Here is a 56,926-nt window from a genome sequence, read left to right as displayed (position 1 = left end):
ATTCCGGACTGGAGACGCAGGCCGCAGATGACCGGGATAGCGCGGTGCAGCTTATCGATGCCGGCGACGTCGACGCCGCGCTCGTGCCCGCCGACGACGAGGGGTGGGAGCTTTTGGCCAACGGCACTGCCTCCACCACCATCTCCAGCACGGTCAATCAGGTGGTCGCAGCGCAGGCGCAGGCAGAGGCCTTGAATACGCTGAATATTGATGCCCAAGAGCTTGCCGCCGCCACCCCATCAGCCGAAGTGACCGCGGTTGATCTGGAGGCCGATGAGGCCTCCGAAGAACAGATGGGCAATGTTGTCATCGTCCTTATCGCCGCCTTCGTGGTGGTCTTTTCCATCATGACCTTCGCCGGGCTCATCGGTGGCCGCGTTACAGAAGAGAAATCCTCGCGCGTGGTCGAAATCATCCTTTCCACGGTGCGCCCGGTGGATTTCTTGGCCGGCAAGGTCATTGGCAATACCATCATCGGGCTGTTCGGCACCTTCCTCATCCTGGCCGGCGGCGTGGCTTCCTTGGCATTTACTGGCGCAGCAAGCGAAATCCAGCTCGACTATGGCCTAATCGCTGCCCTGTTCGTCGGAGAAATCCTCGGCCTCTTCTTCTTCGGCAGCCTCTATGCCGCAGCCGGCTCCATGGTGCAGCGCACCGAGGATCTGCAATCGACGCAGATGCCCATCCTGCTCCTCGTCATTGCCACCATGTATATCCCCATGTTTGGCTGGATGCACTTGGACGCCACCTGGATGCAGGTCATGGGCTGGGTGCCGCCAGTCTCCATGTTGGTCGCTCCCCTCCAAGTCGCGAGCGGCAATATGAGCTGGCTGGGCTTGGCGGGAAGCTATGCGGTCCTCGCTGTAGTTACCGTGCTGATTCTCATCGTTGTTGCGCGCATCTACCGTCGTGCCATTTTGAATAATGGCAAGAAGATGACTTGGCGCCAGGTGCTCAAGAAATAAAAATAAATCCGGCCTCCCACTTTCAAAGGGAGGCCGGATTTTTCTATTGCGCAGAATTACTCAACGATGAATTCGTTGGTGATCGGCTGGGTGATATCCAAGGTGCCGTGCTCGATGTAGTACATGCCAAAGAACATGGCGCCAACCAGCACTAGGGCTAGCAGCATGCAGGGGATCCACTGGACAAAAACGGAAACCCAGCCCTCGGATTGCTGGCGGGCCGCCGCCTCGCGTTGTTCTTGAGCCTCGCGCTCGTTCATAATGATAAAACCTCTCGCTTCACCGAAGATTAACTAAAAGTATCTTAACAGTTTATGGTCTCCGCGGTGGCATTAGATCCCCGGATCTTCATCATTCAATAAAGCCTCAAGGAATGCCTCGCGGTCCGTGAACATTTTCTCGATGTCCTCTTCCGCGCCCACGATCCAGGCATCGGCATCCTCATCAAAGGTCACCGCGAAATCGGGGTAGGCTTCCAAGGCTTCTTCCATCGCGGCAATCTGATCGGCATCGGCGCGATCCTCGGCGAAGGCCTCTGGATCACCAATGCGCTGGCCCAGCTCGCCCAAGGCCGTCAAGCCATACGTTTTATGCTGCTTTTTAGGGTGCTCGAAGAGTTCTTGTCCCATCATGGCGGTGTTATTTTCCTCCATTCAATAAAGAATCCGGGACGAATCCCGAATAGCCGGGGATATTATTGACCTGCAATACCCCATGGAAAAAGCGCTTGAGCGCGGGAACGTCATCCTCATGGAGATGATCAAAGACCAAGCGGCGGACGGATTCCACGTGCTCGGGGGCCGCGCGCTCGAGGTGGTGGAGCCCGGCCTCCGTGATGTACACGTTGACCCCGCGGCCATCATCGGTGGTCTTTTCCTTGACCAAGAGCCCGCGCTTTTCCATGCGGGTGACCTGGTGGGAGGCGCGCGAGCGATCCCAAGCGAGCTCCGTGCACAGATCGCGCAGGCGCAGGTGCTGATCCGGGGCTTCCGAGAGGGATACCAAGACCGCGAATTCGGAGACGGAGATTTCCCCGCCAGCCTTAAGGGTCTCGTCCATGCCCCTATCTATCTTGCGGGTCGCGGCCAGTAATAGGCGCCATAGCTCCTGTTCATCATCGTTTAACCAGCGGGTTTGTTCAGACATAAGGACTAGATTACCTCCTTCAGCGTGGCGATGTCGCGCTCGCTGCGCCCAGGCACTCGGGAATAGCGCTGCGGCATGCAGGTAAAGACCAAAACCTGGTTCTCGCGGCCCACCTGTGAGAACAAAGTGGACATCAGTTGCAGTCGGTGGGCGTCGGTGGAGCCCAGCGCGTCATCGACGATGACCGGCACGGTTTCCTCCCCCGCCACCAAGCGCGCGATGGCAAAGCGGGTAAGGATGGCCAGCTGCTCGCGCGCGCCGCCAGACAGGCTGGTCATTGCCACTGTTTCATTATCGCGGGTGCGCGCGGTAACGGAGAGATCGTCTGCCAATTCAAAGCTAATATCCCCGCCGTAAATGGTGCGGGACAGTTGGGCGAGCGCCGCCACGAAGGGCTCGGCATAGCGCTGGCGTGCGGCATCGCGGTGCTTGAGCAGCAGCTCGCGCAGGTAGCGTGCCGCCAGTGCGCGCTTTTCCACGCTTTCTAGCACCGCCTGCGCCATCTCTGCTTCGGCTTGCGCCTGCTGCTCGCGCTCTGCCGCGCCGGAGTGATAATTAATCTCGCTAGACAGCTTGCCCAGCTCCACCTTGGCATCTTGCACCTGGTTCTGCAGGTAGTCCAGGTGCGATTGCGCGCCCTCCACCAGGCTCTGGGCGGTAGCCAGGTCCACGGCCTCCATCTCAGAAAGCTGCTCCTGCAGCCTTTCCACCAGCGCACCCAACCGCTCTGCCTCTTCTTCTAGGCCGGCATCGGAGGTTTTCTCCCGCGCCTCGGCCAACTCGCGCTCGGCACGTTCGGCCTTCTCGGTAGCGGCAGCGAGCTCGGCTTCCAGGCGCACCACGTCGTGGGCGATGCGGCTATCGCGGAAGGGAATGAGCTCGCGGTCGAGGGCATCGACGAGCTCGCGCGCTTCTTCCTCCGCCTCCTCCGCAGCGGATACATCCATGGCCGGGGCATCATCGAGGCTGGCGACCTTCTCCTTGAGCGCCGCGTGCTGGGCGCGCAATTCGCCCAAATCATCCGGCCCCAGCTCGCCCTCGAGCTTGCGCGTGGCGGCATCCAACCCGGCATTCTGCTCGCTGTGTGCCTTGTGCAGGGTCTCGGCGGCGGCGATGGACTCCACGCCGGTGGCATCGAAAAGCTCCTGCAGGCGCGCCTCGGCCTGATCCACCTCGCGCTGGGTCTTATCGGAAGAATACGCACCGGCCACGAAGCGGGCGGTGATATCGCCGATGGTGATCTCGCGGCCATCGACAAGCTCAATTGCGGGCTGCCTGCCGATGTCCACCCGATTCCCATCCACCCCAATCTCCGCGCCTTCGGGCCCGGAAAACTCCACCTTCGCGGCGGTGGCATCATGTAGGCGCTTGGCCAGTGACAGATCGGCATCCGCCTTGCGGAGTTCCTCGACGTACGCGGCGGTCATCTCGCGCCCGCGCTGGGCGATCTCCGCCTGAGCCTTCTCCACGCCACGTGCCAGTTCCTCTACCTTGAGCAGGCGCTTATCCAGGCGCTTAAAGGTCTCCTTGTCCTGATGCAGCCGCGCCTGCTTGAGCGTTGTGCGCGCGGTGGCGTAGTCCTCCTTCGCGGTGGCCAACTTCTTTTCCACCGCCTCTTTCTTCACGTTTTCCTCCGCAGCCTTCTCGCGGGCGGCCGCAAGCTTATCCGCAGCGCTGGACTGTGCGGTGCCAGCGGCCTCGAGCGCCTCGGCCATCTCCTGGCGCTTAGACTGCGCATCCTTCGCGCGCTGGAAATCCTCCTTGGCGCGGGTGAGCTCGGCCTTGTGCACATCCACCTGGTGCTGGGCCTGCACGGCTTCGTCCGCGGCAGCTTGCTTCTCGGCAAGGTCCTGGCGGGCCCCGGGAAGCTGCGCTTCGGCCTCTTCTTGCTGGCGTTCCAGGTGCTCGTAGCGCTCCACCACGGAATCGAGCCCGCGCACCGCAGCAGTTGCTTCCTCCAACTCCTGCTTGGCACGCTCCAGAGTGTCCTGGGCCTTCTTGTATTCGCCGGCCGCCTTGCCCGTCTTTTCGGTGTAGTAGCGCTTATATTCCTTATCCACCTTGCCCAAAAGCTGAGAATCATCGCCAGATACCTCGTCCTCAGCCAGGCCGGACTCCTGCTCGAGGGCCTGCGTCAGCGACGGGATGCCCACCGCGGAGATGGCGTCATTGGAGTCATCCTGGCGCATAAAGAGGACATCGAGAAGCTGGCGATCCATGTTCTCGCTTAAGATCCGTTCCAGCTCATCATCGGCCTGGCGTCCGGTATACTGCGCGTGGCGCGGGGACGATATGGCCAGCTCACAGTACTTCTTCTGCAACCATCGCTTGGCAATGCGAAAGCGGTACTCCCCCACGGAAATATCCGCAATGACCTCCGGAGATACATCCTTGCCCACCGGCTGCAGATCCCGGATGCCGCTGGGGCGCGCCGTGTGCTTTTCCGTTAACACCACATCGAGGGCCTCCACGATGGTGGATTTACCGGCCTCGTTCTCGCCGTGGATGACCACCACCCCGGTTTCTGGAAGGTCATCTAAAACCAGGTGCTCGATGCCGCGAACGTTCTTAATCTCTAAGCTGTGGATGCGCATGTGGTTTATCCCTCCAGGCGAAATAGCAGGTTAGCGGCGTCGCGGGCCACCGGATCCTCTCGGTTTTCCAGCAGTTCCTGCAGGGCGTCGGCGGCATAGCCAGAAATATCCAGATTGGCTAGTTCGTCTTCGCTGGGCTCCAGGAACAGGTCCATGGTCCGCTCGCGCGGGCGCAACGAGGCAAAGACCGCCTCCAGCTCATCCAGCCCACGCTGGAGCCGGGCGTGCGCCGCAATGCCGAGGGTCCCCTGCAGGCTGTATTTAACCGCCGTGCGCACCTTATCCGGGTACTCCTCCAGGCTGCGCAGGAAGCGCTCGACGTCCTCGGTGGAATTGACGGAGGCATCGAGGGCCTCGAACGTCCAGCGCCCGATGCTGCGCTTATCGATGTCTATATCCTCCCCCTCAATCCTTACCACCAGCGCATTCCCGGAATCAGCCTCGCCGCCACCGGTGGAGCATTCCTTAAAGTCCGTGGTCTCCGGGCTGCCGGAGAACCAGACGCGGCCGGTCTTTCCCAGGCTGGCCGTCGAGTGGGTATCGCCCAGTGCCAAGTAATTGATCACCCCGCGCTCCAAACACTGCTCTACGAATTCCAGGTCGATGGTATCGGCATCTCCCCCGCTAGTACGCGAATCCACCTGGCCATGGCCCACGGCAATCCGAATTCCTTCCGTGGAATCGAGCGGCTCTAAGGCCTGGCGCACCAAATCGTGGTTGGCGCGCTTGGACAGGTATGGCGCCCCGACCACTTCCACGCCCTTGCCCACCTCGATGGGCTCAGAATCCGCGATGACGTGCACGTTGTCGGCGCTGGTGCGATAAAATACCGAGTCCGCGACCAACGGATCGTGGTTTCCGGGCAGCACATACACCGGTACCGGCAGGCGCTTAAACATCTCGGTGGCGCGGGCCAAGATCTCCCGGGAGAGCGCATTGTGCTCAAATACATCGCCGGCGACGACGATGAACTCCGCGCCAACCTCCTCCGCGAGCTGGCCTAGGTGCATGATGGCGGACTCGCGGTCATCGTTGAAACGACCTTGCGCCTCCCCCTTCAAGAACCAGCGGGTCATGCCCAGCTGGAAGTCGGACGTGTGGATAAAGGTCGTTGCAGTCATAATCAGTGCGTTAAGTGGTAGTAGAGGTCTTCAATATCGGACACGGCGCGCAAGAGATCGATATTGGTATGCGATACGGCTCGAAGGGCCTTGCGCAAGAGGTCAGGATCGGAATCCTCCAATGCTGGGGCCACCTTGGGCTGTGGCAGCTTAGGCATCTCGCGGCCGTTCCAGAACACGTCGTTCTTTTCTTCCGCGGATAAATCACTGGCCCCAAAGCTTTCGCGGGAGACCTGCTGCGATTGCTCCATGACGGCCTTTTCAAGGCGCGCAAAGTCTAACCCGCGCATATTGAAAATCACGGCGGGATCCGCATCCGCGCGGGTGGCGAGCCTATCTCCCACCGCCACGATGTGCTTGCAGGCATAGGCGGAATCCGGGCAGGTGCAGGAAAGCCGCAGTTCTTCGGCCTCGCTGGCAAAAAGGGTATCCAGCGCGTCCTCAGACAGCAGGCCCTTGCGCGCATTCGCTACGGAATTGGGCGTGCGCGCGAATTGCCCGGCGAGTGCCGCGATATCGTCATTATCGCGGTACGGCAGCTGGATGAGTACGGAAAACGGCTCATTCTGGGAACCGGCCACGCGCCCATGGATGGCACCGTTACGGATCTCCAATCCCACGACGTGACCGCCTTCTGCGTACTGGCGCCCGCGGGTAATCCGCCCCCGGTCCGCGTCATGGCTGGTAAAAGAAGAAATCCGGGCGGCGGTCTTGGACAGCAGCCGCCCGCTGCGGTCAACATGGTTGACCTCATCCGGGGTGCTCACGCGCTTGCGGGTACCAAAGTTTGCGTAGATGACATTGTCATCGCCCTTAACGGCCATCCGCTTACTCCTTTCCCCGGTAACTCATGAGCTCCGCCAGCTGGTCCGGCTCCAGTTCCGTAAGCCAGCCTTCGCCTTCACCGACGACGGCCCCAGCCAGCTGCGTCTTTCCATCCAAAATGTCTTGAATGGATTCTTCCAACGTGCCAGCGGTAATCATCTTATACACCTGCACGTTGCGGCGCTGACCGATGCGGAAGGCACGGTCCGTGGCTTGGTTTTCCACCGCGGGGTTCCACCAACGGTCCATGTGCACCACGATCGATGCCGCGGTGAGGTTGAGGCCTGTGCCGCCCGCCTTGAGCGAAAGGATCATCGCCTGTGGGCCATCCTCGGATTGGAAGTCCTCCACCATTTGGTCGCGCTTATTCTTCGTCACCCCGCCGTGCAGGAAGGGAATCTCATGGCCCAGCTGCCCGCTCAGGTAGGGCTGCAGGATAGCCCCGAAGGCCTTGTACTGCGTAAAGATCAGCAGGCGCTCGCCGGATTCGGTGGCGGCATCGACAATCCGCATCAGCTCCTTCACCTTGCCCGAGCGGTGCTTGCCCTTGATAACCACCGGTGAATCATCCCCGAGGTAATGCGCCGGGTGATTGCAGATCTGCTTAATGCGGGTCAGGGAGGCCAAGACGATGCCGCGCTTGCTGATGCCCGTAGCATCCTCCAAGCTCTTCTTCACCTCATTGACCAGCGCCTTGTACAAAGCGGCCTGCTCGGTGGTCATGGAGACCGTAAGAATCTGCTCGGACTTTTCCGGCAGATCATCGATGATATTGGGATCGGTCTTGACGCGGCGCAGGATAAGAGGTGCGGTCAGCGCGCGCAGGCGCTCGGACATCTCCTCATCATTATTGCGCTCGATGGCCTTGGCAAAGTGATTGCGGAAGAAGGACGCCGTACCCAAAATTCCTGGGTTGCAAAAGTCCAAGATGGAGCGCATCTCCGATAGCCGGTTTTCCACCGGAGTACCGGTTAGCGCCACGCGGTGTTCAGACGGCAGCGATCGCACCGCCTTGGAGGAACGCGTGGCCGAGTTCTTAATGGCCTGCGCCTCATCGAGGACCACGCGCTGCCAGGACACCTCACCCAAGAGGTTGAAATCCCGGCTGACGGTGCCGTACGTCGTAATGACCAGATCGGCTTTCGCGGCGGCCTCGAGGAACCTCTCCCCGCCCGGACGCCCCGCGCCGTGTTGCACCATGACCTTAAAATCCGGCACGAAGCGGCGGGCCTCCCGGGCCCAGTTGCCCACCACGGAGGTGGGTGCGACTACCAAGGTGGGCCCGGTCTGTTCACCGCGCTCCTTCTCTACCGCCAATAGGGACAGTAGTTGGAGTGTTTTGCCGAGCCCCATGTCATCGGCAAGCACGGCGCCAATATAATTGCGCGACATCCAATACAGCCAGTCCACGCCCGTGCGCTGATACTCGCGCAGCTCCGCGTGGACGGTCTCCGGGATGTCCACGCGCTTAGGTGCGACCGTATCCATGCCGCCGAGCAACGCGGTATGCCACGTGCTGCCGGTAAATTCGATGGGCTCCTGAGCCATCGACTCGAGCGCCAGCTCCCGCAGCTCCGCCACCGTGACCTGGTGCTCGCTCTTCTCATTGAACTCCGCGCGGCGACGCTCAACCTCCGCCATGAGCTGCTGCCAGCCCGGCTCACCTAGCTTCTTGGCCATCTCCGCCGAGGCCGCCAGCTGCTCGAGCTCCTTCTTGGCGCGTTCGCGGGACTTATCCGCCAGCTCCTCCATATAAGAGGAAACCTTAGATACGACCTGGGTATCGGCCATCACCCACTTGCCACGCAGCTGGATGAGCCCGGACTTGGAATTGACCAGCTCGTCCATCTCGGACTCGGTAAGCTCCACATCGCCCACGGACATGCGCCAGTTATAGTCCACGAGCTGATTCATGCCGATGTGCTTCTTCGTGGCGGCCTCTGCCGGATCCCGCGCCTCACGAGTTTCCAGCTTGGCCTTCGTATCCATCTGCGCCCACGATTTGGGCAGCATGACGGTAATGCCCCGCTTCTTCAGCTCGGGTACCTCGTGCGCAATAAACTGCGTGAGCTGCTCCGTATCCAGGTAAACATCCCAATCGCCGTCGCCAGGCTGGGGCATTTGCGTACTCTGGCCTAGGCTCGGCGCCGCACGCACGGCCTTGCGGTGGTTTTCGCGCAGCTTCTCGATGCTCGCCCTATCCAACTCATCCGCCAACACCGGCCGCGGCGAATCCGTTCCAGAGCGCACCCGCACCCGAATCGGCCACGCTGCGTCTTCTGGATCCTGTTCTTCCGGTTCCTCCACGATGTAGACGAGCTGAAGTTCCACCTGGTAAATGGAATTTTTCCATTCATTGAGCCCGCGCAGTAGTTGCGCGCGGCCGCGGCGAATGGGAGACGTCGTCAAAAGTGCACGGGCGAAGTCGTGCCACGGCATGGGCCGGGGTTCATTGAGCAGCGGCTGCAATTCCCGGTTGGCAATCCAATGCGTTAGTTCATCCGCTAGGTCATCTGAAAGGGCCCTATTATTTATATGGAGAATCCCGGGTGCCGCGGCCATCATTTCTGCGAGCCAACCGCGCTCGCCCAAGCCTGAGGCCAACTGCCACATGGGGAACCACTCGTTAGCCTGGTACGCCAGCCGGAACGTCACCCTGCCCGCGCGGACAAACTTGCTCAGGCCGCTATATGCGTGGATGAGCCAGTGCAGATCCGGGGCAATCGATGCCGGCGGGTGATGATCCAGGTATTCCAGCTGGGCTAGGGCTTCTACCGCTTCTTCCGGGGCAAACATGGCCATGGGCACCATGAGCGAGACGTCCTTACCCTTTGGGGTCCGCAGTGATACTCGCGCCCGGTTCCGGAAGGATTTCTTAGCCAAGATAGCATCGACTGCCTGCGGAAACGTCCCCTCCGGCACGGCCGAAGGCATAACAATCTTGTGTCCTTCTACCTGCTCAATCCATAGACCAAGCCCCGAGACTGGCAGCCAAAGGCCATGCACAAGGTAAGAAGCCATAACGGCCAGCATAGCAGCCCCGTATAGTTTTGTTACAAGCTCGTTATATTCACGTCTTTACGCAGTTAAACGGTGAAAAACATCACCAGAGATCTATGCCACAGCTGAATTTTAGCTTGGGTGAACCTGAAGTCACCGTTAACGTAAGAATGTCCGACAAATCACTACAAGGAGTGAAACGTGCAAGAATCAACTTGGTACGTCATTGCGATGATTGTGTACTTCCTCGTAATGGCAGCCATTGGCTACTGGAGCTACAAACAAACCGACGAATATGACGATTATGTTTTGGGCGGCCGTGGCCTGCACCCATTCGTAGCTGCTCTCTCCGCCGGCGCATCCGATATGTCCGGCTGGCTGCTCATGGGTCTGCCTGGCGCGCTCTTCCTTTCCGGTTTTTCCGAGCTGTGGATGCCTATCGGCCTCCTTATCGGTGCATGGGCAAACTGGAAGTGGATTGCGCCGCGTCTGCGCGCTTACTCGGAGGTTGCGGGCGATTCCATTACGGTCCCCTCCTTCTTCGAGAACCGTCTGCGCGATAAGTCGCGCATGCTGCGTATTATCTCCGCAGTTATCATTATCTTCTTCTTTACCTTCTACGTCTCTTCCGGCATGGTCTCCGGTGGTCGTTACTTCGAGTCCACCTTCGGTGGCGACTACATCACCGGTATGTTGGTCATCGCCGCAGTGACCATTTTCTACACCTTCATCGGTGGCTTCCTGGCAGTGTCCTACACCGACGCTATGCAGGGCATGCTGATGTTCGTCGCCCTGCTGATCGTGCCAATCATGGCGCTTTTCGCTCTTGACGATGCCGGCGCGATCTTCTCCTTCGCTACCGAAAACAGCTACGCTACCGACGGCGCTCTCGAGCCAAACGATAACTACTTCTCTCTCTTCGCCGGTGTTTCCGCTGGTGTTATCGTTGGTAACGCCGCTTGGGGCCTTGGCTACTTTGGTCAGCCGCACATTATCGTGCGCTTCATGGCGCTGCGTAAGCCTTCCGACGCCAAGCAGGGCCGTTTCTACGGCATCACCTGGATGGGTCTTTCCGTCATCGGCGCTATCTTCGTTGCGCTTACCGGTACCGTGTACTTCACCCAGTTCGGTGAAACCATCACTGACCAAGAGAACTTCGAGACCATCTTCTTGGATATGGCTCAGGCCATGATGCACCCATTGCCTGCAGGTTTCGTCTTGACCGCAGTTCTGGCAGCGATCATGTCCACCATGTCCTCCCAGATGCTCGTGGTTTCCTCTTCCCTGATTGAGGACCTCTACCTCATCATCGCAAAGCGCAAGCCTTCCGAGGGCGTTCTGATTAACCTGTCCCGTACCGCCGTTGTGGCCATCGCGGTTATCGCCGCACTCCTGGCTATCAACCCGTCCGACTCCATTCTTGGCCTAGTCGGCTTCGCATGGGCTGGTTTCGGTTCCGCATTCGGTCCGCTGGTCATCCTGGCTCTGTACTGGAAGCGCCTCAACGCAACCGGTGCAATCGCCGGTATGGTCACCGGTGCAGTCGTCGCCATCGGCTGGGGCATGTCCCCGCTCGGCGATTCCCTCTACGAGATGGTTCCGGGCTTCTTCTCCGCACTCATCGTCACCGTTCTGGTCACCTTGGCTACCAAGCAGCCAGACCAGGAGGTTCTGGACGAGTTCGAGGAAGCCGAGAAGCTTGCCAAGCTCGTTGAGAAGGACGACTCCCTGGACTTCGAGGAAGCAGCAGAAAAGGTTTCCGATAACAAGTAGGAACCTTCCCGCACCTCGCGGAGTCCAATAGGACATGAAGTCCTATTACCTGGCCGCGCTATCATGCATAACCGCTCTCGTTATCGCATGGTATGCGTGGCCTTTTCCGCGTTTTGATGTCTCCACCGTTCCATCCCGCGCGGAATTGCAGGGCTACGACCGCGACGAGTTCGGCGGCTGGCAGCCAAACGGTGCATGCACCACGCGTGAGGCCATCATGGAGAACCAAGCCAGCGAGGCGTTCGCAGACTGCCGGCCGCAATCCGGCACGCTCTATGACCCCTACGCGGGCGAGATGATTTCAGCCACCTCCCCTATTGAGGTCGACCACATCTTCCCACTTTCTGCCGCCTTTGACATGGGTGCCGCACAGTGGGACCAAGACACCAAGATCCGCTTTGCCAACGATCCCCTCAACTTGGTGGCGACCAGCCGGAAGCTCAATCAGGAAAAGTCCGATTCCCTCCCCTCCGAGTGGCTGCCGCCCGCCAATCGCTGTGACTATTCGCGGCGCCTTGCAGAAATCGCGCGCAAGTACGAGTTACCGTTGCCCCGCGCGGATGTCCGTGCAATGAGAAGGCAATGTCGGTTCGATTTCTAGCAGTTAAATTGATTAGGGTGAACAAGGCAACTTTTCTTAACTGAAGGGCATCCTCCATGACTACTTTGTTCATCTTCCTGCACGTGGCAGCGGCCATCGTTTTGCTCGGCCCCGTGTGCATTTCCACCTCCATCTACCAGACCCAGCTGCAGGGCGCAGCGCAGGGCGATAAGACGGCCCTCGGCGCCGCCCGCAACTTGCACAACATCACCAATACTTACGGCTACATTTCCGCCCTCGTGCCGGTCCTTGGCCTTGCAGTGTTCCTGTCTGATATTGAAACCTTCAAGAGCCAGGTCAACTTCCACATCGCCATCCTCGTGGCCATCATCGCGTGGTGCCTGCTCTTCTTCCTCATCCTTCCTAAGCAGCGCACGGCACAGGCAGCCCTAGAGTCCGGCGATACCGCCAACCTGGGTTCCATTAAGAAGTCCCTGTCCGCTTTCGGCGGCGTCTTCAACCTCCTGTGGATCATCTGCCTTATCCTGATGTACATCTAGGAAGCCATTTACTCTCCGGGGACAGTGTCATCGCTGTCCCCTTTTTCATGCGTGGACTCCTCTCTGAGCTCTTCTTTTAGTTGCTGCGCATCTGCGTGCGCATTCTCCCGCCGCTTCTGCGTGGCCTGCGCTACCGTCTGCGCCCACCTGCGGTTCTTCGGCGCCAGCGGTCCGCTCGCGGAGTCATAGACCCACGTAGAGTCATCGAAAAGCCAGACGATGTCCCCGCTTATCGGGTCCTTGATATAAAACGCCCTCCCATCGGTCTTAATATTGTGATGGTGCTGGCATAAGCAGGTGAGGTTTGCTGCCGAGGTCGGCCCGCCGTCTGCAAAGTCGTGCCGATGGTCCATCTGGGAAGCCACCGCCGGCCGCGTGCAGCCTGGCCACCGGCACGTGCCATCCAAGCCCTCTACAAACGCCCGGATATCTGGCGGCGTCACATAGTTAGGGCTCTCCGCCTGACCGGCCTTCTCCATATCCCTTGTCGTTGTCGCCCGAGCCTGTAGGTCATCCGCGGTCTCCGGGGATACCCAGCCTACGTTCTGTACAAACGCGGGTGCATCCGGCAGGTCGCAGCGATACATATTCAACACGACCTTGGCCTTTGCCTGCGCCTTTCCAGTCAGCAGCTCCACTGCGGCCTCAGCCATCGTGAGGTCCTTGTCCGTAGCGATATCCCGAATATTACGGTCGATTATCTCCGCGGTTTCTAACCCGACGTCCAGGCAAACCGCAGCCCACTCCCCGCCTGTAGGTTCAACGCTATAGGCTTGCTTGCGGCGCGGATCCCGCGCAGCAATGGATGGATCGAGTCGCACGATGAGTTCGCGCAACTTGCGGCGGAGATTTCGGTGCGAGGGCAGCTTTTGATTGGGACGGGTTGGGGTCAAGTAGTTGGTCAGGGCGTCATCGATAGTGAATTTCTTCTCCGCATCAATGGCGCCGAGTTTGGCTAGGGTTTGGTCAATCGTAATGAGTCGGTCTAAATCTAAATGGAAATGCTGTTCTTGCCGAGCGCGCAGCCGCGGCAGCTCTTTTAATCGCTCGAAGGCGAAAATAATATTCCTAATTCGGGACTGACGCGCCCCAGTTAAGTCAGACAGGGATTGGCTAATAATTTCGATATCGTCATCTGAGCCAGGATGAAGCTTCTCCCAGAACTGGTACTCCGCTTTCCTAATCTCCGTAGCTGCACGGGAGGTAGAATTTTCTGGATTGGTATTGGCATAATATGGCGCATTCATGGACTTTCTTTCGAGAGATTTACTAGAACATGCTTTCGCCATACACCATACAAAACCGCCCCGACACGCTACCCCCGTTTATAGTAAAAGCGCAGGTCACAGGGCATGAAAAAAGGGCCTCTAAAAAGAGGCCCTTTGGAGGTTTAATTAGTCGCGGAAGCGACCACCGTGCTTGCGGCCACCGCCGCCGCCATCACGGCGAGGCGGGCGACCGGTATCCTTCTGAATCTTGATGAGCTGGCCAGAAATCCGGGTATCCTTCAGGCGGTCCAGCACAGCCGGGTCCATGTTCTTCGGCAGGTCCACGAGCGTGTGCCCCACCGCAATGGTGATGCGCCCGAAGTCCTTGGCAGACAGGCCACCTTCGTTGGCGATTGCACCGACGATGGCACCCGGGCGGACATTCTGGCGCTTGCCGACGTCCAACCGGTACGTCTCAAAGTCACCATCCGGCCGCTTGGAACCGCCGCGGTTCTTGCCGCCACCCTTGAAGTCGCGGTCGCGCTTGCGGTCATCACGATCGCGGCGGTCCTTCTTTGGCTTGGGCAAAGGCTTGTCTTCCAATAGGAAGTTCTTGCCGCCCTGGTGCATGACGGCCAACGCAGCTGCGATGTCATCCATGGCAACGTTGTTGTCTTCCGAGTACTTGCGCACCAAGTTGCGGAAGAAATCGGCCTGCTTGTTGTCCATGGACTGGGTAATGGCCTGCGCGAACTTTTCCTTGCGCTTCTCATTAACCTCATCGACGGACGGCAGATCCATCTCTTCGAGGCGGGCGTTGGTCACGCGCTCGATGGAACGCAGCATGCGGCGCTCGCGTGGGGTGACAAACAGGATTGCCTCACCGGAGCGACCGGCACGGCCGGTGCGGCCGATGCGGTGCACGTAGGACTCGGTATCGTTCGGGATATCGAAGTTCACCACGTGGGTGATGCGCTCGACGTCAAGGCCACGCGCGGCGACGTCGGTAGCGACAAGGATGTCTAGGCGACCATCCTTGAGCTGGTCAACGGTGCGCTCGCGCTGCGCCTGGGCGATGTCGCCGTTAATGGCAGCGGCGCTGTAACCGCGATCGCGCAAGGCCTCGGCCACCTCTTCGGTCTCGTGCTTGGTGCGGCAGAAGACGATGATGGCGTCATAGGTAATGACCTCGAGGATGCGGGTGAAGGCATCCATCTTTGCGCGGTGCGGAATCAGCAGGAAGCGCTGCTTAATGTTGTCATTGGTGCGGCGCTCTGACTTAACGGTTACTTCCGCCGGGTTGTGCAGGTACTGCTTGGACAGACGGCGGATGGCGTTAGGCATGGTGGCGGAGAAAAGCGCCACCTGCTTGCGGTCCGGGGTGCTTTCCAGGATGCGCTCGACGTCTTCCTGGAAGCCCATGTTCAGCATCTCATCGGCCTCATCGAGGACGAGGAACTGCAGCTGGGACAGGTCAAGCGAACCCTTTTCCAGGTGATCGATGACGCGACCCGGGGTACCCACGATGACCTGGGCGCCACGGCGCAGACCAGACAACTGGATGCCGTAGGCCTGACCACCGTAGATGGGAAGAACCTCGATTCCCTTCAGGGTTTCCGCGAAGGATTGGAAGGCATCTGCAACCTGCAGGGCCAGCTCGCGGGTAGGCGCGAGGACGAGCGCCTGCGGGTGGCGCGCCTGCGGGTCAAGCTGGGACAAGACCGGCAGCGCGAAGGCTGCGGTTTTGCCGGTACCGGTCTGTGCAAGGCCCACGACGTCGCGGCCTTCCATCAGGATCGGGATGGTTTCTGCTTGGATGGGGGACGGCGTGGTGAAGCCTACTTTCGCAACGGCTTGCAGAATTTTATCTGGCAGGCCGAGGTGCTCGAACCCCTGGGAGTTGTCGTTGGCCGAGTCCTTGGACTCAGCGCCGGTGCCCTCAGAAGTATTCGCAGCCCTGGTGTCCTGGTTGACACCTTGCGAGTTGTCCTGAGATTCCGACTTATTAAAATCTTCCGGCTCGTTTACGCCGCCGGTGGCGTTATCGGTAATGCTCATTGCTCGTCCAACCCTACGCGATACCGGCGGCAAACTCCATTCCTCGCTATACCCCCGCCACGAACGTGCGGTAGCTCAGCGGCATGCCCGGCCGGTAGGCCAAGTGCACCGCGCTGGGAGCATCGAGTACGTGCAGGTCAGCGGCAGCTCCTTCCACCAGGGTGCCCTTCGCGGGGCGGCCCTGCGGGTCGAGTCCGTTGCCCACATTATGGCGGCGCAACGCCGTGGCACCGCCGGTAGTGGCGGCGTGGATGGCCTCGTCGACGGATAGGTGCTGCTGCAGGACGGCCGTGGTCACGCAGTAGTTCATCGACGAGGTATAGGAGGTACCTGGGTTGAGGTTGGAGGCGATGGCGAGGGTGGCGCCGGCATCGAGAAGCGCACGGCCAGGCGCTAAGGGCTCGCGCGTGGAGAGATCGCAGGCCGGGAGCATGGTGGCCACGGTCTCGGATGCGGCGAGCTTTTCGATGTCACTATCGCTCAGGTAATTCACATGGTCCACCGAGGCGGCGCCGAGATCGACCGCGAGGCTAACCCCCGGGCCCTCGCCAAGCTGGTTGCCGTGCACGCGCAGGCCAAGGCCCAACTTTTTACCGGCTTCTAAAACCCGGCGCGACTGCTCTTCATTGAACGCGCCGCGCTCGCAGAAGACGTCGATCCACTGGACGTATTCGGCAACGCCGTCCAGCATCGAGCCGACGACCTCATCGAGGTAGTCTTCCGCATCCGCTCCCGGCGGCACGAGGTGGGCGCCCAGGAAGGTCACGTCGTCGACGTGCTGGGATGCCACGCGCGCGGCTTCCACCTCGGAGTCCGTGTTGAGGCCGTAGCCGGTCTTGGTCTCGAAGGTGGTGGTGCCACCGCGGCGGCCGGCGGCCACGCGCTCGGCGACGAGCTTATCCAAGCGCTCCGCGCCCGCCTCCCGGGTGGCGTCCATGGTCACCGCGATGCCGCCTGCTTCGTAGGAACCGCCGGACATGCGGGCCTCAAACTCGGCGGAGCGGTCGCCGTCGAAGACCATGTGGGTGTGCGAATCCACCCAACCGGGCAGGACGGCGCGCCCGCCCAAGTCCACCTGGTCATCAGCGGCGGGCGCCTGGGAGGCGGGGCCGATCCAGGCGATGGTGCCGTGGTCGGCGATAAGGGCGGCATCGTTAAGCGTGCCATGCTCGCTGACCGTGCGGAGTTCAGAAATTCCGGTAAAAAGTGTGCTCATTTAATCCCTTGCCTTAAAATCCATGGGAACGCGAACGCCGCGCTCCTTGGCTACTTCCTCTGCGCGAGAGTACCCGGCATCGACGTGGCGGATAACGCCCATTCCTGGGTCATTGGTCAGCACGGCGCGCAGCTTGGCGGCGGCGAGATCGGTGCCATCGGCAACCGTGACCTGGCCGGCGTGGATGGAGCGGCCCATGCCCACTCCGCCGCCGTGGTGGAGCGAGACCCAAGTCGCGCCGGAAGATACGGCGGTCATGGCGTTAAGCAGCGGCCAGTCAGCGACGGCGTCGGTGCCATCGAGCATGGCTTCGGTCTCGCGGTACGGGGAGGCAACCGAGCCGGAATCGAGGTGGTCACGGCCGATGACGATGGGGGCCTTGATCTTGCCCTCGCGCACCAAGTCATTGAAGAGCAGGCCGGCCTTGTGGCGCTCGTTGTAGCCGAGCCAGCAGATGCGGGCGGGCAGGCCTTCGAACTCGACGTATTCCTCGGCGGCGTCCAGCCAGTTATGCAGGTGCTCGTTCTCTGGGAACAGCTCCTTCAGGGCTTGGTCGGTGACCTTGATGTCTTCGGGGTCGCCGGACAGCGCTGCCCAACGGAACGGGCCCATTCCCTCGCAGAAGAGCGGACGGATATAGGCGGGAACGAAGCCGGGGAACTCGAATGCGCGCTGGTAGCCGGCGTGGCGCGCCTCATCGCGGATGGAGTTGCCGTAATCAAAGACCTCAGCGCCCTCGTCCTGGAATTCCACCATCGCCTGGACCTGTGCGGCCATGGATTCGCGAGCCTTTTTGGTAAAGGTCGTGGGATCGGCCTTGGCCTCGGACTGCCAGTCATCCACGGTGATTTCGGTAGGCAGGTAGGACAGTGGGTCGTGCGCGGAGGTCTGGTCGGTGACGATGTCTACCTTGAACTCCCCGGCGCGCTGGCGGCGCAGCACCTCGGGGAAGACCTCGGCGGCATTGCCTACCAAGCCCACGGAGAGGGCCTTCTTATTTTCCTTGGCATCGAGGACCAAGCGCAGGGCCTCGTCCAGGTCGGTGACCACTTCATCGAGGTAGCGCTTGTGCTGGCGGCGGCGGAGGCGGTGCTCGTCCACGTCCACGATGAGCACCGCTCCCCCGTTGAGCGTCACGGCGAGCGGTTGGGCACCGCCCATGCCGCCGCACCCACCGGTCAGGGTCAGGGTGCCGGCCAGGCTGCCCTCGAAGCGCTTCTTGGCCACGGCCGCGAAGGTCTCGTAGGTGCCTTGGAGGATGCCCTGGGTGGCGATGTAGATCCAGGAACCGGCCGTCATCTGGCCGTACATCATCAGGCCCTCGTCCTCGAGCTTGCGGAAGTGCTCCCAGTTAGCCCAGTCGCCCACCAGGTTGGAGTTGGCGATCAGCACGCGCGGTGCCCATTCATTGGTCTTCCAAATGCCCACCGGCTTGCCGGATTGGACGAGGAGGGTTTCATCGCTTTCCAGGTCTTTCAGCGATTCCACAATGGCATCGAAGGCCTCCCAGCTACGTGCTGCGCGGCCGGTGCCGCCGTAGACCACGAGGTCCTCGGGGCGCTCTGCCACCTCTGGGTCGAGGTTATTCATCAGCATGCGCAGTGGCGCTTCGGTTTGCCAGGATTTTGCGTTGAGTTCGGTGCCGCGGGGTGCGCGGACTTCGCGTGGTTCAGACATGGCTTCCTTTCGCTTGTGCTTATCGACGCCGTGCCCTACCCCAAGGCCGGTTTCCCGGGGCTGTCTCCCGGGGGCTTGGCGAGCGTCACAGATATCAATTTAGTGTGATGCACAACGTATTTAGAGCTTGCACAGTCACCAACTGTCTGGCATTTCAGACTCTGCGGCTACGATGGCATCCATGCGCCACGTATTGCCCGCCCTCGCCGCCGCCTGCCTGCTGGCAGGGTGCTCCTCGCAGCCGCAGGAAACCCAAGAAGACACAGAAGACCCCGTAAACTATGTGGCCCTCGGGGATTCCTACGCGGCGATGGGATCGACGACGCTACCGCTCGATCCGCCCGATTCCTGCGCACGCGCACAAGATTCCTATCCGGAGCTCGCCGCGCAGGATATCGCCACGAGCTCTTTCCGCAACGTCGCCTGCCAGGGCGCGAGCACGCTGGATGTTTTATCCTCCGCGGGCGAACACCCCGCCCAGGTGGACGCGCTGGCCGCGGATACGTCCCTTGTCTCCTTGAGCATCGGCGGCAACGATGCCAGCTTTGTGCGCCTGACCCAGTGCGCCACGGACGATATATGCCAGGACGAATCGGGCCCGCAGGTAGAGCTGGAGCTACACGATCTCCCCCAACGCCTGGACAAGGTCTACGGGGAAATCGCCCACCGCTCACCTGAGGCAAAGGTCATTGCCACCGGCTATATCCCCCTCATCAACCCCGGCGAGACCTGCCCCTTCATAGAAAAAATCCCGGCCACAGACCGGGAGTGGTTGGCAGATACCATCCAGCGCATCAACCAAGCGGTGCGCGAGGCCGCCGAACGCAACGGCGCCACCTACGTGCTGCCTGACGATGCCTCGCAGCACTCCGCCTGCTCGGATGAACCGTGGGTGGACTTTACAGGGCAGGATACCGACTCCTTCCCCATGCACCCCACCCACGCGGGCCAGGTGGCGATGGCCGAGGCGGTTAGCGCAGCTCGCTCGTAGCGGCCTCGACGGCATCGATCAGCGCGCCAGACTTGACCAAGCGCACGGTCTCCTCGATTTCCGGCGACAGGTAACGGTCGGTGCCGGGGCCAGGAACAGTCTCGCGCAGGGCGGAGATGACCGCGCCGGTGCCGCCAGCGGGCGTTCCCTCGCGCATGTCGATGGCGCGCGCCGCGGTGAGGATCTCCACGGCGAGCACGCGCTGCAGGCCATCGACGGCCTTGCGCAGCTTGCGGGCGGCGGACCAGCCCATGGACACGTGGTCTTCCTGCATGGCAGAAGAAGGAATGGAATCGGCCGAGGCCGGGGTAGCCAGGCGCTTTAATTCGCTGACGATGCCAGCCTGGGCGTATTGGGCGATCATGTGGCCGGAGTCGACACCGGGGTCATCGGCAAGAAAGGCGTTCAAAACGCGGTTGCGGGCCGGATCCAGGAAGCGGTCGGTGCGGCGTTCAGAAATGGACGCCAGGTCCGCGGTGACGATGGAAAGGAAATCGAGCGCATAGGCCACCGGCGCGCCGTGGAAGTTGCCGTTGGAGACCACGCGGCCGTCCTTGGCCACCACCGGGTTATCCACGGCGGCAGCGAGCTCGCGCTCTGCTACCTGCGCGGTGTGCGCCAAGGTATCGCGGAAACCGCCGGCCACCTGCGGCGCGCAACGCACCGAGTAGGCGTCCTGGACCTGGTTCTTCTTGAACTCCTCCAGCGCCGCGGCGAGAATCTCGGATCCGTCCGCCACCTGGCGGATATTGGCGGCGGAATCGGCCTGACCGGGGTGCGGGCGCAGCTGTTGCAGGTCGTCGGCAAAGACCACGAGGGTGCCAAGCAAGCCTTCTACCGTCATAGCGGTGGCGATATCGGCGGTCTTGGCGGCCGCGTGCAGGTCAGTAATGGCCAGGCAAAGCTGACCCAGCATGCCGTCGGTGCCGTTGATAAGGGCAAGGCCCTCCTTTTCGCGCAGCTCCAGCGGCTCGATGCCTGCGGCGGCAAGGGCCTCGCCGGCGTCCTTGAGCTCGCCGCCCACGCGCACCTCGCCCTCGCCCAGCAGCGCTAGGGCGCAGTGGGCCAGCGGAGCCAAGTCGCCGGAACAGCCCAAGGAACCGTATTCGCGCACCACCGGCACGATGCCGGCGTTAAGTGCCTTGGCGTAGGTTTCTACTACCACGGGGCGCACGCCAGTACGGCCGGTGCACAAGGTGGATAGGCGCAGCAGCATGAGCGCGCGAATGACTTCTTCTTCCACCTCAGGGCCGGTGCCGGCCGCGTGGGAGCGCACCAGGGATAGCTGCAGCTGCGCGCGCATCTCTTCTGGGATGTGGCGGCGGGCAAGCGCGCCGAAGCCGGTGGAGATTCCATAGACCGGCGTGGGATCCTGGGCCAGTTCTTCGACCCGGTCGCGCGTGGAGGCGACCTCGTCCAGGGCCTCGGCGGAGATTTCTACCGTGGCACCATAGCGGGCAACGGCAACGACTTCCTCAATGGTCAGCGCTCCGACGCCGACGGTAACGGTGGATGGGTATGCATTAGGCATGATGACTCCTAGTGTCTTTAGGGCAGCAAAATATAGCTCACGTCACAGCCTAACGCGCTAGCCCGCATGGTACCTCACTTTTCGCGCTGGCGATACATTTTTCCCGCAACTTTCTCCGCGGCCTGGCGCAGCGCCGCAATGAGCGCCTCTACCCTATCTGCCGGCGTGGACACGGGATAGGTCACCGCAATGGCCGCCGCAGGCCGCTCCAGGTGGTCCAGGATGGGCACCGCCACCGAGGCCTGCCCCCGCGAGATTTCTTCCACCTCCTGATCCCACCCGCGCGCACGGGCCAGGTCCAGCTGCTCTTTGAGGAAACCAAAGTTTTCCCCGCCCGAGGTATCGAAGGCGGCCTTGACCTCCCATTCCGGCAGGTGTGCCAGCATCACCCTGCCCGATGCCGTCTTATGCGCCTGCAGGCGCACCCCCACCTCCGTCACCAACGAGGTAGCGCCCGGCGCGCGGACTTCCTGCAGGTATAAAATCTCCGAGCCCGCCATGCGCGAAAGATGACCGGATCCGCCTACCAGCCGCGCGCATTCTTCTAGGTCGCGCGTTGCCATGCGCACCAGCGGCTGCTGGGTTACATACGCAGAGGCCATCGAGTACGCGGCCAGCCCCAGGCCGTAGGTCTTGTGCTCGGGCAGGTGGGCAACGAACCCGGCATCGACCATTTCCGCGAGCAGGTGGTACGTGGTCGAGCGCGGCAGGCCGAGCTCGCCTTGGATGCGGGCGGCGGAAATCGGGACATCGATAGTAGATAGCAGCTTGAGGATGTCTAGGGCATGGCGCGCGGCGGGGACTCGGTTAGCACTCACAGCGCCCAATTATATTCCGCCATTGACAGACAAATTCACCGCACGCTTCTAGTATCGGCACTATGAATACCGAATCAGCCCCACTTTTTACTCCCGCCCCCGAGTGGTCCGGCCGCTCCGATGGCCCCGGCGCCGAGCACGCGCGCTGGCATAGCGTCATCAACCAGGCCGAATCCGCGCCCGTAACCCTGCTGGGGTTTGCCTCCGATGAGGGCGTGCTGCGCAATGGCGGCCGCCAGGGTGCCGCCGCCGGCCCCGCCGCTCTGCGCACAGCCCTTGGCTCCCTAGCGGTCCACCACGGCCACGCGCTTGCCGATGCCGGAACCATCACCACCCAAGCCGACGATCTCGACGGCGCCCACGACGCGCTATCTGACAAGGTCGAAGAACTCGTCCGCAGCGCTACCCTGCCCATCATCTTGGGCGGCGGGCACGAAACCGCCTTCGGCTCCCACCGCGGCCTGTTCCGCGCGCGCGGTGCCACCCCGATCATCAACTTGGACGCCCACTTCGATCTCCGCCACGCGGACCACGCCACCTCCGGCACGCCCTTTACCCAGATTTCCCAGCTCACCGATGACTTTGACTACACCGTCTTCGGTATTTCCCGCCCCAATAACACTGCGGTGCTCTTCAACGATGCCGAAAAGCTCGGCGTTAACTACACCCTGGATGAGGAGCTGGTGAACCTCACCCCGGCCGAATGCGGCGCGCTCGCCACCCAGGCCACCGCCGCTGCGGACAAGGTCCACCTCTCCATCGACTTGGACGTGCTTCCCGCCTCCACCGCGCCGGGTGTATCCGCCCCGGCTAGCCTCGGCGTTGCCTACGAGCGCATCCGCGCCCTGGCGGTCGCGATCGCGGCGACGGGCAAGCTCGCGCTTGTCGATGTCGTCGAGCTCAACCCCACCTTCGACATAGACAACCGCACCGCCAAGGCGGCGGCGCGGCTTATCGATGACATCGTTAACGCTCACCTCACTGCGGTAAGCGGGCAGTAAGACTCAGAACAGGAGGTGCGCAATCGGGGTCGCAATCACGATGGTGAGAGCAACGCGCTCAAACCAGATGATGACCAGGTGGGATAGCTTCACCGGAATCTTGGTGGCCAAAATGCACGGCACCAGGGCGGAGAAGAAGATGATGGCAGAGACCGCCACGACCCCGATGACGAATTTCAGCACCATGGAGTCACTGCCTGCCACCGCGGTGGCGGGCAGGAACATCTCCGCAATGCCCATCGCCGCGGCCTTGCCGCCGAGTGCCGGCTCCGGCAGCTGCACAATCCAAGCAAAGGGATAAAACAGATACCCGATCCATTCAAAGATCGGGGTAAACCGCGCAAGCAGCAAGCCAATAAGGCCCACCGACATAATGGACGGGACGATGGCCGCGGCCATGCGCACGCCGTCGCGCAGGTTATCCCAAATGGCCTGTGGCAGCGACGGCGCGCGCTGCAGAGCCAGCATCGCCTCGCGCCACGCATTCTTAAACCGCGATCCTTCTACCGGCTTTTCCGGGTCTGGCTCTACACCCGCGCAATATTCATCCGGGATCGTCCGCAGCGGCGGGATGCGCACGGTAATGGCCGTAACCAGGAACGTCACCAGCAGCGTGACGGCAAAGTAGGTGCCCCAGATATTCATCAAATCCAGCTGCTTGGCCACGATGACCATAAACGCCGCCGATACCGTGGAAAACCCCGTGGCAATAACGGCAGCTTCCCTGCCGGTATAACCGCCCTTTTGATAGACGCGGTCCGTGACCAAAATGCCCAGCGAATACGACCCCACGAAGGATGCCACCGCATCGATGGCGGATCGACCCGGCGTCTTCCACAGCGGGCGCATGATGGGCTGCATCAGCACCCCAACAAATTCCAGGAGCCCAAATCCAATGAGAAATGCCAGGAAGGTACCGCCGATGGGCACGATAAGCCCCACCGGCGTGGCAATGGAGTTCCACAAGAAGGGAACCAAATCTTCATCACCTAATACCCACGGCAGCGCGTCAATAACCATGAGGAAGGAAATGATGGCACCGGCGATATTGAGGACCGCAAAGACCGCCTGCAGCGCGCTTTCCTTAAACGCCCCCGTACTAAAGCTACGCACCGTTCCATACACGGCGAGCGCAAAGATAAGCCACGGCACCACCGCCGGAATGCTATCGCGCACGATGGTGACCATGTGGTCCAAAGGAATGGAGTTCTTTTCCTTATATGTCACAGGAAAGAAGAACACGAACGCGCCAATGGCGCTATAAACAAAGAGTTTCCACCGTCCCTCAGGCCGCGGGACTTCCCCGTCATGGCTCTGGATGGAGGAATTAACTGAATTAGTAGATGTCACGATAGACCGCCCCTCAAGCTTGCATGATGATCAAGCCCGCGCGACAGCCTGACGCGAACATTGGGAATATGTTAGCTAAATTACATCTTGTTGTCTAGCGTTTCCTGGCTCAAGGCACAATGGAACTATGTCTAACCCCATCCGCGTCGTCGGTGCCGTCTTTCACGATGGCAACCGATTCCTCGCCTGCCGCAAGAAGCCCGGAAAACCCCTAGAAGGACATTGGGAATTTCCAGGCGGAAAAATCGAACCGGGAGAATCACCCGAACAGGCTTTAGCCCGCGAAATTCGCGAGGAACTCAACCTCATCGCGCACGTAGGCAGCAAACTCACGACAACCACCTACGAATACGACTTCGCCACCATCGAACTAACCACCTTTTATTGCACGCTCATCAGCGGCGAGCTTCGCCTGAGCGATCACGACGCAACCAAATGGGTTACCCCCGCAGAAGCTATGGAGCTGACCTGGGCGCCAGCGGATATTCCAGCCGTGGAAAAGCTTTGCCCTTAGAATCTTGTAGCTATGAGTCATTCCTTGGATTCCTCGCTCCCCTTCGGCGTTTATGAAACCCCGGTGACCTCGCGCATTCGTGAGCGAATGGAGGAAACGCAAAGTCGACACCCATCGGCGGGCTTCGGGGTAGGAAACGGCACAGATGATAGCGCTCGCGGGCGCTATACCTCGGCCATGTCTCAACACATCGGCGATTTACTAGAGCAACGCCTCATGGGGCTTAAATCCTCAGCAGACCGAGTAGCCCTTATCAATACAATCGCTGGGTTACTTGGCGAGGACGAAGATATTGATACCGAGCAACTCCTCTACGCCGTCTACAACACTTCTTTAGCCGAACCTCCGCTGCTTCCGGATGTATCGCTGACTAAGAGCGCGCTTTTTACTAATGCCCAGGGCGAGGCCAGCCTAACCAGCGAGGTTGAGCGGGAGATAAAGACAGCCGATTCCGTCGACTTGTTGTGCGCCTTTATCAAGAGCTCCGGAATCAGTGTCCTTGACCAGCAATTGCAGTTCCTGCGCGACAACCAGATTCCATTCCGCCTATTGACCTCTACTTACTGTGGGGCTTCCGATGCGGCGGCCCTTAAACGCCTGGTAGAAAAATATCGCGCCGATGTGAAGATTTGCTATGAGCATAAATCCACACGCCTGCATGCCAAAGCATGGCTATTCCGACGGAATTCTGGCTTCGACACCGCTTTTATTGGAAGCTCGAACCTTTCGAGGTCTGCTCTTATCGATGGCTGGGAATGGAACGTGCGCGGCTCTGCTACGGCGACGCCTGAGGTCATCGAAAAATTCATAAAGACCTTTGACAGCTACTGGCACGATAGCCACTTCAAGACTTTTGACCCCGCCAGGGATATGGATCGCCTGCAGGAATCCCTGCGCATTGCAAAAGGCACTGAGTCCCCACAAGCATTGCGCCAATTAGAACTTTCTGGCCTGGAAGTTACTCCCTATCCTTATCAAGAAGAGATGCTCGAGGCGCTGCGGTCCGAACGTGAGGTAAAGGATCGCCACAAAAACCTACTCGTTGCGGCGACAGGCACCGGCAAGACCGTCGTAGCTGCCCTGGATTACCTCAATCTTTGCCGGCAGTGGAAGCGTCGCCCACGCTTACTCTTCGTGGCACACCGCAAGGAAATTCTTCACCAAGCGCGGCGTACGTACCGCGAGGTGCTTAAGGATGCCGACTTTGGCGAGCTGCTTGTCGATGGCACCGAGCCCCGGCGCTGGGACTTTGTATTTGCGAGCGTTCAGTCGCTCAATTCCACTCGCTTAGAAAAGCTCGCGCCAGATCAATTCGATGTCGTGGTCATCGACGAATTCCACCATGCAGAAGCTCCAACGTATAACGCGCTTCTTAGTCATTTTGAACCAGACGAATTACTTGGGCTGACCGCAACGCCTGAGCGCGGCGATGGCAAAAATGTCCAACAGTACTTTGACTACCGTATTGCCCATGAACTACGCCTCTGGGATGCCTTGCGCCTGCAGCTGTTGGTCCCCATGCACTATTACGGAATCGCAGACGGCACGGATCTTTCCTCACTCACGTGGAATAGAGGAAAGAAAGATTACAACACCACCGAGCTATCAGAGTTCTATATCAAGTCTGGTGAAAAACGGACTCGCTTTATTCTTAATGAACTGGATAAACGGATTTTCGATCTATCTGAAATGAAGGCAATCGGCTTTTGCGTCTCCATTGCCCACGCAGAGCATATGGCCCAGCAATTTCAGCACTTTGGAATTCCCGCCCAGGCCGTGACGAGCAAATTAACTTCTTCTGAACGCGCAGAAGCCATTCAACAACTCGAAAGCGGCGCCATCAAGGCCCTCTTTTCCGTTGATATTTTCAATGAGGGCGTCGACATCCCAGCGGTCAATACACTGCTCTTGCTCCGGCCAACCCAAAGCCCGGTTATCTTCCTACAGCAACTTGGCCGCGGTCTTCGCCTTGCTCCCGGAAAGGATTCTTGTACCGTATTCGATTTCATTGGCCAACAGCATGTTGAATACGATTTTGAGCGCAAATTCAATGCGTTAACGAGAAAACGCGGAAAACGCCTGCTTACCGAGATAGAGCAGGGCTTTCCCACCACGCCGCCGGGAACGCATATCCAATTCGATGAGTCGACGACGGAACAGGTCCTCAACAACGTAAAGAAGACGGCACGGAGCAATTTGCGGAAAGTGCGTGCGCTGGTAGCGGAATTGCGAACTACCGATCTCAAAGATTTCCTCGAGGAGGCAAACCTCGAGTTGGAGGATATTTACCGCCCCAACAAATACTCCTGGACCCGCCTACTGCGCGAGGAAGGCCTCCTCGAGCCACGTGACGATGAGATGGAAAGCTTCTTACTCAACCGGATTAGAGTTTTCCTCCACGTCGATGATGCGACACGCATTGAGGCTTATCTTCGAATCCTAAAATCCGCCACTTCGCAATTCGGCGATATGACGCCTACTGATCAAGCCTTCGCACGAATGCTGGTCTTGGGCTTTTGGGCTAATTCCAATGCACCCAGCCCGTCTTCTTTTAACCAAGCGCTGGGGATATTGCGAGAGCACCCGCGAGTTATTTGGGAGCTCGAACAGGTCATGCGTCTACAAAACGATGCTTCGCGCATTATCCCGCAGCCAAGCGAGGACACCGTTTTGGAAACCCACGCCGATTACTCCCTGGCAGAGTTAGTCGGTGCTTTGCAAACAGGCGAACTAGAAAAGCTGGTCAGCCTTCCGCGCGAGGGAGTGAAATATTTCCCCGAGATGAACATGGACTTGTTCTTGGTGACCTTCCAAAAAGACGATCAAGTGAGCGCCACCACCAATTACCGTGATTACCCGATTTCACCAGAACTTCTCCACTGGGAATCGCAATCTACTACAACCTTAAAATCGAAGGCCGCACGCCGATATATTCAGCATGATGAGCTCGGCGGGAAGATCCTTATCGCCTCTCGCTTTACTAAGAAGAACTCTGTGGGCACCGCGAGCGCCTATACATTTTTGGGTGCTGTGGATTATGTTTCCCACCACGGTGAAAAGCCCATTCAATTCCAATGGAAGCTGCAAAGAACCATGCCAAAGGCGCTGTACGCTGCTGGTCGGACCGTCGCTTAGCACGCGTGATTGAATAATTGGGCTGCATTTTACCCGTCAAGAGTGATACATTTCTCTTAAGTGATTCGCACCACAGCCACTTAAGGAAGTGTCATGAGCCAATCAAATAACCACAACGGCGCAACATCCGCCGAAGGCCAACAGACACAGAACTCTGAGCCACAAGCAAAGGTGAAATGGACCCTCGTAGGTCCGGGTTTGGTCGCCGCAGCCACCGGCGTCGGTGCCGCTGACCTAGTGGCAACCATGATTGCCGGCCAGCGCTACGGTTACGCACTGTTGTGGGCCGTCATCGTCGGTACGATTATGAAAATCGTGCTGGTGGAAGGCGTCGGCCGCTACAGCTTGGCCACCGGAAACACCATGTTCCACGGCTGGCGGGAGCTAGGACGCTGGACCTCGTGGTACTTCGCGCCCTACATCGTCATCTGGGGATTGGTATATGGCGCAGCCGCCATGTCCGGCACCGGCTTGGCATTGAGCGCGCTTTTCCCCCGTACTAGCTTGACCATGTGGGCCATCCTGACCGGCGTATTGTGCTTTGCACTTACCTGGTTGGGCCAATACCAACTCTTTGAAAAGCTTGCCGCCATCTTGGTTGGCATCATGTTCGTCACCGTGGTGGGCATCGCCGCAATCACCGCGCCCAATTTGCCAGAGATTCTGCGCGGCCTTGTCCCCACCATCCCGGATGGTTCTTTCGTCTACGTGCTCTCCATCGCCGGCGGTGTCGGTGGCACCATTACCCTTGCTGCCTACGGTTACTGGCTGCGTGAGAAGAAATGGTTCACGCCCAAGTGGATGAAGGTCATGCGCATGGATAACTCGGTGGCTTATGCCGTCACCGGTATCTTCGTCCTGGCTACGCTGGTCCTTGGTGCCGAGCTTTTGTATAGCGCAAATGTCGCTGTCTCCGATAACGACCAGGGTTTAGTAGACATGGCGGACGTGCTGGAGGCCCGCTACGGAACCTTTATTTCTAAGTGGTTCATCGTGGGATTCTTCTCAGCCGCATTCTCTTCCTGCTTGGGCGTGTGGAACGGTGTATCCCTCATGTTTGCGGACTACGTTGGTCACCTGAAGAACCTCCCACAAGGCCACCCCAGCACCAGCACGGGCGGTAAGTACTACCGCGCTTACCTCATCTGGTTGACCTTCCCACCAATGCTTCTCCTACTGCTGGGCAAGCCCACCGGGTTAATCATTGGCTACGGCGTCTTGGGCGCATTTTTCATGCCCTTCCTGGGACTTACGCTCTTGGTACTGCTTAATACCAAACACACCCCGAAGGAATGGCGCAATGGCTGGTTCATCAACACCCTGATGGGCATCATTTCCGCGGCCTTTGTCTACCTGTGCGTGTCCCAGGTCGCAGGGCTCTTCTAGCCTTGTTGCTCGTAGTCTTCAAGGTACGCGCCGATCACCTTTAAGTGCTCCACCTCTCGGGGCAGGATGTGCCGGCGCGTACCATCCTCGAGGCGGCGGAGTACCCAAGTATTTTCTTCGATCCACCAGGCACGGCCCACAAATATGTCTGAATTATGCAGCCGTACCCAAATAATCAAGGCGTTATTGACTGCATCAAGAAAGCGCGCGTTTAAGTCATCCACACGCGCATAACTTAGCCGGCACAGAGCGGTTGCCGTCAACTATTTTTTCGGCATGCGCTCTACTTCCACCTTGGACTCTTCGCGCGGCTCGCGGCCGAAGAGCCAGGCGATGATGCCGAAAATGGCGATGGCACCGCAGACCGTGAAGGCTGTGGGGAAGCCATAGACATCGGCAAGCAGCCCAATGAGCATGGGGCCCACGATTTGGCCGAAGTCTCCTGCCATCTGGAAGGTGGACAATACCTTGCCGCCGGAGCGCTCGTTGCCCACGATGTCTGCCACCGCGGCGGTCTGAGAAGGATTGATAAGGCCCGATGCTGCACCCGCAAGGGCGGATACGAGCAAGAGGAACCACACGCTGGTGGCCAGGCCCATCAGCACCATGAAGATGGCGGAACCCACCAAGCCAATCAAGATAAGCGGCTTGCGGCCGTGAAGATCGGACCACCGGCCGGAGAACTGAAGAATAATCGCATTGCCTGCGGCGAAGGCCGCGAGAGCCAAGCCCGAGGCTGCGGCGCCATTGTGAAAAATAGCAGCGGCAAAAAGCGGCAGGACGGACACGCGCACGCCCATATTGATCCACCCGTGAGCGAAGTTGGAGGTCAGCACCGCGCGGAAGGCAGTATCGCCCCAAGCTTCCTGCAGGCGCATGGGCGGCAGTTCCGAGGTGGTGGTTTGAGAGTGGTTGACCCGCGGCATCTGCCACCAGACAACGAAAGCAGCGAGCATCACGCCGATGCCGTAGATGAAAAATGGCCAGCGAAAGCCCAGGAAAGACAGGCTGGCGCCGAGCACTGGGCCGGCGACATTGCCCAGCAGGAATGCCGTGGCATAGGTGGCGGAGCACTTACCGCGAATCGACGGTGGAGACAGGCGCACGATAAGGCCCATCGCAGAGACGGTAAACATGGTCGAGCCAAGACCTGCCAGGGCGCGCAGCACCACGATGTGCCAATACTCTTGGGCAATGGCGACCAGGCCCGTGGTCACGGCCACAGTCATCAGGCCCACCAGGTAGACGCGGCGCGAGCCGACGCGGTCCACCAACGAGCCAGACACGGGCGCAAAGAGCAGCCGGGAGGCGGCGAAGATAGAGACCACCAGGCCGGCGGCGGCCATCGAAACATCGAAGCTGACCACGAACTGCGGCAAAAGCGGTGCGATAAGGCCATAACCTAAGGCGATAATGAACGCCGCCGTTACCATTACCCAGATTTCCCGCGGCACCTTGGGCTTTTCGTAGGGCGCCGGTTCGGCATTAGCACTCTTCATAGCACGTGCAACCTTATGCCTTTGAAGGTCTGAAAGCTATTTAAGCTACCGTTTCGAACATGTGTTTGTATTGTTCGAACTCGTGTCGGCCCTGCGGTTTAGAGTAAGTGCCATGCACAACGTAGAGAAGAACTTTTCGCACACAGCACCCAGTCAGCCCAGCGCCACGGCGACGGAAATCGCCGCCGACTTGGCCTATCACCACTATGAGACCGTCAGCTCAATTTCCGCCATCATGCACCACCCGCGGTCCTTGGCTCGTCCCACCCCGACGTGGCGCCCGCCCATCAAGCAGTTGCCAGCCACGCCAGGCGGCGCGGACTACAGCATGAGCATTACCCGCCACCGCGTGGGAGCACGAGTGAAGGCGCGGATCCGCGGGTTTGGTGAAAACCGCATCCCCGCCTACCTCATCACCATTCGCATCACCGATAACTTTGGGCAGGTTGTCGATCCCGCCACGGCGGAAGGGTGGGTCCGCACGCTTGTTCCTGCCGAATTAGCTGGCGCCGTCCACGAGATCTCCCGCGGACCGAATGCCACCTACGTATGGCTCGTGGATAGTGCCTTCCAGCCCGTGCACTCGCCGGAATCCCTTTTCGCGGGATTCCAGCAAGCGGCTTAGGGCTTAGTTGTTGTCGCCCTCATCATCGGCAGCGTCGGCTTCGGTGAAGTTGTCGAAGAACTCTAGGTCCTCCTCGTCATCATCGGCATCTTCGCAGAAGATGTCGTAGACATCTGGTTCCTCGAAGTCATCCTCATCAAAGTTTACGAGCTGGGCCTCCCAATCAAGGGCCTGTTCCGAGACCAATCCGAGCACGTCAAAGAGGCGGTCGAAATCGGTGTAGGTGCCCAGTTCCAGGGCCTCAGCGGGGACTTCCACGATGGGGATGTCATCAGAATCGGTGTTGCCAAAGAGGGCAAGGCGCTCGTTCTCATCGAGGTCCTCGTCTTCCTCGTCCACCTGCCATAGCTCTGTGACGGCCTCATCTTCGAGCTCTTCCATGTCTTCTTCATCGAAGTCGAAGGCCAAGAAGCGCACGATGGCAGAGGGCACGCCGTCGATGGTTTCTACTAATACACGCAGCTCAGAATCGTTGCCTACTTCTGCAACCACCAGGTGCGGGTTGAGTTCATCCTGGTCGAACTCCAATTCCGCGATGCGCTCATCGGTACCTTCCAGGAGGTCACGCAGGACGGTAACAACCTGGTCGGTGGCGATGTGGCGGGAGACGGCTTCTACGGCGTCTTCGACGGAAAAGGCGACGGAGACCAGGACGGCCTCGAATTCTTCATCGTCTTCATCCACATCCGCGGCAGCGATGTACACATTGGCCGCCGGCAAGAGAGGATCGATTTCAACAAACTGGATTTCCAAATCAGAGGTGATTGGAACGAACATGACGTCTTCGTTGACGCGGGACTCAATGCCCTCGGCGTCCAATGCGGAAGCGATATCTTCGAAAAAGCTCATGGTGGTGAAAAATCCATCCTTCGGAAGCAGAGGTCCCCGCGGTAGGCAAGACGCCGCCCGCGGTCACTCTGGATTCTACCGCTAATCCCTCCGGTGTGGTTGGAAACCAAGGGAGCGCACCAGCTCTGGGCGCCCACTTCCCCACTCCACCATGTGGTAATCCTCCCACGCCTTGCGGCGACCGTCATTGGGGGCGTGCACGATATAGGCCTGTTCATCAAAGATCATGGTCGCGCGATCGCCGCCGTCATAGCGCGGCCACTGCAGCTTCGGGCTGCCGCCGTGGATGAACGCGGCCCAGTGATCCTGCATGGTGGAAGTCAATTCCTCCATCTCAGCGCGCGAGCCCCAGCCGGTTAACAGGGAGGCGCGCGAGGATTGGGGATCGCCAAAGACATTGCCCAACTCCATCGAGTGCATGGCACCTAAACCCAGCCACTTCAAGACGGCAGAGGCGAAGTCGAAGCGGTACATCCAGGTATCGGCCACTTCAGAGTGGGCGCTGGCGATGCGGGTGGAGGGTGCCCAGAAGAGGGCATCGGCAAGCAAGTGCGCAAAATCCTCCCTGCGGACCGCACCGCGGTAGGCGGCGACGACCTCGGGGGCGTGGTGGGGATCGTAGGAGGCCAAGAGCCGCAGGGCGGCGCGCTCTCGGGCGCTTTGGCGCTGAAAGAGGAATTTGCCAAAGCTGGCTTCGTCCGAATTCGTGCCTATCAGCAGCGGGATTTTGTGCTGGTGGCCCTGCTCAAAGGCGGTGATGGGGTGCTCGGGCAGAAGCTCGCCGTCCACCGTGGGCGCGTAGCAGGAGTTTAAGTGCAGTAGCTCGCCGGCGCGCCACATCATGGATTGGCCGGAGCGCACCACATCCGCGCAGTCCTCCTGGCGCAGGTCATCCACGCTCACCCGGCGCGGCAGGCCCACTCGGCGTGCAAGTTCGCGGGCCCACAAGGTGGATTGGGCACGGGAGTGCACCAACGCAATCGGTGGGGATTGGGCAATGGCGCGGTGGAAGAGCCCCTCGGCCGTCGGGCTGGTCATGAGCGCCAGCACCGCGGCACCGCCGGCGGATTCGCCCATGAGGGTGACCGAGTCTGGGTCGCCGCCAAAGGCAGCGATATTGTCGCGGACCCAGTTAAGGGCCAGAATCTGATCCGCCACGGCGGGGTTGGCGCTGCACTCGCCGCCGAGGCTGCGCAGGTCCAGATACCCCAAGGCGTTGAGGCGGAAGTTGATGGATACGTAGACCACGTTCATGCGGGTGGCGAGCTCAAACCCGCGCAGCATGAGCATGTGGGACGAGCCCATGATGAAACTGCCGCCGTGCAAGTACACCACGACGGGCAGCTTTTCCTCCGTGCGGGGGCGCACGATGTCGAGGTACAGGCAATCCTCGGAGCCGACGATGCGGTCGGTCCAGGAGTACGTGGGCTGTGGGGCGATTGGCCCGAACTGGCTGCAATCGCGCACCCCGTCCCAATGTGGCGCGGGGCGCGGGGCACGAAAGCGGTTGTCACCAGCCGTGGAGGCACCGAAAGGAATGCCGCGCCACGTGCGCACCGGCCCGGCGCTAATGGGGCGATCTACTCGCAGGTCTTCTTCAATGACCCCGCGCACCCAGCCGGAGGTCGTGCGCACGGTGAGCTCATCCGCGTAGGCGTTCTGTGCCTGTTCGTGGGCCTTACGGGCGCGCTCGTGTGCGCGCATGGCCCGCAAGCGCGCGGCAGCGGTGGACTCTTCGGAATAAAAGTCCCCAGTGTCACGTTGATTTTCCTGCGGGTAAGGCATACTCCCTACCTTAGGTAGGTTGCACGCCGGTGGCGATCCGAATCGCACATGCGCGCCCACCTTATTTCAAGGTCAGGGCTATGCTAGGTAAAAATTCAATTAATACCACTGCCCCAACGAACTTAAGGATTGGTGTGGGAAAAGGCATGTCCATATTTAAAAAGTCCACCCCGGATAAAGCAGCTAGCGACACGTATGACATCGATCCGGAGCACAGCGGGCGGTTTACTAGGGCGCTGCTGAGCTCCCTGGACCGCGCGGTATCCGTGCAATCTGGTGTTATTTCCAAATACGTCAAGAACCTAAAGAAGCACCACCCGGATGCCACTGACCAGGAGTTGCAGGGCTTTATTAACAAGCACTTCATCAATATCACTACTGGCACGGGCGCGGCCGCCGGTGCCTCCGCATCCGTGCCCGGCATCGGGCTCTTTACGGGTGCGGCCACCATCGGTGCGGAATCCGTGGTCTTTCTTGAAGCCGCCGCGTGGTACATCCTGGCGTCAGCGTACTTGCGCGGCGATGACATCTCCTCGCCCGAGCGCCGCCGCGCCCTAGTGCTGGTGGTATTGACGGGCTCGAAGGGCTCTGCGGTGGTCGATACCTTTGTCGGTGACCTCGGCACGGTCACGGGGGCGCGTTCCGTGGCCTCCCTCTCCCGCTTTTCCGGGCCCACGCTATCTGGCATCAATGGCCGGTTGACCAAGGTATTTACCAAGCAGATCACCAAGCGCATGAAGTGGGCCTGGGTGGGCAAACTCATGCCCATGGGTATCGGGGCGGTCATTGGCACGAAGGCCAATCGCAAGCTGGCCAATCAGGTCATCGAACACGCCCGCCAGCAGCTCTCCCCTCTTTCCCACACAAAGGCGGGGATTCGATGATCGTTTAGAGCGAATTCGCTACCCCTAACATAGTGAAGGTGAGGGATTGGCCCGTATCATATAGGCAGACACTTTGGCGGGTGAGATATGCGCTCGTGCAAAGTCCGAACTAAAGTCGAATAAACGACCATTTTAAAGCAGAGAAATGAGGCGAATACCTGCCGTGAGCACATCGAGCATCTTCGGCCCGAATGCGTGGCTGATAGACGAGCAGTTCCAGCAGTACTCCAAGGATCCTAGCTCCGTAGACAAGGAGTGGCGCGACTATTTCGAAGCAAACGGCGCGCCCAAGGCGCAGCCAGAAGCTGAGGCTCCTTCTCAAGCATCTAAGCCACAGCCAAAGAAGGCGCAGGCAGAGTCTAAGTCCTCGGCCAAGAAGACCGAAGGCACTACCACCGCCCGCAAGCAAGAGGCCCGCGATACCAACGTGAAAGAGTCTGTATCTAAGGCCAAGGAAAAGTCCGCGAAGGCTAAGCATTCTGCGGGCAAGAATGCGCAGTCTCCGCTGGATAACCTAGAAGATTATAAGGGCGGCGACGAGCGCCAGCTCAAGGGCATGTTCAAGGCGATTGCTAAGAACATGGAAGAATCCCTCGAGATTCCTACCGCTACCACCGTGCGCGATATGCCGGTCAAGCTCATGTGGGAAAACCGTTCCATGATCAATGACCACCTGAAGCGCACCCGCGGTGGCAAGATCTCCTTTACCCATATTATTGGCTACGCCATGGTCAAGGCCGTGCAGCTGCACTCTGGAATGAACGTGCGCTACGAGGAAAAGGACGGCAAGCCCTTCGTCGTCCAGCCTGAGCACATCAACTTGGGCCTGGCCATTGACCTCCCGCAGAAGGACGGCTCCCGCGCCCTCGTGGTCGCCGCCATCAAGGAGTGCGAGACCAAGTCCTTCGCTGAGTTCATTGAGGCTTACGAGGACATCGTTACCCGTTCCCGTAAGAACAAGCTCACCATGGATGACTTCTCCGGGGTCACCATTAACCTGACCAACCCGGGCGGCATCGGCACCCGCCACTCCATTGCCCGCCTGACCAAGGGTGCAGGCTCCATTATCGGCGTTGGTTCCATGGATTACCCGGCAGAATTCGCCGGTGCCTCCGCTGACCGCCTGGCTGATCTGGGCGTCGGCCGCCTGGTTACGCTGACCTCCACCTATGACCACCGCGTTATCCAGGGTGCAGAGTCTGGCGAGTTCCTGCGCACCATCGGCCAGCTCATTGTTGATGATGCCTTCTGGGACGAGCTCTTCGAGTCCATGGGCGTTCCTTATGAGCCCTTCCGTTGGGCACAGGACATCCCCAACTCCGGCGTGGACAAGAACACCCGCGTCATGCAGCTCATCGAGTCCTACCGCTCCCGCGGGCACTTGCTTGCCGATGTCAACCCCCTCGGCTGGTCCCAGCCCGGCCTGCCTAGCCCGGATCACCGCGACCTCGACATCGCTACGCACGGCCTGACCATCTGGGATCTGGACCGCGTCTTCAACGTCGGCGGCTTCGGCGGCAAGGAACAGATGACCTTGCGCGAGGTGCTTTCCCGCCTGCGCGCTGCTTATACCCTGAAGGTAGGTTCCGAGTACACCCACATCCTGGACCGCGACGAGCGCAGCTGGATGCAGGACCGCCTCGAGGCCGGCATGCCTAAGCCGACCAATGCCGAGCAGAAGTACATCCTACAGAAGGTCAATGCAGCCGAGGCATTCGAGAACTTCCTGCAGACCAAGTACGTGGGCCAGAAGCGCTTCTCCCTTGAGGGCGCCGAGACCCTTATTCCACTGCTGGATTCCATCATCGACACCGCTGCGGGCCAGGGCCTCGACGAGGTCGTCATGGGCATGCCGCACCGCGGCCGCCTAAACGTGCTGTTTAATATCGTGGGCAAGCCGCTGGCAGATATCTTCGGCGAGTTCGACGGCAATTACAAGGGCGGCCAGCTCGGCGGCTCTGGTGACGTGAAGTACCACTTGGGCTCCGAGGGCGAGCACCTGCAGATGTTCGGCGATGGCGAAATCAAGGTCACCCTTGCAGCCAACCCGTCCCACCTCGAGGCTGTCGACCCAGTCATGGAGGGCATCGCCCGCGCCAAGCAGGACATCTTGGACAAGGGCAAGGACGGCTACTCCGTCGTTCCCGTCATGCTCCACGGCGATGCGTCCTTCACCGGCCTCGGCGTCGTACAGGAGACCATCAACCTGTCCCAGCTGCGCGGCTTTACCAACGGCGGCACCGTCCACATCGTGGTCAACAACCAGGTGGGCTTTACCACCACCCCGGATTCCGGCCGTTCCACCCACTACGTCACCGACTTGGCCAAGGGCTTTGACTGCCCGGTCTTCCACGTCAACGGTGATGACCCAGAGGCCGTTGTCTGGGTAGGCCAGATGGCCGCAGAATACCGCCGCCAGTTTGGCAAGGACGTCTTCATTGACCTCGTGGTCTACCGCCTGCGCGGCCACAACGAGGCCGATGACCCATCCATGACCCAGCCGCAGCTGTACTCGGTCATCGAGAACCACGAGCCGGTGCGCGAGCACTACACCAACGAGCTCATCGGCCGTGGCGACCTGTCTGCCGAGGACGCCGAGGCAGCCGCACGCGACTTCCACGACCAGATGGAGTCCGTGTTCACCGAGCACAAGGAAGCCGAGAAGGCCGGCCCGAAGGAACAGACCGGTATTACCTCTTCGCAGGAGCTCACCCGCGGCCTGGATACTTCCATCACCGCTGAAGAGATGGCCGAGCTTGGCGATGCCTACGGCAACCCACCCGAGGACTTCGAGTACCACAAGCGCGTGGCCAAGGTGGCCAAGGACCGTGCGAAGTCTGTCCGCGAAGGCGGCATCGACTGGGGCTGGGGCGAGCTGCTCGCCTTCGGTTCCCTGGCTAACCAGGGCAAAGTCGTGCGCCTGGCCGGCGAGGATTCCCGCCGCGGTACCTTTACCCAGCGCCACGCCGTGACCTTCGACCCCCGCAATAGCAACGAATACAACCCGCTCAACTCCCTGGCAGTGTCCAAGGACAATGGCGGCAAGTTCATGGTCTATAACTCCGCGCTGACCGAGTTCGCCGGCATGGGCTTCGAATACGGCTACACCGTGGGTAACCCCGACGCCCTTGTGGCATGGGAGGCTCAGTTCGGTGACTTCGCCAACGGTGCCCAGACCATCATCGATGAGTACCTCTCTTCCGGTGAGGCCAAGTGGGGCCAGTTGTCCAGCCTGGTTCTCCTCCTGCCGCACGGCTACGAAGGCCAGGGCCCGGACCACTCCTCCGCCCGCATCGAGCGCTACCTGCAGCTGTGCGCGGAAGGTTCCATGACCGTGGCCCAGCCGTCCACCCCGGCTAACCACTTCCACTTGCTGCGCCGCCAGGCTTTGGGCGAGATGAAGCGCCCGCTGGTCGTCTTCACCCCGAAGTCCATGCTGCGCAACAAGGCCGCTACCTCCTCCGTTGAGGAGTTCACCGAGGTCAAGAAGTTCCGCTCCGTCATCAATGACCCCCACTTCGTGGACGTCAACAACAAAAAGGTCGGCGACACGGACAAGGTCAAGACCATCATGCTGGTCTCCGGCAAGCTCTACTGGGACTTGGAGAAGAAGCGCGAGGCCGACGGCCGCGATGACATCGCCATCGTCCGCGTGGAAATGCTCCACCCGATTCCGTTCAACCGCCTCAGCGAGGCATTCGAGATGTACCCGAATGCCACCCAGGTCCGGTTCGTACAGGATGAGCCCGCCAACCAGGGCCCATGGCCGTTCTACAACGAGCACCTGCGCGACCTCATTCCGGATATGCCGGAAATGGTTCGCGTCTCCCGCCGCGCCCAGTCCTCTACGGCTACGGGTAACGCCAAGGTGCACCAGATTGAGCAGAAGAACCTGCTTGAAGAGGCCTTCGACGTTTAACCACGTGTAACCGCCGAATCGGCACCTAGCGCGCTGCAGCGCTGAATGCCCCAGTGAGGTTGTTTCCTCACTGGGGCATTTTCATGCGTCTTCGCCTTCCGCCAGACACCTACCCGCCCTTCGCGCTCACCGGCGAGGCAGACTGGGCATCGGCAAGCTGCGCCCGTGAGCGCCAAGGGTGGGTACCGTACTCAGGCTCGAAGCTACCCGCCCTTCGCGCTCACGGGAAAGGCGATCGCACGCCGAAGGCCGGCTGCCGGTGAGCGCGAAGGGCGCGGTACAGGTATCGCAGCCCAGGATCGGCCAGGCCACGACGTCCGCTCTCCGCACTACCTGCCCCTCGCGCTCACCGGGAAAGAGTTGGGGCGTCGGCGAGCAACGCCCGTGAGCGCCAAGGGAGAGTACGGCAGCTAGGCGCGAAGCCACCCGCCCTTGCCGCTCACGGGGAGGGCAATCGCACGCTAAAGGTCGGCTGCCGGTGAGCGCGAAGGGCGGGTGTAGGTGCCAAGGGGCGCGCCGGGGTGAGGCGTGATTGAAACGCGGGCTAGGAGCTCGTCAGGTCCGAGCCGCCGGAGGTAGCGGAGTCGCCCTCGCCGTCTACGATGTCGCTACCGGGGGATTGCATCCAGTCGCGGACGGCCTTTTCCACGCTGCCCTTTTCCTCGGCATCTTCGGCTAAGTCGGCGAGGTCTTTGTGCGTGATGAACTTGGTAAGGGAGGCAAAGGCGACTTCTTCTTCGCGGTCGAAGAGGCCTTTTTGATACAGCACCACGAAGTTTTCGGGCAGTTCCGGCTCCGCCTCCTCGCAACCGTAGGCTCCGGAGGGCTCTACGGTGGCAAGATCCGTGGGCAGCGCGGACATCAGTGCGATGTGGGTGCGAGCCAGGAAGTCTTCCCCGCCTGGCTGGCTGTCTTCTTCGGCCTTCTTATAATCTTGCGAAATATCGCGGGCCTCGCTGGGGTTTAGATAGTTGAGAAAATCGCCCGTACAGCCAACATAGAAGTTGCCTTCTGGATTGAGGCTGCGGCCTTTGTCTCCGTGAGACTGATATTTATCCTCTTTAATCACGGTGGATTCGCGGCCTGCGCGTGCGAGCGTTTGGCGGTAAATCTCGCCCAGTACCACCTGGTCGGTGTCATGTGGGTCGACCACGATATCTACGGACTTGCGGTCACTTGCCTCTGCGGAGGGCTCGGTAACAACGTGGTCAGCGCACCCAGCCAGCAAAGTGGCGCTGAGTACAGCGCCTGCACAGGCAAGGGCAGGACGGGCGAACATGCGCATGGTGTTAGACGTTCTCCTTCACTAAATGCAGTGGCTTCTCGCTGAGTCTACCGCGCGGGCGTGTTTACCTGAGGTAGCGCCGTGACTAAGATGGCAAGAGTTATGTCTAGCTCTATTACCGAATCAGCCGTACGCGAGGCTCTTTCCCACGTACAGGATCCAGAAATCGGCCGCCCCATCACCGAACTGAATATGGTGAAATCGGTCGATATCGAAGAAAACGATGTCACCGTTGGCATTTACCTGACCATCGCGGGCTGCCCCATGAAGTCCACCATCGAGACCAATACCCGCGCCGCGGTCGAGGATATCGACGGCGTTGGCAAGGTTACCGTAACCATGGACGCAATGAGCGATGAGCAGCGCCGCGAGCTGAAGCAGAAGCTGCGCGGCGGCCAGGCCGAGCCCGAGATTCCCTTTGCGAAGCCCGATTCGACGACCCGTGTCTTTGCGGTGGCGTCGGGTAAGGGTGGCGTCGGCAAGTCCTCGATGACCGTCAACCTGGCCGCTGCGCTGGCGGATAAGGGCCTGAAGGTGGGCATTGTCGATGCCGATATTTACGGCCACTCCGTGCCCAGCCTGCTCGGCTCGACCGATGGCCCCACCGTGCTTGATGATGAAATGCTGCTGCCGCCCATCTCTCACGGCATTAAGCACATCTCGATTGGGCAGTTTGTGGAGGGTAACGCGCCCGTCGTCTGGCGCGGGCCCATGCTCCACCGCGCGCTGCAGCAGTTCTTGGCGGACGTCTTCTGGGGCGATCTCGATGTCCTCCTCCTCGACCTGCCCCCGGGTACCGGCGATGTGGCGCTGTCCGTTGCGCAGCTCATCCCGAATGCGGAGCTGCTCATCGTCACCACGCCGCAGGCCGCCGCAGCCGAGGTGGCCGAGCGCGCCGGTTCCATCTCCCAGCAAACGCGCCAGCGCGTGGCCGGCGTGATTGAGAACATGAGCGCCATGGTCATGCCGGATGGCTCCACCATGGACGTCTTTGGTGAAGGCGGCGGCCAAATCGTCGCAGACCGCCTCGGCGTCATTCTGGGCCACGAGGTTCCGCTGCTGGCCTCCGTGCCGCTGGATCCGGCCCTGCGCTCGAATAGCGATGCCGGCACGCCCATCGTGCTCGAGGCACCCGACTCCCCTGCCGCGAAGGAAATCAGGGCGGTTGCTGATAAGCTCGCCATTCGCTCCGATTCCCTCGTGGGCAAGAGCCTCAACCTGGGCGTGAACTAAGAGCGCGTTGTATTAGGTAACGTCGCTCCACTCAGAGCCGCCGCCGGTGGAATCTTCCCCACCGCGCTGCGGCTTTTGTTGTTGCTGGGGCGGCTGCTGTGTAGTTTCGCCGTATACCTCGGCATAGTTAAAGGTGGGCCGGGCAGCACCATTGTTGTCCTGCGCGCGCTGTTCGGGTTCTTTCGGCGCGGTGCCGGTTTTGATGTCTTCGGCCATCTTCTTGGGGTTGAAGTCGTCCCAGGCGGAATCGTCGCCATCGAAAAGCGCCTTGGTAATAGCACCCTTGGGGCCTAGCCGCGTCCACTGCGCCGCCTGGTTGAGCGGGCCGCGGATATCGTCGAATTCCGCGGAGATGGACCCCATCTCGCCATTGAGCTCGGCCTTCGCGTTATTGATGGCCTTGCGGGCGGCATAGATAGCCGCGCGCACGTCCTTGATGACCTCCGGCATGCGCTCCGGGCCGATGATGACGATGCCGAGGAGGACAATGACAATAATCTCGGGCCAGCCAATGGAAGAAAACACGGTTAAATCCTCGCCCTCCGTTTAGTTCTGCCCGCGCTGATTGTGTTTAATCGCGCGTACCACCGTCTCGACTTTATCCAGGAAATCCTGCTCCGGCCGGTGCGCCGGGGTCGACGCATCGGGTCCCGGTGCCACGCCTTCCGTGGCCATTCCCGCCAGCTTGGCCAATAAGGACTGCGGGGCCTTCACCGCGGAATCATCGCTGCAGTGACGCACCCACTCGGAGGCGTGACGCTGGTGGTGCACGTCGGCGCGGCACTCCGCGCAGTGGACTAGGTGGATGCGCACGCGGTGCATGGCTTTGGGCTCCATCTCCCCGTCTACGAAGGCAACGACGGCTTCTGGGCCAAGGTGGCCGATGGAATCGCTGCGCCGCGCCCGCGCCTTTGCCTTATCCCGAGCCTTCGCCTGCGCGGGGCTAAACTCTCCCCGCACGCTGAGCCCGGAGAGGGTGCGGCGTCCTCGTACTGAGTCCATCGACACCCTCCTCACGTTCATGCCACAGCCGGATTACTCACACTTAATCCCCCTGCCACACGGCAGGGGAGCTAACGATTCGATTCTAGCGCGTGCGCAACAAGATGCGCGCTTCCGCATTGGTCTGTGCCTCTTTTTCCAGCGCCGCACGCAGTTGGGAGCGGCCGCGGTGGATGCGTGAGCGCACCGTACCCATCTTCACGCCAAGGGTTTCGGCGATTTCGTCATAGCTCATGCCTTCGACATCACACAGAACCACGGCGACGCGAAAATCCGGCGCCAGGCTATCCAGCGCGGACTGCAACACGGGGTCCAGGTTAGCCACGGTATAGGCCTGCTCCGGGGTCATATCCGTACCCGGAACGCGCTCATAATCCTCAGGTAGGGACTCCATGCGGATCTTGGAGCGGTGGCGCACCATATCCAAAAAGAGGTTCGTGGTGATGCGGTGCAGCCAGCCGCCAAAGGTACCCGGTTGGTACTTATCCAAGGAGCGGAAGACACGCATGAAGGTCTCTTGGGTGAGATCCTCGGCATCCTGCTGGTCACCGGACAAGCGGTAAGCCAAGCGGTACACGCCATCGGCGTGCTCTGCCACCAATTCAGCCCAAGAAGGCATGGTGGCTTCCCCAGCATCGAACGCCGCGGTACCGGTCAACTCCACGTTCGCATCGGTGGAGGCAACGGACTCGGCATCGCGCTTCGTTTCTGTCATGGGTGTCATTTTTCTATACTCAGCGCGGAAACTCCAGCCACTGCGCTGATAATATCCTGTGAGTCCGTCACATACTTCCCACAGATCACAATTTCGCTGGCTGCGCGCGTTTTTGCCACCCTTTCGCGCAACTTTACCTATTGTCTTAATCGTGACTACTACCGCATATGACGCACTGCGCTCCTATATCGATTCCACCAGTGAGCCTTCGGCGGCTCTCCGCGGCGCCCGCGACCACGCCGAGGAATACGGCCTGCCCGTCCCGGATGAATCCACCGGCCAGCTTCTCACCACGCTGACGGCGACGTCTTCCGGTGTGGTAGACCGCCCCCAAGCCGTGGCGATTACCCCTGCGGCCTCCGTCGTGGGTCTCTACCTGTTCGCGGGCATGCCGGATAACGGCATCCTCACGTGCATCGACCCAGAAGCCGAGCACCAGCGCAGCGCCAAGGCCGCCTTCCGCGAGGCCGGCTACGCCCCCACCCGCGGTCGCTTCCTTCCCTCGCGTCCCCTCGACGTGCTCGGACGCCTGGCTACCGAGGCCTACCAGGTCATTTACGCGGACGTCGCCGCCCTCGACCTCCCCGCCCTCATCAAGGCGGCCTGGCCCCTGCTGCACCAGCACGGCACGCTGGTGCTTGCCAATGCGCTTCTCGATGGCACCGTCGCCGACACCTCCCGCACCGACCGCGATACCGCCGCCGCGCGCGAGGCCGATGAATACCTCCGCGAGCTCGAAGGCGCCACCGTGACCCGGCTCCCACTGGGTTCAGGGCTGACGCTGGTGACAAAGCTTTAAGGGGGCATCGGCAAGCAAGGGCCCCTGCACGCGCTAAAAGATATCCGTATTCTGGGTGTACATGACAGCCGGACACTGCCCCATAAAGTTCGCGAAAGCACCGCGTGGCAGGTCAACGAGTTTCCTCCCCGGCGTGGCTGCCACCCCAATCCAAGCTTGTAACCCGCACCTGATTTAAGAGAGGAATGCCGTGACGACTCACCGCCCCGAACTCCACTTCATCCCCGATGCCGGCATCCTAGACGCGCCCGCCGGCGTCCTTCGCGATGGCGATACGTGGCACATGTTCTACCAGTACCGCCCCACTCCCGATGCCCCGGCTCGCTGGGGACACACGTACTCGGAGGAAGCGCCGTTTAACTGGCTGGATTGCGATGACGTCCTCGCGCCCGTCGGCGGCGAGCTCGCCCTTCGCGCGGGTTCCGTGGCCCAAGGTGAGGACGCCATCAACCTCTATTTCACCTCCGTGACCGCGACGGGCACCTCCATTCGCCTCGCGCGCTATTCCGGCATCGACGATGTCTGCGAGGTCTCCGATGACTCCTCGGCCCTCGACCCCAACGTCGTGCGCTTTGGCGAGGTGGCTGGCAATACCACCGACCACACCCGGTTCCGCTCGCCCTCCGTCGTGCCCGATTGGGCCACCGATGACCGCGAAGACGGCCACAAGGGCTGGCTCATGCTGGCGCTATCCGGCCGCACCGACACCCCGCAGCCAGTCATTCTAGAAAGTCACGACGGTATCTCATGGTCCCTGCGCGGCGGCCTCACCTTCGAGGGTGACCCAGGCTTCCTCAACGGCGAAGTGCCCGCCGATTCCCCCATTCCTCCGGTGGTCTCCCCACGCATCGTGCGCCTGCGCGATGAAATCGACGAGGAAATCTACGACGTGCTTTTCGTCACCCTCGAGCGCGACGGCCGCGACGTCTCCGGCTACCTCGTGGGCCAGCTGGAAGACGCCACCTTCACCGTCGTTTCCGGTTTCCGCCGCGTGGACTTCGGCCACGATTTCTCCCGTCCGCGCAATATCAATGCCACCGCAGGCACGATTCCTGAAGAAAGCCGCTACGAGCGCGCCGTCATCCTCGGCCTGCTCAACGGCAACGGCCGCGGCGACGACGCCACCCAGCACGCCTCCTGGGACTCCGAGGGCTGGTCGAATGCCCTCTCCCTGCCGCGCCAAGTCACGCTCGAGGGCGGCGTCCTGTACCAGGCACCGGCCACCGGCCTGCCCGAAGCGGTCAAGCTTTCGGATTACGCGCGCTCCTGGACCGGCGTCATGGAGGTTCCCACCGGCTCCAGCGTCACCATCACCCTTCGCGATGGCAACGGCGACCCCGCCGCCTCCATCTGCCACTCCGGCGAGGAAATCAGCCTCGATCGTTCCATGAACAAGGCCTTCGATCACTTCTTCGCCGATTCCGCTCCCGCCACCGCCACGCTTGCCGATGGCGACTCCGACACCCTCACCATCATCCAAGACGGCTCCACGGTGGAGGTCTTCGTCGACGGCGGCCTCATCGCCATGGCCTCCCGCGTGTACTTCGACGGCGGCTGCTCCGGCATGGATGTCGAAACCACCGGCGAAGCAGTCATCGAACAAGACTGGCAGCGCTCCGGCTCCAAGCTCTAATACTGCTGCCCTCCTACCCTCGCCACCCGCCTCTCGGCCCCCGCCTTTCTGCCCAAGCCTGTCGCCACGCGCCTTTCGGCCTCCGCCTTTCTGCCCCGCCTGTCGCCACCCCGCCCTTCGCGCTCACGGGTGAGGCGTCGCGACATCGGCAAGCAGCGCCCCGTGAGCGCCAAGGGAGACAACGATAACTGGCCAATTCCACCCCCGCCCTTCGCGCTCACCGGCGAGCGACTCCAGCCATCAGAATGTGCTTGCCGTGAGCGCAAAGGGCGGGTATTCCTTCCATCTGGCCCCAGGACCGACCGCACGGGTCAAATGATGCCGTCCTTAGCCGCATTCTGCACCCTCGTTTTCCGTCAGCCACCGCCCTGCCGATGCCACCAGCCCTTCGCGCTCACCGGCGAGGCTGCGGGGCATCGGCAAGCAGCTCCCTGTGAGCGCGAAGGGCGGTATGTACGCCGGAGGCGGGGTACCGCGAGGCGAACCTGCGGTTATTAGACCGCGCGGAGGCGGTCCAGCCGGGCGCGGGCGGTGACCGTCAGCGTGGGTGGAAGGGCGGCCATGCGCTCGGCAAGCTCGTCGGCGCTGATGTGGCGAGCGGACGGACTCATTCCTACCTGCGCGGCGATGGCCGCTTTATCCAACTGGATGGGGAAGGAAATATCGACCGGGTCGGCCGCCTGCTCGAGGTAGCCTTCCGCCTGCTCATACATGCGCTCGACCTTGCCTTCTTCCACGCCGAGGATGCCGAGGGGTTCGCGCAGCTCATCGAGGTGCCCGGCGCCCGGGGTCAGGACGATGACCTGGCCGCCGGGGGCGAGGACGCGCTGAAACTCGGCTGGGTTGCGCGGGGCGAAAACCACGGAAATGGCGTCGATGGATTCATCGCGGATGGGAAGTTGCTGCCAGACATCGGCAACCACGGCGCCCACGCGCGGGTGGCACTTGGCCAGGTGCTTGGCTGCGTGCGGGGAAATATCGAGGCCGACTCCGCGCGCACCATCGATAGAGTCAAGCGTGTGGGCTAGATAGTAGCCGGTTCCGGCGCCGACCTCGAGGAGCGAGGCGGGCGTAGATGCAGACAACGAGCTAGCATCCAGCGCGTCTTGCACAGCGCCGGTCACAGACTCGACGAAGGGCGCGAAATGGCCGGTGGCTAGGTACGCTTCGCGGGCGTTGACCATATCCATGTCATCGCCCTTGTGCTTCAGGCCAGCACCGGCCGCTAAGGTCACATACCCTTGCTTGGCCACATCAAAGGAATGGCCAGACTCCGAAACGAGGCGGGAAAAATCATCGGCGCCGGAAAGCGCCGTGCCGTCGGATGGATCGGCCAGAATGTCGACGATATGAGAAAGCATGTATCCAGACTAGCTAGAAACCTCGGTTAACAAAGAACCGAGCTCCGCGGCCTCTTCTTTGTTCAGCTCGATAACGATGCGCCCGCCGCCGTCGGACGGGATGCGCATGACGATCTTGCGGGATTCCACCACCGCTTCCATTTCGCCGCCAGTGGTACGTGGCTTCATTGCTGCCATAGTAGGGCTCCTTAACTTTCTTCGTTTCTTTCCAGCTTAGTCCCTTTTTGCCCGCTTTTCCGCGCGGCCTCCAATTCCTGCTCCAGCTGCGCGAGCAGATCATCAACCTGATCCTGGCGGTACCCGCGCGGGACGACCTCGAATTGCACATCCTCAAAACGGCCTTGAGCTGCGGCGACGCGGTTGTTTTCCAGCACCTTCTGCGGCTCATCGGGCGGGTCCATCACGGTCCCGGGCCCAAAAATCGAACCCCACAGCCACGTTCCGATCACAATGAACGCAATGAGCACCACGATGAGCACAATCCAGGACAGCATAGCCTAAATCCTACCTAGCAACGGCGGGCGCTGAGCAATCGGCGCTCCCACCCCAGCGCGCGAAAGCAGCGTGCGTGCCACGATATCCGCCATCGGCGCGAGCTCATGAAGCGGCCGGTTGCGGTGGACTCGAGTGCCTAGGTCGACTTGTGTCAGCCCGCCGCGCTTGCCGATGTCCACCAGCAGCCCCGCTTCCACCCCATAACCTTCCACGAAGGGCACCTCTAGCGCGGCCGAGCGGCGAAGAGCGTATTCGCCGCCCAGGGGCTGGTCGATGTGGGCTAGCTCTGGGAAGAATTGCCGGATGAGTGGCTTTGCGGTGAGTTCGGTTACGCGCCCGCCGCCGGTGGGTTGGCCGTTGAGGCTGCGGCGATAGCGCGCCTTGACCATGTTCACTGCGGGATCCTTAAAGGGCGCCGCGAGTGCGGTGACCATGCCGGGCGCGGCGGATTCTAGGTCGGCGTCGATGAAGATGACGATGTCACCGCGCGCGGCGGCGACCCCGCGCCAGAGGGATTCGCCCTTGCCGGGGCGCGGTGGCTCGGGCAGGATATCGCGCCAGTTGCGCACGTCGGCACCGGCGGCGCGCGCTACGGCGGCAGTGTCGTCGGTGGAGTCGGCGTCGATGACGAGCACTTCGAGGGGGTCATCGGCAAGGCAGGCGCGGATAACTCCGGCCACGGTGGATTCCTCATTGAGGGCCGGGATGATGACGGACACGCTCATGCGAGCCCGCGCGTGGTGTCAAGGGGCGCGGCCGTGCCCTGGATGGCGGCGGTCATGCGAATGACGTCGATGGTCTCGGCGACCTCGTGGACGCGGAAGGCAGCCACCCCATGCGCTGCGGCCCAGGCGGTGGCGGCGAGCGTTCCGGCAACGCGTTCTCCTACCCCGCGCGCGAGGGTCTCGCCCACGAAGTCCTTATTGGAAAGCGCCATGAGCACGGGCCAGCCGGTGTCGACGATCTCATCAATGCGCCGCAGGAGTTCTAGGCCGTGATAGGTGTTTTTGCCAAAGTCGTGCGTGGGATCGATGAAGGTGAGATCTTCCGGGCAGCCGAGCCCCGCGGCCTTTTCTGCCAGGGCGGTGGTTTCTGCAATGACATCGGCAACGACGTCATCAAAGTGCACGCGGTGCGGGCGGGTGCGCGGGGTAATCCCGCCGGTATGCGAGCACACGTAGCCCACGCGGTGGTGGCCGGCGACCTCGATAAGCTGCGGATCCCAGCCGGCCCACGTGTCATTGACCAGCCCGGCCCCGGCGGCGATGGCGGCCTCGGCGACCTCGCTGCGCCAGGTATCCACGGAAATGAGTACCTCCGGGTGGCGCTCGTGCACGCGGGCGATGGTGGGCACGACCCGGTCGATTTCCTCCGCGCTATCCACCTCCTCGCCCGGCCCGGCCTTGACCCCGCCGATATCGATGATGGAGGCTCCCGCCGCAATGGCCTCATCGCAGCGCTTGAGGGCGGGGTCCATGTCAAAGGTGGCCCCCTTGTCATAAAAGGAATCCGGGGTGCGATTGACTATCGCCATCACGCGCGCGAGGCTCAACGCGGCTCCCTAATGCGCTTATCGCTCATCACCTTGTGGCGCTCGATGATGTGGGCGACGGCCTCATCGGGGTCATCGGTAAGCAGGAAAAGCTCTTGGTCATCTTCGTTGATGAACCCGCCGGCGGCGAGGGTATTTTTTATCCATTCCAGCAGGCCAGACCAGTACTCGGTACCCATGAGCACGATGGGATAGTTAGTGACCTTACCGGTCTGAACCATGCAGAGGACCTCGAAGAACTCATCCATGGTGCCCATGCCGCCGGGCAGGCAGACGAATGCCTGGGAGTACTTCAAGAACATGGTCTTGCGGGCAAAGAAGTAGCGGAAGTTCAGGCCCAAGTCCACGTACTTATTGAGTCCCTGCTCGTGCGGCAATTCGATGCCCAGGCCCACCGAGAGGCCATCGCCCTCGTGCGCGCCCTTATTCGCCGCCTCCATGATGCCGGGGCCGCCGCCGGTGATGACGGCGTAGGCGCATTCGGCAAGCTTGCGGCCGAGCTCCTCAGCCATCTGATAGCTCGCATCCTCAGGCTTGGTGCGCGCGGAACCAAAGACCGTCACTGCCTTGGGCAACTTGGCAAGCGCATCGAAGCCAGCGACGAATTCGCCTTGGATGCGCAGCACGCGCCACGGATCGGCATGCTGCCACTCGTGGTCCGCGCCGGATTCCAGCAGGCGTTGGTCAAAGGTGGAGCCTTGTTCTCCCTCGCTGCGCAGCAAAAGCGGGCCGCGCAGGGTACGCATGTGGTCAGGGGTCATTTTTATCCCTTCAGATAATTAAGCAGAGCGGTAGAAACTTCAGTGATTTGCGCCGTGGGCACCTGCTCGTCTTTCTTATGCGCAAAGCCCGGATCGCCGGCGCCAAAATTCACGGCCGGAATGCCCATCTCAGCAAAGCGCGAGACATCGGTCCAGCCGAACTTGGCGCGGACGTTGCCACCGACGGCATCGACAAGCGCACGTGCCGCAGGCTGCCCCAAGCCTGGCAGGGCGGCACCAGCGATGTCATCGATCTCGATGGTGACGTCCTCATGCTTGCCGATGACCCCCTTCATGTACTCCAGCGCCTCCTCCGTGCTGCGGTCCGGGGCGAAGCGGAAGTTGACGAACATCCAGGCCTCGTCCGGCAAGGTATTGGTGGCCACGCCGGCCTCCAGGTGGACGATGTTCAGGCCCTCGCGGTAGGTACAGCCATCGATGGTGACCTCGCGCGGCTCGTAGTCCGCAATACGCGTCATGACGGGGGCGAGCTTGTGCGCGGCGTTGGAGCCGAGCCACGCGCGGGCCGAGTGCGCGCGGGTGCCATGCGCCGTCACGCGCAGGCGAATCGTGCCCTGGCAGCCGGCCTCGACCATGGCACCGGAGGGCTCGCCCAGGAGCGCGAAATCGCCCTGCAACCACTCGGGGTGATCCTTTTGCAAGTGGCCCAGCCCATTAAATTCAGTGGATACCTCTTCGCCCTCATAGGCGATGACGGTCAGGTCGTGCTGAAGCTCTTCCGATTCATGCAGGTGAGCAAACGCGTTGAGGTATACCGCCATGCCGGATTTCATGTCCACGGTGCCGCAGCCGAACATGATCTCGGCGCCATCTTCGGCGGTGTCCATGCGATGCGGTACGTTATCTGCCAATGGAACGGTATCGATGTGGCCTGCAAGAACCACGCGGGAATCCAACCCGCGGTTCGTGCGCGCGCACACGGTATTGCCAAAGCGGGCGACCTCCACGTCTAGACCACGCAGGGCTTCTTCCACCGCATCCGCGATGGCCTCCTCGTGGTGGGAGGGGCTTGGGATATCGACGAGCGCCTTGGTCACTTCAATGGGGTCGGCATATAGATCTAAAGTCACAAGCCGCCATGGTAGCGCCCCGCTGGGTCCGTTGCATTGTGTAATGTTCACTTCACTGTAAAAAATAACCTCTCACAAGGTGGTAATTATGGCCGAAGCCACACAATTGAAATCGCGACACCTCACCATGATGGGCCTTGGCTCCGCGGTGGGTGCCGGTCTCTTCTTGGGCGTCGGATTGGGAATCCAAATCTCCGGCACCTCGGTGCTCATTTCTTATGCCGTCGCCGGCGTCCTCATCGCGCTCATCATGTGGATGCTCGGGGAAATCGCCGCGGCCCGCCCTTCCCTGGGTTCTTTTTCCACCTACGCCGGCCAGGCCTTCGGCCACTGGGCGCGCTTTACGATGGGCTGGATCTACTGGTTCATGCTCATCATGGTCATGGGCGCCGAAATCACCGGCGCCGCCGCGATTATCGGCAGCTGGTTCGATATCGCCCCGTGGATTCCCGCGCTCATCGCGGTGGCCTTCTTCGCCATAGTGAATTTCGCCGCAGTGCGCGGTTTCGGTGAATTCGAGTTCTGGTTTGCCATCATCAAGGTCGCCGTCATCATCGCCTTCCTCGTCATCGGCATCCTCATGGCACTGGGCATCCTGCCCGGCATGGATCTCTCCCGCGCTGGAACCAACTTCACCGATAACTTCCTACCCAATGGCATGCCGGGCTTCGCCGCGGGCCTGCTCGCCGTGGCCTTCGCCTTCGGCGGCATCGAGCTGGTCACCATCGCCGCCGCCGAGTCCGAGGACCCCGCCCGCAACGTGGCTACCGCAGTGCGCGCCATCATCGTGCGCATCATGATCTTCTACATCGGCTCCATCGTGGTTATCACCATGGCCCTGCCGTTTAGCCAGATCCAAGACGCCGATGCCGCCGCCGATTCGCCGTTTACCCTGGTGCTCGAGGCCGCCAAGATTCCTTTCGCCGCAGGCTTCATGGAGGCCATCATCGCGCTGGCCCTCCTGTCTGCCTTCAACGCGCAGATTTACGCCACCTCCCGCCTAGTCTTTGATATGGCCAAGGACCACTGCGCGCCCAAGTTCTTCCTCAAGACCAACCACTCCGGCTCCCCCATCAACGCCGTCATCTTGTCCATGATCTTCGCCTTCGCCTCGGTGGGCCTCCAATTCTGGAACCCACCGGGACTGCTGGCCTTCCTCTTCAACGCCGTCGGCGGCTGCCTCTTGGTGGTCTGGGCGTTTATCGTCGCCTCCTTCCTCAAGCTGCACCCACAGTTGAAGGCGAACGGCGAGCTCACGGACATCCGCGTGCCCGGCTACCCCTGGCTTCCGTGGGCGACCGCCACCGCGCTGGCCGCGCTGACCATCTTCATGCTCTTTGATCCCTCCGCCCGCAACCAAGTCATCGCCGTCATCATCCTCTTTGCCGCGCTCGTCGCCTTGTCCTTCGTGGTTCCCGCGGGCAAGCGCGAACAAGTACGGCAGTAATTGCTAAGCTAGCCACCATGACTTCTGCATCCGCACGTGGCCTGGCAACCATTACCCACGACGGCACCGTCTTGGACGTTTGGTTCCCAGCAGTTCATACCGATAAGCAAGTAGAGACCACCGGCACGACGCGTTTGGAGGAGACTCCGCAGCAGTTCTCCGCCCTCGTCGGCCCCGATGAGGAGCGGGGCGTGGCCCGCGTGGCGGTGGAAACCTCCATCGCTGACCTCGACGAGGCCCCCACCGATACCTACGACGCCTACCTGCGCCTCCACCTGCTCTCCCACCGCGAGGTAAAGCCGCACGGCCTCAACATGGACGGCATCTTCCGCCACCTCAATAACGTGGTGTGGACCAACTACGGCCCCTGCGCCGTCTCCGATTTCCAGATGGTGCGCGGCCGCCTCGCCTCCCGCGGCCCCGTCGTGGTCTACTCCGTGGATAAGTTCCCCCGCATGGTGGACTACGTTGTCCCCTCCGGCGTGCGCATCGGTGACGCCGATCGCGTTCGCTTGGGCGCCCACCTGGCAGAGGGCACCACGGTCATGCACGAGGGCTTCGTCAACTTCAACGCCGGTACCCTGGGCGCTTCCATGGTGGAAGGCCGCATTTCCGCGGGCGTCGTCGTGGGCGATGGCTCCGATATCGGCGGCGGCGCCTCCATCATGGGCACCCTGTCCGGCGGCGGCAAGGAAGTTATTTCCATCGGCGAGCGCTGCCTACTCGGCGCTAACTCGGGTATTGGCATTTCGCTTGGCGATGACGCCGTTGTCGAAGCCGGCCTCTACGTCACCGCCGGCACCAAGGTCGCCGTCTTTGGCAAGGTGGCTGAGGCCTTGGGCGTCGGCAATGGCGAGGCCGTCAAGGGCTCCCAGCTTTCTGGCGCCTCTGGACTGCTGCTGCGCCGCAATTCCGTCTCCGGTGCCGTCGAGGCCGTGGAGTGGAATGCTGAGGCCGTCGCTCTGAACGAGGACCTCCACAAGAATTAACACCACCCCAATTCCGGCGCCCTGCGGGCGAGAAATACCATGGAGAAGTGTCTGATAACTCTTCTACCCTTGGTTCTGGCCTGAAGGTCCGCCACCTGACCATGATGGGGCTTGGCTCCACCATTGGCGCCGGTCTCTTCCTTGGCACGGGCGTCGGTATTTCCGCCGCCGGCCCAGCGGTGATCATCGCCTACGCGATCGCCGGCTTCCTCGCCATCCTCGTGATGCAAATGCTCGGAGAGATGGGAACGGTCATTCCCGCCTCCGGCTCCTTTTCCGAATACGCCGAGCACGGCATCGGCCGCTGGGCGGGCTTTACCCAAGGGTGGATCTACTGGTGCGCCACCGTCGCCGTCCTCGGCGCCGAAATCACCGGCGCCGCGGGCTTCATCGGCTCGTGGTTCGACGTCCCGCCCTGGATCCCCGCCGCCATCTGCGTCGCCGTCTTCGGCCTCGTCAACTTGCTGCGCGTGCGCACCTTCGGCGAGTTCGAGTACTGGTTCGCGCTCATCAAGGTCGTCGTCATCATCGCCTTCCTCATCATCGGCGTCCTCCTCATCTTCGGCCTCCTGCCCGGCCACACCTTCGTGGGCACATCCGTCTTCCTTGCCGATGGCTTCATGCCCAACGGCCTCGGCGGCGTCGCCGCCGGCCTGCTCGCCGTAGCCTTTGCCTTCGGCGGCATTGAGGTCGTCGCCATCGCCTCCGCCGAATCCGAGGATCCCGAAAAGTCCCTGGTCAACGCCGTGCGCTCCACCATCCTGCGCATCTCCGTGTTCTACCTGGGCTCCGTCCTCGTCATCACGTTCCTGCTTCCCTATTCCAGCCTGGACGCCGCCTCCACCGCCGCCGAATCGCCCTTTACCATGGTCCTCGACCGCGCCGGCATCCCCGGCGCCGCCGGTATCATGGAGGTCATCATCGTCCTCGCGCTGCTATCCGCCTTCAACGCGCAAATCTTCGCCTCTTCCCGCATGATGCACTCACTCGCCTCCCGCGGCGAGGCCCCGCGCATCTTCGCCGCCACCAATACCGAAGGCGTGCCCACGACCGCCATCGCCTTGTCCGTCGCACTGTCCGCGCTCATGGTCGTCCTCAACTACGCCGATACCGGCTGGTTGCTCACCTTCATGCTCAACGCCGCCGGCGCTTCCCTGCTCATCGTGTGGGTCTTCATCGCCATCAGCCAGCTGCGCCTGCGCCGCCAACTCGAGGCGCTGCATCCCCTCCCCATCCGCATGTGGGCTTTTCCCTACCTCACTTGGTTCGCCCTTGCCCTTTTCGCAGCCATCGCGGTGCTCATGCTCACCGATGCCACCGCCCGCACCCAACTCCTCTCCGCCGCCGCCATGTTCGCGGTGCTCGCCATCGCGGGTGTGCTCAATTCCAAGGCTCGCGGCATCGACCCGACCTCCACGCTCCCACTGACCTAGCAGCCACTCCCCACCTCCGACCCTCACGCCCTACACCACCTCACATCCAGCTCACCGCGCCTGCCGCTCAACCCTCATCACCTGACGCCCCGCCCTCACGCCCCATTACCCCGCCCCCGCCCTTCGCGCTCACCAGCACTGGGCGGGGTACGGCGTTTTCACCTCCCGGTGAGCGCGACGGGTGTGGGGCCGCCCCTCACGGTCACGGGGAGGAAGAAATGGGCATCGAAAAGCGTGGGCGTGAGCGCAAAGGGAGTTATCCACAGGGCAGCGACGCGAATGGCGCGCGGGACCGCGAAAAGGGCCGGTTATCCACAGGCTGGTGAAATCCGTATGGACGGGGAGGCGGCCGCTTCTTTAGGTTGAAGCCATGGGGGCATGGACGACTGCGCAGTTGCGCGAGCAGGGGCTGGGCAAGGACGCGATTCGGCGGCGGGTGCGCGCGGGCAAGCTGTACCGCGTGCACCGGGGGATTTATACCGACGAGTGGTCGCCGTTGGCGGTGGCGAAGGCGCTGGTGCATGGGCTGAGCCGCATCCATTTTACGGGGAAGACCGCGCAGGAGATTCACCTTGACCGGCCGCTGACCTTTCCACTGGAAGCGGAGGGGCCGCGGACGCTGCGGGGCAAGAATTTCCGCGTCTCGCATTCCCGGCTCAAGGCAACGAGCCTGGTCAAAGGGCTTCCGGTGGTGCAAGCCCTGTGGGCCGCGCGGAAGATTGCTAGGGCCTGTGGCCCGCTGCTGGAGGAGTTTTATCGCGGCGAGAAGGGGCCCGGCCGGCTGGAGCGGGACCGCAAGCGAATGGGCCGGACACCACGTGCGTTGAAGGAGACGATCCGGCTCTCCGCCATCGGCGCGGATAGCCCGCCGGAGCGGAAAGTCAGCCGCGCGCTGCGCGCAGAAGGCATTTTCCCTGTTCACAACGCCCTGGTGTGTGGGTACCGGTTCGACCTATTGATGGGCAAGCTCATCGTGGAAATCGACGGCTGGACCTACCACAGCCACAGCGTCGCGTTCCAGGCCGACCGCTCCAAACAGAACGCCGCAACCGCACACGGGTACACGGTCCTGCGCTTTACTGCCGATGACGTCACGCACCACCTTGACCAAGTCATTCTACTTATCAAAGCCACCCGTGACCTGCTCAAAGGCCGCAAGCCACAGCTTCCCATGTCCGCCACCCAGCCATATTGGCGCTGGCATCTGTGCGTCTAGCCCTTGCCATAATGTCAAGTTTGCTTTACATTAGGTCATGTAAACACGACAAGAGAGGTGATGAGTTGGCCGGACAACCCAACATGGTCCGCAAGTGGCGGCGCTGGCGCGATTGGTCGCAAGGCGAACTAGCAGAGCGCGTCGGCGTCTCCCGGCAAACTATCGCAAATATCGAACGCGGCAACTACTCCCCGTCCGTGCACCTCGCATTGGACATCTGCCACGAACTAAACAAAACAGTCGAAGAAATCTTTGGAGCTGAACAACATGATTAACGCCATCGCAAACATATCCCTCAACCACATCAAGCGCGCCTCCACCGACGAGTTCGAGCGCGACATCCTCACCAAGGCCTCCGCCATCACCCTGACCCCAATCACATTCCTCGAGCTCATCGTCGCCGCCATCCTCGCGTGGTCCCTCCCCGGCCGCCTCAGCCTCCTCGCACTCCTCGCCATCGTCCCCTCCATCGCCGGCACGTCCCTCAGCGCCGCCTGGCTGTGCAGGCACATCGCCACCCCAACGGTCCGCTCCAATTGGACCTTAACCGCCCTCTACCTCATCCCGATGTTCCTCTGCTTCGCCGGCATCGCTTACCACACCTTCACGCTTTCCGATGCCCCCGCTGCCCCCTACCTCATCGGCGCCACCGTAGGTGCCATCACGGCCGTCCTCCTCTCCCCCACACTCCGACGGAAGCAAAACCGCCGCGATCAGTCCCGCCTCGACGCCACCCTCGAGGACTAGTACCTCACCTCCACCACCCGCCTTCAGGCACACCCCACCACCCGCCCTTCGCGCTCACCGCGGACGGCGGGTGGCGTTCGTTTACTACTCCCCGTGGGCGCGAAGGGGCCCCAGCGACAACGGCGCCCCGCCTCCCCGCCCTTGCCGCTCACCGGGAGTAAGTTTCACCGCCGGCAACCGTTGGCGGTGAGCGCGA

The 56,926-nt window shown here is 61.3% G+C and carries 50 protein-coding genes (1 of these 50 cut by a window edge); 21 read left to right on the top strand and 29 right to left on the bottom strand.

Going from position 1 to position 56,926, the window contains the following annotated elements; all coding sequences use genetic code 11:
• A protein-coding gene (locus ACP8IT_RS05010; protein WP_490290520.1) for an ABC transporter permease crosses the window boundary here: on the top strand, positions 1–965 show its 3' portion. It extends 205 nt beyond the left edge of the window; only the last 965 of its 1,170 coding nucleotides appear in the window; its start codon lies beyond the left edge, outside the window; it ends in the stop codon at positions 963–965.
• A 56-nt stretch (positions 966–1,021) separates the two neighbouring features.
• On the opposite strand, the gene ACP8IT_RS05005 is transcribed toward ACP8IT_RS05010, so the two are convergent.
• From ACP8IT_RS05005 to ACP8IT_RS04975, 7 genes are all read right to left on the bottom strand, one after another.
• Entirely contained in the window at positions 1,022–1,225 is a 204-nt protein-coding gene (locus ACP8IT_RS05005) for a hypothetical protein (RefSeq protein ID WP_005282344.1), read from the bottom strand.
• Positions 1,226–1,297: 72 nt separating this feature from the next.
• Entirely contained in the window at positions 1,298–1,618 is a 321-nt protein-coding gene (locus tag ACP8IT_RS05000; RefSeq protein ID WP_284809366.1) for a molecular chaperone GrpE, read from the bottom strand.
• Positions 1,605–2,111 (bottom strand): MarR family winged helix-turn-helix transcriptional regulator, encoded by a 507-nt coding sequence (locus tag ACP8IT_RS04995; protein WP_490290519.1) that lies wholly within the window; start codon positions 2,109–2,111, stop codon positions 1,605–1,607. The genes ACP8IT_RS05000 and ACP8IT_RS04995 overlap by 14 nt, the downstream gene beginning before the upstream one ends.
• Positions 2,112–2,116: 5 nt before the next feature.
• On the bottom strand, positions 2,117–4,705 hold the full coding sequence (locus ACP8IT_RS04990; RefSeq protein ID WP_490290518.1) for an AAA family ATPase: 2,589 nt from the start codon (positions 4,703–4,705) through the stop codon (positions 2,117–2,119).
• 5 nt (positions 4,706–4,710) lie between these two features.
• Positions 4,711–5,826, bottom strand: a complete 1,116-nt coding sequence (locus ACP8IT_RS04985; protein ID WP_284628374.1) for a metallophosphoesterase family protein — start codon at positions 5,824–5,826, stop codon at positions 4,711–4,713.
• A 2-nt stretch (positions 5,827–5,828) separates the two neighbouring features.
• A complete protein-coding gene (locus ACP8IT_RS04980; protein WP_023030969.1) occupies positions 5,829–6,650 on the bottom strand; it encodes an SWIM zinc finger family protein in 822 nt (273 codons plus the stop codon).
• A 4-nt stretch (positions 6,651–6,654) separates the two neighbouring features.
• Entirely contained in the window at positions 6,655–9,684 is a 3,030-nt protein-coding gene (locus ACP8IT_RS04975) for a DEAD/DEAH box helicase (protein WP_284628373.1), read from the bottom strand.
• Between the two features lie 168 nt (positions 9,685–9,852).
• Here ACP8IT_RS04975 and putP point away from each other — a divergent pair, with 168 nt between their 5' ends.
• The 3 genes from putP to ACP8IT_RS04960 are packed head-to-tail and all read left to right on the top strand — an operon-like array spanning position 9,853 to position 12,525.
• Positions 9,853–11,424 (top strand): sodium/proline symporter PutP, encoded by a 1,572-nt coding sequence (putP, locus tag ACP8IT_RS04970; RefSeq protein WP_005282330.1) that lies wholly within the window; start codon positions 9,853–9,855, stop codon positions 11,422–11,424.
• A gap of 34 nt (positions 11,425–11,458) precedes the next feature.
• Positions 11,459–12,025: an HNH endonuclease family protein gene (locus ACP8IT_RS04965; protein WP_237791964.1), complete on the top strand. Its 567-nt coding sequence runs from the start codon at positions 11,459–11,461 to the stop codon at positions 12,023–12,025.
• 56 nt (positions 12,026–12,081) lie between these two features.
• Positions 12,082–12,525: a hypothetical protein gene (locus tag ACP8IT_RS04960; RefSeq protein ID WP_005280147.1), complete on the top strand. Its 444-nt coding sequence runs from the start codon at positions 12,082–12,084 to the stop codon at positions 12,523–12,525.
• Between the two features lie 8 nt (positions 12,526–12,533).
• Here the strand turns inward: ACP8IT_RS04960 and ACP8IT_RS04955 are convergent, their stop codons facing one another.
• The 4 genes from ACP8IT_RS04955 to hutU form a co-directional block, all read right to left on the bottom strand.
• On the bottom strand, positions 12,534–13,772 hold the full coding sequence (locus ACP8IT_RS04955) for an HNH endonuclease signature motif containing protein (RefSeq protein ID WP_490290517.1): 1,239 nt from the start codon (positions 13,770–13,772) through the stop codon (positions 12,534–12,536).
• A 147-nt stretch (positions 13,773–13,919) separates the two neighbouring features.
• Positions 13,920–15,791, bottom strand: coding sequence for a DEAD/DEAH box helicase (locus tag ACP8IT_RS04950; RefSeq protein WP_005280145.1), 1,872 nt, complete (start codon positions 15,789–15,791; stop codon positions 13,920–13,922).
• A 46-nt stretch (positions 15,792–15,837) separates the two neighbouring features.
• Positions 15,838–17,007 (bottom strand): imidazolonepropionase, encoded by a 1,170-nt coding sequence (gene hutI, locus ACP8IT_RS04945; RefSeq protein WP_237799690.1) that lies wholly within the window; start codon positions 17,005–17,007, stop codon positions 15,838–15,840.
• Positions 17,008–18,684, bottom strand: a complete 1,677-nt coding sequence (gene hutU / locus ACP8IT_RS04940) for a urocanate hydratase (protein WP_474901692.1) — start codon at positions 18,682–18,684, stop codon at positions 17,008–17,010.
• 181 nt (positions 18,685–18,865) lie between these two features.
• On the opposite strand from hutU, the gene ACP8IT_RS04935 reads away from it, so the two are divergent.
• Entirely contained in the window at positions 18,866–19,675 is an 810-nt protein-coding gene (locus ACP8IT_RS04935) for an SGNH/GDSL hydrolase family protein (protein WP_490290516.1), read from the top strand.
• Here the strand turns inward: ACP8IT_RS04935 and hutH are convergent.
• Positions 19,656–21,206 carry a histidine ammonia-lyase gene (gene hutH, locus ACP8IT_RS04930; RefSeq protein WP_490290514.1) on the bottom strand — a complete coding sequence of 517 codons (1,551 nt, stop codon included), beginning with the start codon at positions 21,204–21,206 and terminating at the stop codon, positions 19,656–19,658. The genes ACP8IT_RS04935 and hutH overlap by 20 nt on opposite strands.
• Before the next feature lie 74 nt (positions 21,207–21,280).
• Positions 21,281–22,024, bottom strand: coding sequence for an IclR family transcriptional regulator (locus ACP8IT_RS04925; RefSeq protein ID WP_023026304.1), 744 nt, complete (start codon positions 22,022–22,024; stop codon positions 21,281–21,283).
• A gap of 62 nt (positions 22,025–22,086) precedes the next feature.
• Here ACP8IT_RS04925 and hutG point away from each other — a divergent pair, with 62 nt between their 5' ends.
• The gene (gene hutG, locus ACP8IT_RS04920; RefSeq protein ID WP_284610416.1) at positions 22,087–23,025 is read left to right on the top strand and encodes a formimidoylglutamase; all 939 of its coding nucleotides are present in this window, start codon (positions 22,087–22,089) and stop codon (positions 23,023–23,025) included.
• 3 nt (positions 23,026–23,028) lie between these two features.
• Here hutG and ACP8IT_RS04915 read toward each other — a convergent pair whose 3' ends face one another.
• The gene (locus ACP8IT_RS04915; protein WP_023028645.1) at positions 23,029–24,375 is read right to left on the bottom strand and encodes a YjiH family protein; all 1,347 of its coding nucleotides are present in this window, start codon (positions 24,373–24,375) and stop codon (positions 23,029–23,031) included.
• A gap of 127 nt (positions 24,376–24,502) precedes the next feature.
• Between ACP8IT_RS04915 and ACP8IT_RS04910 the strand changes: the two genes are divergently transcribed.
• From ACP8IT_RS04910 to ACP8IT_RS04900, 3 genes are all read left to right on the top strand, one after another.
• Positions 24,503–24,889 carry a (deoxy)nucleoside triphosphate pyrophosphohydrolase gene (locus ACP8IT_RS04910; protein ID WP_023028644.1) on the top strand — a complete coding sequence of 129 codons (387 nt, stop codon included), beginning with the start codon at positions 24,503–24,505 and terminating at the stop codon, positions 24,887–24,889.
• A 12-nt stretch (positions 24,890–24,901) separates the two neighbouring features.
• The gene (locus tag ACP8IT_RS04905; protein WP_490290513.1) at positions 24,902–28,024 is read left to right on the top strand and encodes a DUF3427 domain-containing protein; all 3,123 of its coding nucleotides are present in this window, start codon (positions 24,902–24,904) and stop codon (positions 28,022–28,024) included.
• A 93-nt stretch (positions 28,025–28,117) separates the two neighbouring features.
• A complete protein-coding gene (locus ACP8IT_RS04900; RefSeq protein WP_490290512.1) occupies positions 28,118–29,410 on the top strand; it encodes an Nramp family divalent metal transporter in 1,293 nt (430 codons plus the stop codon).
• Here the strand turns inward: ACP8IT_RS04900 and ACP8IT_RS04895 are convergent.
• Positions 29,407–29,634, bottom strand: a complete 228-nt coding sequence (locus tag ACP8IT_RS04895; RefSeq protein WP_005280133.1) for a hypothetical protein — start codon at positions 29,632–29,634, stop codon at positions 29,407–29,409. The genes ACP8IT_RS04900 and ACP8IT_RS04895 overlap by 4 nt on opposite strands.
• 39 nt (positions 29,635–29,673) lie before the next feature.
• Positions 29,674–30,909: an MFS transporter gene (locus ACP8IT_RS04890; RefSeq protein WP_490290511.1), complete on the bottom strand. Its 1,236-nt coding sequence runs from the start codon at positions 30,907–30,909 to the stop codon at positions 29,674–29,676.
• 112 nt (positions 30,910–31,021) lie between these two features.
• Between ACP8IT_RS04890 and ACP8IT_RS04885 the strand changes: the two genes are divergently transcribed.
• On the top strand, positions 31,022–31,534 hold the full coding sequence (locus tag ACP8IT_RS04885; RefSeq protein WP_490290509.1) for a hypothetical protein: 513 nt from the start codon (positions 31,022–31,024) through the stop codon (positions 31,532–31,534).
• Positions 31,535–31,537: 3 nt separating this feature from the next.
• Here the strand turns inward: ACP8IT_RS04885 and ACP8IT_RS04880 are convergent, their stop codons facing one another.
• Positions 31,538–32,383, bottom strand: coding sequence for a hypothetical protein (locus tag ACP8IT_RS04880; RefSeq protein WP_005282289.1), 846 nt, complete (start codon positions 32,381–32,383; stop codon positions 31,538–31,540).
• 81 nt (positions 32,384–32,464) lie between these two features.
• Positions 32,465–34,168 (bottom strand): carboxylesterase/lipase family protein, encoded by a 1,704-nt coding sequence (locus ACP8IT_RS04875; protein WP_284628360.1) that lies wholly within the window; start codon positions 34,166–34,168, stop codon positions 32,465–32,467.
• Between the two features lie 146 nt (positions 34,169–34,314).
• Here ACP8IT_RS04875 and ACP8IT_RS04870 point away from each other — a divergent pair, with 146 nt between their 5' ends.
• Positions 34,315–35,052 carry a hypothetical protein gene (locus ACP8IT_RS04870; protein ID WP_050749146.1) on the top strand — a complete coding sequence of 246 codons (738 nt, stop codon included), beginning with the start codon at positions 34,315–34,317 and terminating at the stop codon, positions 35,050–35,052.
• A gap of 163 nt (positions 35,053–35,215) precedes the next feature.
• Positions 35,216–38,971, top strand: coding sequence for a multifunctional oxoglutarate decarboxylase/oxoglutarate dehydrogenase thiamine pyrophosphate-binding subunit/dihydrolipoyllysine-residue succinyltransferase subunit (locus ACP8IT_RS04865; RefSeq protein WP_490290508.1), 3,756 nt, complete (start codon positions 35,216–35,218; stop codon positions 38,969–38,971).
• A 544-nt stretch (positions 38,972–39,515) separates the two neighbouring features.
• On the opposite strand, the gene ACP8IT_RS04860 is transcribed toward ACP8IT_RS04865, so the two are convergent.
• Positions 39,516–40,256 carry a hypothetical protein gene (locus ACP8IT_RS04860; RefSeq protein ID WP_490290507.1) on the bottom strand — a complete coding sequence of 247 codons (741 nt, stop codon included), beginning with the start codon at positions 40,254–40,256 and terminating at the stop codon, positions 39,516–39,518.
• Between the two features lie 102 nt (positions 40,257–40,358).
• On the opposite strand from ACP8IT_RS04860, the gene ACP8IT_RS04855 reads away from it, so the two are divergent.
• Positions 40,359–41,489 carry an Mrp/NBP35 family ATP-binding protein gene (locus ACP8IT_RS04855; protein WP_490290506.1) on the top strand — a complete coding sequence of 377 codons (1,131 nt, stop codon included), beginning with the start codon at positions 40,359–40,361 and terminating at the stop codon, positions 41,487–41,489.
• A gap of 12 nt (positions 41,490–41,501) precedes the next feature.
• On the opposite strand, the gene ACP8IT_RS04850 is transcribed toward ACP8IT_RS04855, so the two are convergent.
• From ACP8IT_RS04850 to sigE, 3 genes are all read right to left on the bottom strand, one after another.
• Positions 41,502–42,014 carry a twin-arginine translocase TatA/TatE family subunit gene (locus ACP8IT_RS04850; RefSeq protein WP_490290505.1) on the bottom strand — a complete coding sequence of 171 codons (513 nt, stop codon included), beginning with the start codon at positions 42,012–42,014 and terminating at the stop codon, positions 41,502–41,504.
• A gap of 21 nt (positions 42,015–42,035) precedes the next feature.
• Positions 42,036–42,512 (bottom strand): anti-sigma factor family protein, encoded by a 477-nt coding sequence (locus ACP8IT_RS04845; protein WP_284637961.1) that lies wholly within the window; start codon positions 42,510–42,512, stop codon positions 42,036–42,038.
• A 64-nt stretch (positions 42,513–42,576) separates the two neighbouring features.
• Positions 42,577–43,206 carry an RNA polymerase sigma factor SigE gene (gene sigE / locus ACP8IT_RS04840; RefSeq protein ID WP_034659280.1) on the bottom strand — a complete coding sequence of 210 codons (630 nt, stop codon included), beginning with the start codon at positions 43,204–43,206 and terminating at the stop codon, positions 42,577–42,579.
• Positions 43,207–43,357: 151 nt separating this feature from the next.
• Between sigE and ACP8IT_RS04835 the strand changes: the two genes are divergently transcribed.
• Together ACP8IT_RS04835 and ACP8IT_RS04830 are read left to right on the top strand one after the other, a co-directional pair.
• Entirely contained in the window at positions 43,358–44,005 is a 648-nt protein-coding gene (locus tag ACP8IT_RS04835; protein ID WP_023028631.1) for an O-methyltransferase, read from the top strand.
• Positions 44,006–44,195: 190 nt separating this feature from the next.
• Positions 44,196–45,638: a GH32 C-terminal domain-containing protein gene (locus ACP8IT_RS04830; protein WP_490290504.1), complete on the top strand. Its 1,443-nt coding sequence runs from the start codon at positions 44,196–44,198 to the stop codon at positions 45,636–45,638.
• 494 nt (positions 45,639–46,132) lie between these two features.
• Here the strand turns inward: ACP8IT_RS04830 and ACP8IT_RS04825 are convergent, their stop codons facing one another.
• Genes ACP8IT_RS04825 through dapE form a run of 7 tightly spaced genes read right to left on the bottom strand, consistent with a single transcriptional unit; the run spans position 46,133 to position 50,898 of the window.
• Positions 46,133–46,999, bottom strand: a complete 867-nt coding sequence (locus tag ACP8IT_RS04825) for a methyltransferase domain-containing protein (protein WP_490290503.1) — start codon at positions 46,997–46,999, stop codon at positions 46,133–46,135.
• Positions 47,000–47,008: 9 nt separating this feature from the next.
• Entirely contained in the window at positions 47,009–47,176 is a 168-nt protein-coding gene (locus ACP8IT_RS04820; RefSeq protein ID WP_005280113.1) for a DUF3117 domain-containing protein, read from the bottom strand.
• Positions 47,177–47,187: 11 nt separating this feature from the next.
• A complete protein-coding gene (locus ACP8IT_RS04815; protein ID WP_005280112.1) occupies positions 47,188–47,493 on the bottom strand; it encodes a DivIVA domain-containing protein in 306 nt (101 codons plus the stop codon).
• 3 nt (positions 47,494–47,496) lie between these two features.
• The gene (locus ACP8IT_RS04810; RefSeq protein WP_490290502.1) at positions 47,497–48,219 is read right to left on the bottom strand and encodes a glucosyl-3-phosphoglycerate synthase; all 723 of its coding nucleotides are present in this window, start codon (positions 48,217–48,219) and stop codon (positions 47,497–47,499) included.
• Positions 48,216–49,028, bottom strand: a complete 813-nt coding sequence (folP, locus tag ACP8IT_RS04805) for a dihydropteroate synthase (protein WP_490290593.1) — start codon at positions 49,026–49,028, stop codon at positions 48,216–48,218. The genes ACP8IT_RS04810 and folP overlap by 4 nt, the downstream gene beginning before the upstream one ends.
• 14 nt (positions 49,029–49,042) lie before the next feature.
• A complete protein-coding gene (locus ACP8IT_RS04800) occupies positions 49,043–49,807 on the bottom strand; it encodes an LOG family protein (protein ID WP_490290501.1) in 765 nt (254 codons plus the stop codon).
• A gap of 2 nt (positions 49,808–49,809) precedes the next feature.
• On the bottom strand, positions 49,810–50,898 hold the full coding sequence (dapE, locus tag ACP8IT_RS04795) for a succinyl-diaminopimelate desuccinylase (protein WP_490290500.1): 1,089 nt from the start codon (positions 50,896–50,898) through the stop codon (positions 49,810–49,812).
• Between the two features lie 88 nt (positions 50,899–50,986).
• On the opposite strand from dapE, the gene ACP8IT_RS04790 reads away from it, so the two are divergent.
• The 6 genes from ACP8IT_RS04790 to ACP8IT_RS04765 all read left to right on the top strand — a co-directional run bounded on the left by ACP8IT_RS04790 (position 50,987) and on the right by ACP8IT_RS04765 (position 56,730).
• Complete coding sequence (locus ACP8IT_RS04790; RefSeq protein WP_490290499.1) at positions 50,987–52,345, top strand: amino acid permease; 1,359 nt, start codon at positions 50,987–50,989, stop codon at positions 52,343–52,345.
• A gap of 17 nt (positions 52,346–52,362) precedes the next feature.
• Positions 52,363–53,334, top strand: coding sequence for a 2,3,4,5-tetrahydropyridine-2,6-dicarboxylate N-succinyltransferase (gene dapD, locus ACP8IT_RS04785; RefSeq protein WP_005280105.1), 972 nt, complete (start codon positions 52,363–52,365; stop codon positions 53,332–53,334).
• Between the two features lie 101 nt (positions 53,335–53,435).
• On the top strand, positions 53,436–54,767 hold the full coding sequence (locus ACP8IT_RS04780; RefSeq protein ID WP_490290592.1) for an amino acid permease: 1,332 nt from the start codon (positions 53,436–53,438) through the stop codon (positions 54,765–54,767).
• 370 nt (positions 54,768–55,137) lie between these two features.
• Positions 55,138–55,983, top strand: a complete 846-nt coding sequence (locus ACP8IT_RS04775; RefSeq protein WP_490290498.1) for a DUF559 domain-containing protein — start codon at positions 55,138–55,140, stop codon at positions 55,981–55,983.
• Positions 55,984–56,048: 65 nt separating this feature from the next.
• Positions 56,049–56,258: a helix-turn-helix transcriptional regulator gene (locus ACP8IT_RS04770; RefSeq protein WP_490290497.1), complete on the top strand. Its 210-nt coding sequence runs from the start codon at positions 56,049–56,051 to the stop codon at positions 56,256–56,258.
• On the top strand, positions 56,251–56,730 hold the full coding sequence (locus ACP8IT_RS04765) for a transcriptional regulator (protein WP_490290496.1): 480 nt from the start codon (positions 56,251–56,253) through the stop codon (positions 56,728–56,730). The genes ACP8IT_RS04770 and ACP8IT_RS04765 overlap by 8 nt, the downstream gene beginning before the upstream one ends.
• Positions 56,731–56,926 lie beyond the last annotated feature (196 nt).

The sequence above is a fragment of the Corynebacterium sp. LaCa_23 genome (assembly GCF_058182375.1).
This window is presented reverse-complemented; position numbering and strand designations above follow the sequence as displayed.

What these genes read in the sequence shown, in the direction of transcription:
- ACP8IT_RS05005 (WP_005282344.1), bottom strand. Translation starts at nt 1,225, where the DNA reads ATGAACGAGCGCGAGGCTCAAGAACAACGCGAGGCGGCGGCCCGCCAG.
- ACP8IT_RS05000 (WP_284809366.1), bottom strand. Translation starts at nt 1,618, where the DNA reads ATGGAGGAAAATAACACCGCCATGATGGGACAAGAACTCTTCGAGCAC.
- ACP8IT_RS04995 (WP_490290519.1), bottom strand. Translation starts at nt 2,111, where the DNA reads ATGTCTGAACAAACCCGCTGGTTAAACGATGATGAACAGGAGCTATGG.
- ACP8IT_RS04990 (WP_490290518.1), bottom strand. Translation starts at nt 4,705, where the DNA reads ATGCGCATCCACAGCTTAGAGATTAAGAACGTTCGCGGCATCGAGCAC.
- ACP8IT_RS04985 (WP_284628374.1), bottom strand. Translation starts at nt 5,826, where the DNA reads ATGACTGCAACGACCTTTATCCACACGTCCGACTTCCAGCTGGGCATG.
- ACP8IT_RS04980 (WP_023030969.1), bottom strand. Translation starts at nt 6,650, where the DNA reads ATGGCCGTTAAGGGCGATGACAATGTCATCTACGCAAACTTTGGTACC.
- ACP8IT_RS04975 (WP_284628373.1), bottom strand. Translation starts at nt 9,684, where the DNA reads ATGCTGGCCGTTATGGCTTCTTACCTTGTGCATGGCCTTTGGCTGCCA.
- ACP8IT_RS04965 (WP_237791964.1), top strand. Translation starts at nt 11,459, where the DNA reads ATGAAGTCCTATTACCTGGCCGCGCTATCATGCATAACCGCTCTCGTT.
- ACP8IT_RS04960 (WP_005280147.1), top strand. Translation starts at nt 12,082, where the DNA reads ATGACTACTTTGTTCATCTTCCTGCACGTGGCAGCGGCCATCGTTTTG.
- ACP8IT_RS04955 (WP_490290517.1), bottom strand. Translation starts at nt 13,772, where the DNA reads ATGAATGCGCCATATTATGCCAATACCAATCCAGAAAATTCTACCTCC.
- ACP8IT_RS04950 (WP_005280145.1), bottom strand. Translation starts at nt 15,791, where the DNA reads ATGAGCATTACCGATAACGCCACCGGCGGCGTAAACGAGCCGGAAGAT.
- hutI (WP_237799690.1), bottom strand. Translation starts at nt 17,007, where the DNA reads ATGAGCACACTTTTTACCGGAATTTCTGAACTCCGCACGGTCAGCGAG.
- hutU (WP_474901692.1), bottom strand. Translation starts at nt 18,684, where the DNA reads ATGTCTGAACCACGCGAAGTCCGCGCACCCCGCGGCACCGAACTCAAC.
- ACP8IT_RS04935 (WP_490290516.1), top strand. Translation starts at nt 18,866, where the DNA reads ATGCGCCACGTATTGCCCGCCCTCGCCGCCGCCTGCCTGCTGGCAGGG.
- hutH (WP_490290514.1), bottom strand. Translation starts at nt 21,206, where the DNA reads ATGCCTAATGCATACCCATCCACCGTTACCGTCGGCGTCGGAGCGCTG.
- hutG (WP_284610416.1), top strand. Translation starts at nt 22,087, where the DNA reads ATGAATACCGAATCAGCCCCACTTTTTACTCCCGCCCCCGAGTGGTCC.
- ACP8IT_RS04910 (WP_023028644.1), top strand. Translation starts at nt 24,503, where the DNA reads ATGTCTAACCCCATCCGCGTCGTCGGTGCCGTCTTTCACGATGGCAAC.
- ACP8IT_RS04905 (WP_490290513.1), top strand. Translation starts at nt 24,902, where the DNA reads ATGAGTCATTCCTTGGATTCCTCGCTCCCCTTCGGCGTTTATGAAACC.
- ACP8IT_RS04900 (WP_490290512.1), top strand. Translation starts at nt 28,118, where the DNA reads ATGAGCCAATCAAATAACCACAACGGCGCAACATCCGCCGAAGGCCAA.
- ACP8IT_RS04890 (WP_490290511.1), bottom strand. Translation starts at nt 30,909, where the DNA reads ATGAAGAGTGCTAATGCCGAACCGGCGCCCTACGAAAAGCCCAAGGTG.
- ACP8IT_RS04885 (WP_490290509.1), top strand. Translation starts at nt 31,022, where the DNA reads ATGCACAACGTAGAGAAGAACTTTTCGCACACAGCACCCAGTCAGCCC.
- ACP8IT_RS04880 (WP_005282289.1), bottom strand. Translation starts at nt 32,383, where the DNA reads ATGAGCTTTTTCGAAGATATCGCTTCCGCATTGGACGCCGAGGGCATT.
- ACP8IT_RS04875 (WP_284628360.1), bottom strand. Translation starts at nt 34,168, where the DNA reads ATGCCTTACCCGCAGGAAAATCAACGTGACACTGGGGACTTTTATTCC.
- ACP8IT_RS04870 (WP_050749146.1), top strand. Translation starts at nt 34,315, where the DNA reads ATGTCCATATTTAAAAAGTCCACCCCGGATAAAGCAGCTAGCGACACG.
- ACP8IT_RS04860 (WP_490290507.1), bottom strand. Translation starts at nt 40,256, where the DNA reads ATGCGCATGTTCGCCCGTCCTGCCCTTGCCTGTGCAGGCGCTGTACTC.
- ACP8IT_RS04855 (WP_490290506.1), top strand. Translation starts at nt 40,359, where the DNA reads ATGTCTAGCTCTATTACCGAATCAGCCGTACGCGAGGCTCTTTCCCAC.
- ACP8IT_RS04845 (WP_284637961.1), bottom strand. Translation starts at nt 42,512, where the DNA reads ATGAACGTGAGGAGGGTGTCGATGGACTCAGTACGAGGACGCCGCACC.
- sigE (WP_034659280.1), bottom strand. Translation starts at nt 43,206, where the DNA reads ATGACAGAAACGAAGCGCGATGCCGAGTCCGTTGCCTCCACCGATGCG.
- ACP8IT_RS04825 (WP_490290503.1), bottom strand. Translation starts at nt 46,999, where the DNA reads ATGCTTTCTCATATCGTCGACATTCTGGCCGATCCATCCGACGGCACG.
- ACP8IT_RS04820 (WP_005280113.1), bottom strand. Translation starts at nt 47,176, where the DNA reads ATGGCAGCAATGAAGCCACGTACCACTGGCGGCGAAATGGAAGCGGTG.
- ACP8IT_RS04815 (WP_005280112.1), bottom strand. Translation starts at nt 47,493, where the DNA reads ATGCTGTCCTGGATTGTGCTCATCGTGGTGCTCATTGCGTTCATTGTG.
- ACP8IT_RS04810 (WP_490290502.1), bottom strand. Translation starts at nt 48,219, where the DNA reads ATGAGCGTGTCCGTCATCATCCCGGCCCTCAATGAGGAATCCACCGTG.
- folP (WP_490290593.1), bottom strand. Translation starts at nt 49,028, where the DNA reads ATGGCGATAGTCAATCGCACCCCGGATTCCTTTTATGACAAGGGGGCC.
- ACP8IT_RS04800 (WP_490290501.1), bottom strand. Translation starts at nt 49,807, where the DNA reads ATGACCCCTGACCACATGCGTACCCTGCGCGGCCCGCTTTTGCTGCGC.
- ACP8IT_RS04790 (WP_490290499.1), top strand. Translation starts at nt 50,987, where the DNA reads ATGGCCGAAGCCACACAATTGAAATCGCGACACCTCACCATGATGGGC.
- dapD (WP_005280105.1), top strand. Translation starts at nt 52,363, where the DNA reads ATGACTTCTGCATCCGCACGTGGCCTGGCAACCATTACCCACGACGGC.
- ACP8IT_RS04780 (WP_490290592.1), top strand. Translation starts at nt 53,436, where the DNA reads ATGATGGGGCTTGGCTCCACCATTGGCGCCGGTCTCTTCCTTGGCACG.
- ACP8IT_RS04775 (WP_490290498.1), top strand. Translation starts at nt 55,138, where the DNA reads ATGGGGGCATGGACGACTGCGCAGTTGCGCGAGCAGGGGCTGGGCAAG.
- ACP8IT_RS04765 (WP_490290496.1), top strand. Translation starts at nt 56,251, where the DNA reads ATGATTAACGCCATCGCAAACATATCCCTCAACCACATCAAGCGCGCC.